We start from the raw sequence: 56512 nt of genomic DNA on the forward strand, positions 1-56512 counted from the left end.
GGAGCGCCTGCTGCTGCTAGGCGAGGGCCACTGCTTCCGGGACCAGATCCTCGAGGCCTGCCCGGCGATCAGCCACCAGCTCGCGAGCCCCTCCAACACCCTCACCGCCGAGGGCGGCTCGCTGGAGACCATCCGCCACATGGTGGCCTCCAAGCTCGGCATCACCGTGCTGCCCCACTCGGCCATCGGCACCGGCCACTACGAGAGCGGCATGCTGATCAGTCGCCCCTTCACCGCCCCGGCGCCCTCGCGGACCGTGGCCATCGCCTGGCGCGCCAGCTTCCCGCGGCCCCGGGCCATCGATGCCGTCACCGAGGCCATCGCGCACTGCCGCCAGGCAGAGCTCGAGCCGGCATGAGCGCCGACGCGACGACCCTGGACGCGCCCGTCACGGAGCTCAAGGGCGTCGGCGAGGCGCTCTCCCTCAAGCTGGCCCGATTGGGCATCGAGCGCGTCAGCGACCTGCTGTTCCACCTGCCGCTGCGCTACCAGGACCGCACCCGCATCACCCCCATCGCCACCCTGCGCGCGGGCCACGAGGCCGTGGTGGAGGGCGAGGTGGTGGCCGGCGAGGTGGTGCGCGGCCGGCGGCGCAGCCTGCTGGTGCGCCTGCGCGACGGCTCCGGGATCCTCAGCCTGCGCTTCTTCCACTTCTCCCCGGCACAGCAGCAGCAGTTCCAGCCCGGGGCGAGAGTACGCGCCTTCGGCGAGGCCCGAGCCGGCGCCACGGGGCTCGAACTCTACCACCCGGAGTACCGCCTGCTGGCCGGCGGGGAGGCCCCGGTGGAGGACCACCTGACGCCCATCTACCCGGCCACCGAGGGCCTCCACCAGACCCGCCTGCGGGCGCTGATCGACCAGGCCCTGGCCCGCCTGGATGCCGCCCCGGACGCCCTCCCCGACGGCATCCCCGCGCCCCTGCGCGAGCGCTTCGGCCTGCCCGAGCTTCACCACTGCCTGGACACCCTGCACCGCCCGCCGCCGGAGGCCGACGCGGAGCAGCTGGCGGCCGGCCGCCACCCGGCGCGGCGCCGCCTGGCCCTGGAGGAGCTGCTCGCCCATCGGCTTAGCCTGCAGGAGGTGCGCCAGCGCATCCAGGAGGACGGGGCCCCGGCGCTGCCCGGTGGCCGCAGCCTGCAGGCCCGCTTCCTGACCCAACTGCCCTTCGCGCTGACCGGCGCCCAGCGCCGGGTGCTCGACGAGATCGCCGCCGACCTGGCGCGCCAGGTGCCGATGCTGCGTCTGGTGCAGGGCGACGTGGGCTCGGGCAAGACGGTGGTCGCCGCCATGGCGGCGCTCTCGGCCATCGCCGCCGACTGCCAGGCGGCGATGATGGCCCCCACCGAGATACTGGCCGAGCAGCACTACCGCACCTTCAGCGCCTGGTTCGAGCCGCTGGGCATCGAGGTCGCCTGGCTCTCCGGCAAGCTCAAGGGCAAGGCGCGCCTGGACACCAAGGCGGCCATCCAGGATGGCCGGGCGCGCATGGTGGTGGGGACCCACGCGCTCTTCCAGGGCGACGTGCACTTCCAGCGCCTGGGGCTCGCCATCATCGATGAGCAGCACCGCTTCGGCGTTCACCAGCGCCTGGCGCTGCGCGAGAAGGGCGAGGCCGGCGGCCTGACCCCCCACCAGCTGGTGATGACCGCCACCCCGATCCCGCGCACCCTGGCGATGAGCGCCTATGCCGACCTGGATGTCTCGGTGATCGACGAGCTGCCCCCGGGCCGGACCCCGGTAAAGACGGTGGTGATGCCCGACGAGCGGCGTCCCGAGGTGATGGCGCGCATCCGCCACGCCTGCGCCGAGGGGCGCCAGGCCTACTGGGTCTGCACCCTGATCGAGGAGTCCGAGGCGCTGCAGTGCCAGGCCGCCGAGGCGACCCGCGACGAGCTCGTCGAGACCCTGCCGGAACTCACCATCGGCCTGGTCCACGGGCGCATGAAGGCCAGCGAGAAGGCCGCGGTGATGGAGGCCTTCAAGGTCGGTGAGCTGGACCTGCTGGTGGCCACCACGGTGATCGAGGTGGGAGTCGACGTGCCCAATGCCAGCCTGATGATCATCGAGAACCCGGAGCGCCTGGGCCTCTCCCAGCTCCACCAGCTGCGCGGGCGGGTGGGTCGCGGCGCCGTCGAGAGCTTCTGCGTGCTGCTCTATCACCCGCCGCTGTCGGCCCACTCCCGGGAGCGCCTGGCGGTGATGCGCGAGACCACCGACGGCTTTCGCATCGCCGAGAAGGACCTCGAGATCCGTGGCCCCGGCGAGGTGCTGGGGACCCGCCAGACGGGGCTCGCGCAGATGAAAGTCGCCGACCTGGAGCGCGACGCCGACCTGCTGGACCGCGTGGCTCCCCTGGCCGAGGCGCTGCTCGCTGCGCATCCCGAGGCCAGCCGTCCGCTGATCCGGCGCTGGCTGGGAGAGGAAGCGGGGCGCTACGGGCAGGTGTGACAGCTGCAAGCTGCAAGCTGCAAGCTGCAAGCTGCAAGCTGCAAGCTGCAAGCTGCAAGCCATCAGGGTACAACCCGACCTGCCGATGACAAGGGGGTTTCCTTGGAGCTTGCTCCTTGTGGCTTGAAGCTGGCCGAAGGCCCTATAAGTGCTTGAGCAGCCGCTGCAGCTTCTGCAGGTCGCCGGAGTCGCCGACCAGGCGTACGCTGCCGGCCATCATGCCGTCGAGGAAGGCCTGCTGGGTCGGCTTCCTGAGGACCCTGATGGCCGTGGCCTCGTCTTCGAAGCGCAGCTCCAGGTCGAGGTCCACCGGCAGGCCTCGGCCCGCGCGGATGCCGCGGGGCGACATGCGGTAGTGGCGGGCGATGGTGAGGTCCTCGGTGGCGATGCCCCAGTCGAGGCCGCGCATCTCGCCAAGCAGTTCGCGGAACCGCGCCTTGCGGCGCAGGGCTCGCTTGAGCATCAGCCCGAGCAGCCACAGCATCAGTCGCAGCTTCATATCGGCTCCGCCACCGGGAATGTCGAGTGAGCGACCCGCACGGAACGGGCCGCAATGCCTTACTTCGCCACGGCGTCCTTGAGCCCCTTGCCCGGCTTGAAGGCGACGGTCTTGCTGGCCGGAATGGTCAGCGGCTGGCCGGTCTGGGGGTTCTTGCCGGTGCGCGCGGCGCGCTCGCGCACGCTGAAGGTACCGAAGCCGATCAGGGTGACGTCCTGACCCTGGGAAACGCTACCGGTGATCTCGTCGAGGATCACGTTGAGCACCTGGCTCGCCTTGTCCTTGGAAAGATCGGCACGCTCGGCAATCGCCGCGGCGAGTTCTGGCTTGCGCATACAGCCCTCCTGGTATTGGCATCATGTTGCCGGCGATCACCACCGGCGGTGTTGTTATGGCAGATGATCTGTCAGTGCATCACGCGCATGCCGGCTCACTCGATCCCGGGGCCTCGTGCCGCAGACGGGGAGATCTCGGGAAACGACATGCGGATGATACCGGTCCTCAACGCCGCTGCCTTGCCGGCTCGCTGTCCGCGGCAGGCCCCGTCGTTGACGAGACTAGCCTAGCAACGGCGGCGCGACCCGCGCCAGTTCGACTTTCCGACGGACGCAGCGTCCTGTCAACGCAAATCCGATCAAACGTCCGTCCTCATCCTCGGCCAGGGCCGTCAGGTCCCCCCCCTCGCCCTCGAGGCGCCAGCGTGACGGGGGGCGGGCCGGCGGAAGGGCTACTACCGGCAGCAGGGGGGTCTTGACCAGCACCGGCCAGGGCCCATAGGTCACCGCGGTGGGCGTGCCGGTCAGGGTATGGGCCAGGGCCCTGGCGCTGGCCAGCAGCGGCTGCACGTACATGGCATTGACGCCATCGACGCAGGCCGCATCGCCCAGGGCATGGATGCCGGGCGCCGAGGTAACCAGGTGTCGGTCGGTGTGGATGCCCGCCTCGCTGACCTCGAGCCCGGCCGACTCGGCCAGGGCAGTACGCGGCCGCAGCCCCGTGGCCACCAGCACCAGGTCGGCCGAGAGCGAGGCGCCATCGTCCAGCTCCAGGCCGACGGAGGCGCCGTCGGCCCCCAGGGCCACCAGCTGGCGCCGGCTGTGCAGCACCATGCCGGCCTCGCGGAAGGCCTCGCCCAGGGCGCGCCCCAGAGGCTCCGGCACCAGGCGCGGCAGGGGGGCCGGCTCCGGGGCGACCAGCTCCACGGCGTGGCCGCCGGCGGCCAGGTCGTTGGCGAACTCGCAGCCCACCAGCCCAACGCCGATGATCGCCACGCGTGCCGGCCTGCCCAGCGCCTCCAGGGCCGCGTGGAAGGCGCGATAGTCGTCCAGGTCATTGACGCTGAAGACCCGGTCGGCCACGGCGTCGGGCACCCCGAAGGGGCGCACCGGCGCGGCGCCGGTGGCCAGCACCAGCTCGCTCCAGGGCAGGGTCTCGCTGCCGATGGTCAGGGTGCGCGCCACCGGGTCGATGGCCTCCACCCGGGTATGGGTGCGCACCACGGCGCCGAGCTCGTCGGCGACCTCCAGGGCCGTGCGGGCCGCCAGGCGCTGCGGCGGCAGGCGCTTGGCGAACCCGGTGGAGAGCAGCGGCTTGGAATAGTCATCGCCGCTGTCGGCGGTGATCAGCGTCATCGGTCGCGCCGGGTCCTGCGCGCGCAGCTGGCGCAACAGGCCCAGGCCCGCCATGCCGGAACCGATGATGGTCAGGGGTGCAGCCATGGCAATCCTTCCTGCAGGGGCCGTGGAGATCAGGATGATGGCGGCAGGGCTATTGCAGATGCGAAGCGCTCGAGGCTATTCCGGTGACAGGTCTACGAGGGGGTGCTGTGAACCCCTCCCTGGGCGCTACCGACACCATCCCTGGCGTAGGACCCCCTCTACGACCTGTCCCCGGCGCCTCTCCTGAACATAACTGCGATAGCGCTGGTGATGACGGCCGGCCACCATAAGAGTTCAAATTCGCCATGGTACACTAGCCGCCCCCTGAATCGACGCGGAGAGAGACGGTGAACAACGGCCCGGGAAGCGATCCCCGCTGGCGCCCCCTGGCGGTGGCGCGCCCTGCCATGAGCGCTGCCTGGTGGCAGTGGGTGGCCTCCCGCGACTCGCTCACCGCCCGGCTGGTCAGCGCCGGCGGCCAGCGGCCCTTCCGGGTCCGGCTACTGGACCAGCGCCTCGGCCGGCCGCGTCGCGACGAGGCGCTGGCCCTGGGCCTCCCCCTGGCCCGCCATGCCTGGCTGCGCGAAGTGGCACTGTGCCTGGACGAGCGCCCCTGGGTGGTGGCCCGTTCGGTGGTGCCGCTCTCCGGGCTGCACGGCCAGCGGCTCGACCGCCTGGGCGAGCGCTCGCTCGGCAGCTGGCTGTTCCGCCAGCCGGACCTGGAGCGCGGCCCCCTCGAGGTCAGTGCCGACCCGGCCCCCTTCCACGCTGACTCGGGCCCCTGGGCGCGCCGCTCGCTGTTCCGCCACCGGCGCTTCGCCCTGCTGGTCCAGGAATTCTTCCTCGCGCGCATGGCGGATGACCTCGGGCTGCCTTCGCGCTAGGCTCGCATGCAGCCAAACTGGATATCACGAGGACGAGATGGACCGATCCCTGATGCACCCCAGGGGCCTGGCCCGGGTGCCCGACTTCCTGCACCTGACACGCCTCGACCGCCCCATCGGCACCTGGCTGCTGATGTGGCCCACCCTGTGGGCCCTGTGGATCGCCGCCGAGGGCATTCCCGGCCGCAAGGTGCTGCTGATCTTCGTGGCCGGGGTCTACCTGATGCGCGCCGCCGGCTGCGTGGTCAACGACTACGCCGACCGCCACTTCGATGGCCACGTCAAGCGCACCAGGAACCGCCCCCTGGCCACCGGCCGGATCAGCGAGGGCGAGGCCCAGGGGCTGTTCCTGATGCTGGTGATGGCCGCCTTCGTGCTGGTCTGGTTCACCAACCTCTTCACAGTGATGCTCTCGGTGGTGGGGGTGATCCTGGCCTTCATCTACCCCTTCATGAAGCGCTACACCCACCTGCCCCAGGCCTTCCTGGGCGCGGCCTTCTCCTGGGCGATCCCCATGGCCTTCGGTGCCGTGCTGGGCACATTGCCGCCGGTCGCCTGGCTGCTGTTCGCCGCCAACGTGGCCTGGACGGTGGCCTACGACACCGAGTACGCCATGGTCGACCGCGACGACGACCTGAAGATCGGCATCAAGTCCACCGCCGTGCTGTTCGGCCGCGCCGACCGGCTGATGATCGGCCTGCTGCAGGGCCTCACCCTGGGGCTGCTGGCCTGGGCCGGCGGGCTGCTGGCGCTGGGGGGCTTCTTCTGGCTGGGGCTGGCCGCCATGGCGGCGACCTTCGTGCACCAGCAGTTCCTGATCCGCGAGCGGGACCGGGACCGCTGCTTCCAGGCCTTTCTCAACAACCACTGGTCGGGCCTGCTGGTCTTCGCCGGCATCGCGCTCTCCCTGTGGCCCGCGGTGAACGGCGGCTGAGCAGGCGACAGGCCGGGGCTGTCACGCTATTGTCATCATGACGTGCTGTCATCGTCATCGATCTGTCATTGACCACGAGGCTCCGGGATGACCGCCAAGACCGTACTGATCGTCGATGATGAGGCGCCGATCCGCGAGATGATCGCGGTGGCGCTGGAGATGGCCGACTATCGCGTCCTCGAGGCGGACAATGCCCAGGAGGCCCACGCCATGGTGGTCGACCACCAGCCCGACCTGGTGCTGCTCGACTGGATGATGCCCGGGACCAGCGGCATCGAGCTGGCGCGTCGCCTGAAGCGCGAGGAGGCCACCGCCGAGCTGCCGATCATCATGCTCACCGCCAAGGGCGAGGAGGACAACAAGATCCAGGGACTCGAGGCCGGCGCCGACGACTACATCACCAAGCCCTTCTCGCCGCGCGAGCTGGTGGCGCGCCTCAAGGCGGTGCTGCGCCGTGCCACGCCGCGGGGCATCGAGGACCCGGTGGAGGTCGCCGGGCTGCTGCTCGACCCGGTCAGCCACCGGGTCAGCGTCGATGGCCGCTCGCTGGAGATGGGGCCCACCGAGTACCGCCTGCTGCAGTTCTTCATGACCCACCAGGAGCGCGCCTACACCCGCGGGCAGCTGCTCGACCAGGTGTGGGGCGGCAATGTCTATGTCGAGGAGCGGACCGTGGACGTGCATATCCGCCGCCTGCGCAAGGCGCTGGGCGAGCCCCATCACCAGCTGATCCAGACCGTGCGTGGCACCGGCTACCGGTTCTCCGCCAAGGGCTGACGTGGGGCGGCTCTGGCGACGCGAGTTCTGGCGCCTGGCGACCCTGGTCGCCGTCGGGGCCCTGGTCGGCTGGCCCTTCTCCGCCATGGTGGCCGGCATCGCCGTCGGCCTGCTGACCTGCCTCGCCTTCCACCTGCGCCAGCTGCACGCCCTCTATCAGTGGCTCACCCTGCGCCCCCAGGAGGAGCCCCCCGCCGCCAGCGGCCTGTGGGGCGAGCTGTTCGACCGCCTCTACCGCTACCAGAAGAGCCAGCGCCTTACCCACCAGCGGCTGCGGGCCACGCTGCAGCGCATCCAGGAGTCCTCCGAGGCGATGCGCGACAGCGTGGTGATGCTCGACCGCCACGGCGACCTGGAGTGGTGGAACAGCGCCGCCGAACGCATGCTCGGCCTCAAGCCCCAGCTCGACCGCGGCCAGCACATCACCAACCTGCTGCGCGACCCGCGCTTCGTCGACTACTTCCATGGCCGCGACTATCGCGAGCCGCTGACGCTGCCCTCGCCCATCGACGAGCGGCTGATCCTGCAGTTCCAGATCACCCTCTACGGCGACGACGAGCGGCTGGTGATGGCCCGGGACATCACCCGGCTGCACCGCCTGGAGCAGATGCGCCGGGACTTCGTGGCCAACGTCTCCCATGAGCTGAGGACCCCGCTGACCGTGCTGGCCGGCTACCTGGAGACCTACGGCGACATGGCCGGCCAGCTGCCGCCGCGACTGGGCCGCGGCCTGTCGCAGATGAAGGCCCAGACCGACCGCATGCAGAACCTGGTCAACGACCTGCTGCTGCTGTCACGGCTGGAGATCGACCAGGGCGGGCGCGATGACGTCCCGCTGGCGATGGGCGAGCTGCTCGAGGCCGTGCACAGCGACGCCGCGGCGCTCTCAGCCGGCCGCCAGTCGATCGCGGTGGAGGTCGAGGAGTCCCGCGCCCTGGTCGGCAGCGAGCAGGAGATCCGCAGTGCGCTCTCCAACCTCGCCTTCAATGCCGTGCGCTATTCAGGCGACGGCTGCCATATCGTACTGCGCTGGCGCCCCTGTGCCGAGGGCGCCTGCCTGGAGGTGGAGGACGACGGCGAGGGCATCGACCCGGTGCATATCCCGCGCCTCACCGAGCGCTTCTATCGGGTCGACAAGGGCCGCAGCACCGCCACCGGCGGCACCGGTCTGGGACTGGCCATCGTCAAGCACGTGCTGCTGCGCCACGGCGCCCGCCTGGAGATCGCCTCCCGCCCCGGCCGCGGCGCCACCTTCCGCTGCCTGTTCCCCGCCGAACGCCTGCGCGACACGACGGAGAGGGCTCAGCGCGCCTGAGGCGGCCCGCCAGGCGCCGCGCCGGCCTCGATCCCGCGGTAGTGGCGCTCCCACATCAGCACCGCGGCGGCCACGGCCCCGGGCAGCAGGAAGAGGTTGGCCAGGGGGATCCAGGTGATCAGGGTCACCCAGCCGCCGTAGGTGAGGGTGGGCCACCAGCGCGCCTTCAGCCGGCGACGCATGTCGGCGAAGCCGACCTTGTTGTTGTCCATGGGGTAGTCGAGGTAGGTGATCGCCATGATCCAGGCCGAGAAGGCCGCCCACAGCAGCGGCGCCACCAGGTTGAGCACCGGGATCCAGCTGAGCACGAAGAGCAGGGCCATGCGCGGCAGGATGTAGCCCAGCTTGACCAGCTCGCGTCCCAGGGCATCCACCGCCGTCTTCGCCAGCCCGCGGTCGTCCAGCGGCGGCCGCCCGGTCGCCTCCACTTCCACCCGGGCGGCCAGGAAGCCGTAGAAGGGCGCGGCGATCAGGTGGGTCACCAGGGTGAAGGTAAAGAAGACGATCAGCACCAGGCTGACCACGAAGAGCGGCCAGATCAGCCAGGAGAGCCACTCCAGCCAGCCGGGGACCATGGCCATCCAGCCCTCCAGCCAGCCGCCGAAGTGGCCCAGCACGTACCAGAGCATGGCCATGTAGACCAGCAGGTTGACGACTATCGGCAGGAACACGTAGCGCCGCAGGCCGCGGGTGTAGACCAGGCGGGTCCCGCGGGTCAGCGCCGTCAGGGCATCGAGCATCTCAACGTCTCTTGCTATCGCAGTAAAAGGCATCGTTCGGGGCTGATCCGGCGACAGCTCTGCGAGGAGGCGCTGTAAACCCTTCCCTGGGCGCTACCGACGCCATCCCTGGCGTAGGACCTCCTCTTCGAGCTGTCCCCGGCGCCCCTTACCTAGGGGCGGCGGCCTGCGATATTGACGGCCAAGCGGCGTTCGCGGTCAACCCTTGCGAGTGATCGCCTGCTCGTCGAGGTCGTCCGGGTCGGTGTGGCGGATATCGAGCCCCTTGACCAGGTAGACCACGTACTCGGCCAGGTTGTTGGCATGGTCGCCGATGCGCTCCAGGGCGCGCAGGATCCACATCAGGCTGAGGATGGGGGAGATCGAGCGGGCGTCCTCCATCATGAAGGTCATCAGCGAGCGCATGGCGCTGCGGTACTCGTTGTCCACCTCCTCGTCCTCATGCACCAGCTTGAGCGCCAGCTCGGTGTCGAGGCGGGCGAAGGAGGTCAGGGCGTCACGCACCATGCGCCGCACGTGCTCGCTGATCACCCGCACCTCGACGAAGCCGCGATTGCCGTTGTTGGCGTCGATCAGCTCGATGGCGTTGCGGGCGATCTTGCTCGCCTCGTCGCCGATCCGCTCCAGGTCGGAAGCGGCACGGATCACCGCCAGGACCAGGCGCAGGTCGGAGGCGGTGGGCTGGCGCCGGGCCAGCACCTGGGTGCTCTCCTCATCGATCTTGATCTGCATGTCGTTGACCGCGCGGTCGTTGTCGACCACGCGCTGGCCCAGTTCGGAGTCGCTCTCGAGCAGGGCCGCCACGGCATCCTGGACCTGCTTCTCGACCAGCCCCCCCATCGCCATCAGGTGGGTCTTGAGCTCCTCGAGCTCCTGGTTGAACTGCCGGGAGATATGCTGGCTGTGGATATCGCTGGTAATGTCCATGGGACCTCTCCTTGGGGCCGGCCGTCAGGCCATGCGCCCGGTGATGTAGTTCTCGGTACGCCGCAGGCGCGGGTTGGTGAACAAGGTGTCGGTGGGACCATATTCCACCAGTTCGCCGTCCTGAAGGAAGGCGGTGTAGTCGGAGACCCGGGCCGCCTGCTGCATGTTGTGGGTGACCAGCACCAGGGTCAGGTGAGACTTCAGGTTGCGGATCAGCTCCTCGATCTTCAGCGTGGAGATGGGGTCGAGCGCCGAGGCCGGCTCGTCGAGCAGCAGCACCTCGGGCCCCACCGCCAGGGTGCGGGCGATCACCAGGCGCTGCTGCTGGCCCCCGGAGAGCGACCAGGCCGAGGCGCGCAACCGGTCCTTCACCTCGTCCCACAGCGCCGCCGAACGCAGCGCCCACTCGATGATGTCATCGCGCTTGCGCTTGCTCAGCCCCCCCTGCAGGCGCAGGCCGAAGGCCACGTTGTCGTGGATCGACATGGGGAAGGGGTTCGGCGCCTGGAAGACCATCCCCACCCGCCGACGCAGTTCCGCCACCGCCACCCCGGGCCCATGGATCTCCTCGCCCTCGAGGTGCACCTCGCCGGTGCGCACCACCTCGTCGTTGAGGTCGTGGAGGCGATTGAGCACCCGCAGCAGGGTCGACTTGCCGCAGCCGGAGGGGCCGATAAAGGCCGTTACGCGGTGCCGGGGGATTGTCAGGGTGAGATCCCGCAGCGCCGGCTTGTCCCCGTAGGCGAGGCTCAGCCCCCGGATGGCCAGGCTGCTGGCCTCGGGGGAAAAGTCGATGACCGCCGCCGGGTCGGGCGACGGGCGCAGGTCCTGGGCGAATGGCATCGAGGCTCCCGGGTGGCGAGACGGTACTGGGCTCATCGACGGGTGAGCGCCCCGTGACGCGTGCTGAGATGATGACGCAGAAATATTGCAGTCAGGTTAAGCACCAGGATCACCAGCACCAGCAGCAGCGCCGTGGCATAGACCAGCGGCATCGCCGCCTGGACATCCCCGCCGTGGAAGGCCGCATCGAAGATGTGGTAGCCGAGGTGCATGAACTTCCTGTCAAGATGCAGGAAGGGAAAGTCGCCGTCCACCGGCACCTGGGGCGCCAGCTTGGCCACGCCCACCAGCATCAACGGCGCCACCTCGCCGGCGGCGCGGGCCACGGCCAGGATCACCCCGGTGAGCATGGCCGGCGTGGCCATGGGCAGCACCACCCGGGTGAGCATCTCCAGCCGGGTGGCCCCCAGCGCCAGGGCGCCCTCGCGCTGCTGGTCGGGGATCCGCGCCAGCCCCTCCTCGGTGGCCACGATCACCACCGGCAGGGTCAACAGGGCCAGGGTCAGCGAGGCCCACAGCAGCCCGCCGGTGCCGAAGGTCGGCGAGGGCAGGGTCGCCTCGAAGAACCACTCGTCCAGGGTGCCGCCGATGCCGTAGACGAACACCCCCAGGCCGAAGACGCCGTAGACGATGGAGGGCACCCCGGCGAGGTTGCGCACGGCGATCCGCACCAGCCGCGTCAGCCGTCCCTGATGGGCCACCTCGTTGAGGTAGATGGCCGCCAGCACCCCGAAGGGCGTCACCAGGACCGACATCAGCATCACCATGAGCACGGTGCCGAAGATCGCCGGCCAGACACCGCCGGCGGTATTGGCCGCCCGTGGGCCCTCCGAGAGGAAGCGCCAGACGCCCTCGCCCCAGGCGGCCAGCTTGTCGGGCGGCGACATGGCGTTGGGACGCCGCGCCCGCAGTACCTCTTCCAGCGGCACCGTCAGCTGCCCGCCGTCGGCGGTCGCGAGGATCAGGCGGCCGCCTTCCATGGCCGCCTGCAGCTCGCGCAGCCGGGCATTGGCGATGGCCAGCTCGCGGTCCACGTCGCCCCCCGCCTCGAGGGCGCGGACACGCGGCAGGATGACCTCGTCACGCAGGGTATCGCGGGCCCGGCGCAGCGCTGCCAGCTCGGCCTGCCGCGCCTCGAGGGCCGTCCAGGCGGCCTCTCCCTCGAGGCGCTCTCCCGTCGCATTTTCCAGCGCCGTGAGCCGGCCTATCGCCTCTCCCCAGCGGCGGCGCTCCAGCACCACCAGGTCGCGCGGATGGCTGACCGCGGCGATGGCCGACACCGGCACCCACGCCCAGCGGGCGCCATCCAGGTCACGGTTGCCGGTCCGGTAGAGCCGTTCACGCCCCGTCCCCTCCGGCAGCGGGACCTCCCGTACCCGCTCGCCGGCGAGCTGTCGGCCGTCCTCGAGCACCACCAGGGCGACGGGGGCGGGCCAGAAGTGCCCCAGGCCGCGGACCGCCAGCAGGGCCAGCAGCGCCAGCAGCGCCAGCAGCGAGAGCGCCACGCTGCCCGCCGCCAGCCAGGCGCCGGGGCCCTCGCCCCGGGGCAGGCGCGCCCGCGAGCCGGACACCGGCCTCACGCCCCGCCTCCCAGGCGCCGGTAGCGCCGCCGCAGGCGGGTGCGCACCAGCTCGGCCAGGGTATTGACCAGGAAGGTGAAGACGAACAGCAGCAGGGCCGCCAGCAGCAGCAGCCGATAGTGCTGGCCCCCGGGGCCCGCCTCCGGCAGCTCGATGGCGATGGTGGCCGCCAGGGAGCGCAGCCCGTCCAGGGGATTCCAGGTCATCAGGGCCGCATTGCCGCTGGCCATCAGCACGATCATGGTCTCGCCCACGGCCCGCCCGGCGCCGATCATCACCGCCGAGAAGATCCCGGGGGATGCCGCCGGCAACACCACCCGCCACAGGGTCTGCCAGCGGGTCGCGCCCAGCGCCTGGGCGCCCTCCGCGAGGCTGCGCGGCACCCCCGAGAGGGCGTCCTCGGCCAGCGCGTAGACGCTGGGCATCACCGCAAACCCCATGGCCATGCCGACGATCATGGCGTTACGCACGGCGATGTCGAGCCCCAGGCGCACCTCCAGCCAGTGGCGCAGGTCACCGCCGAACGCCCAGGCCTCGAGCCAGGGCGAGAGCGCGTGGGCGGCGGCCAGCAGCAGCAGCAGCCAGGGCAGCAGCCACAGGCCCGCCCAGCCCAGCGGCATCGCCTGCTGCAGGCGCGGGGGCAGGCACGACCAGAGGCCTCCGGCGAGCAGCAGTCCGGGCACCAGCAGCACCAGCATGGCCAGCACCTCCGCCAGGTGGCGCTCGACCCAGGGGGCAAGCACCAGGCCGGCGACGAAGCCGATCACCACGCCGGGCAACGCCTCCATGAGTTCCAGCGTCGGCTTGAGGCGGCTGCGCAGGCGCGGTGCCATGAAGAGTGCCGAGTGGGCGGCCGCGCCCAGGGCCAGGGGCACGGCGATCAGCAGGGCCCAGGCCGCCGCCTCCAGGGTGCCCCACGCCAGGGGCACCAGGCTGACCCGGGCCGCCTCGTCCGTCCCTAGGGTGGCGGTGGGATCCCAGCGATAGCGGGCCGGGTCATCCGCTCCCTCCAGGGGCAGCAAGAGGGCCTGCTGGCTGAGCGTCTCTGTCGTGCCGGTTGGCCAGAACAGCGGCACCACCTCGACCACCAGGAAGACCCCGATGGCCAGCAGCGCGGCGATCACGCCGATGCCGCCCGCGGTGACCAGCACGGTGGCCAGGCGATCGCGCCCCTGACGCAGGCGGCGTCGAACGGGAGACGGGGGAAGGGAGTCGGGCATGACCGGGCCTGCGCGAAACGGGGGCTAGCGGAATCGTACGACAGTGTGATGACAGGGAGATGACAGCATCAGCGGCCCGCCTCGTCCAGCGCCAGCCCGCGTCGCTGGCGAAGCCGCCTCGTCTCGGGCAAGGCCACGAAGCCCAGTTCCTCGACGATCGCCTGCCCGGCCGGTGACAGCACCAGGTCGAGGAAGGCCCGCTCGGCGGCCGGCAGCGACTCGCCGGGGGGCAGGTTGAGATAGAGGTAGAGGTCGCGGGAGAGCGCATAGTCGCCGCGCCGCACCGCCTCGGGGTCGGGGAAGTGGCGCGCCCCCTCGGCATCGCGGCGTGCCAGGGCCTTCACCCCCGGCGTGAGATGGTTGAGCCCGGCATAGCCGATGGCCTGCGGGTCCTCCGCCACCGCCGCCACCACCGCGGCGGATCCCGGGTGCTCGTTGACCTCGGGGCGGAAGTGGCCGCCGCACAGCGCGACACGCCGGAACAGCTCCTGGGTGCCGGACGCCGCATTGCGGCCATGCAGGCGGATGCGCCCCTCGGGCTCGTCGAGCCCCAACTGTCGCCAGCGGTGGATCCCCTCGCGCGCCCCGCAGCGCCGTGAGTCGGAAAAGATGGCATCCAGCTCGCGCTCCCCCAGGCTCTCGAGGGGGTTGTGGCGATGGACCACAACCACCAGGGCGTCCCGCGCCACCGCCACTTCCCGCGGCGGGTAGCCATGGCGCCCGATGAAGGCCCGACGTTCGGCCTCATTCATGGGGCGGGACATGGGCCCCAGCCGGGTGGTGCCGGCCACCAGGGCCGGCGGCGCGCTGGCCGACCCGCTGGCCTGCAGCTGCAGCCGGATGCCGGGATGCTGGCGGGTCAGCGCCTCGCCCCAGCGCAGCATCAGCCCCGCCATGGTATCGGAGCCCACCGCACCCAGGGTCCCGGCGACCTGCTGGGCCTGGGCCTGGGGCGCACCGAGCATGACCAGCAGCAGCCAGGGGGCGAGGCAACGACGCAGCACGGCAGACATCTCAGCTTCCTCGATGAAGGGGTGAACCGGGCCGGCAACGGGGCATCCTGTCGCAATGGTGGTGAACCGAGGGCCTCGCCGTATACCATGGCAAGCTGATGAACGCCCCACAACAACAACCCGAGTCGCTCAGGCTTCCATGACAGACATCGACGATATTCCCGCCCCCCAGGGTCGGCTGACCCTCAAGCAACTGGCCAGTCGCCAGGATACCAACCTGCACGGCGACATCCCCGGCGGCTGGCTGGTCGCCCGGATGGACCAGGCCGCCGAGGTGGCCGCCGGCCGCGAGGCCCGGGGCCGCACGGCCACGGTGGCCATCGAGGCCATGGACTTCCTCTGCCCGGTGCGGGTGGGCTCGATGGTCAACATCTTCACCCGGGTCAGCGAGATCGGCCACAGCTCGATCAAGATCGACGTGGAGGTGTGGATCCGCGCCCCCCATGAACGCGACCCCGACGAGCTGCACAAGGTCACCGAGGCCCGCTTCGTGATGGTCGCCCTGGACGACAACGGCCGGATCCGGGCCGCCCGGCAGGGCGACTGATCCCACCGCCCCTCCCGTCGCCCTCCCCGTAGCGAGAATCGGCGCCCGCAGGGGCGCCCATGGCGGGAAGGCAGGCGAGGCCGGCCCTCAGGCGCCGACCTTCTCCCGGGTCTTCAGGTAGGCGAACTCGCCCACGTCGGTGAAGCGGCGCACCTTCTGCTGGAAGGCGGTGTAGGAGTCGTAGACCTTGCGCGACTCCTCGTCGGCCTCCACCTGCTTCTGGAGCACCTCCTGGGAGGAGGCGTAGAGCGCTTCCAGTACCTCCTCCGGGAAGGTGCGCAGCTCCACGCCATGCTCGCTGACCAGGGTATCGAGCGCCTCGGCGTTGCGCACCGCGAACTCGCTGATCATCGCCAGGTTGGAGGCCATGGCCGCCTCGCTGACCACCGCCTTGAGGTCGTCGGGCAGGGCGTTCCACGCCTCCAGGTTGACCGTGCCCTCGAGGATGGCGCTGGGCTCGTTCCAGGCCGAGGTGTAGTAGTACTTGGCCACCTGGTGCAGGCCGAAGGCCAGGTCGTTGTAGGGACCGACCCAGTCGGCGGCATCCAGCACGCCGGTCTGCAGGGAGGTGAAGATCTCGGAGCCCGGGGTGTTCACGGTGGTCACGCCGATGCCGTTCATGGCCTCGCCGGCCAGCCCCGGCAGGCGCAGCTTGAGCCCCTGCATGTCCGCAAGCGACCGGATCTCCTTCTTGAACCAGCCGGCCATCTGGGTGCCGGTATTGCCCACCGGGAAGGGCTTGAGGTTGTGCTTGGCGTACACCTCGTCCCAGAGTTCAAGACCGCCGCCATGGTAGAGCCAGGCGTTGGTCTCGGTGGTGTTCATGCCGAAGGGCACGGCGGTGAAGAACTGGGAGGCCAGGGTCTTGCCGCGCCAGTAATAGGAGGCGGAGTGGCCCATCTGGGCGGTGCCCTCGCCCACGGCGTCGAACACCTCCATGGCCGGTACCAGCTCGCCCGCGCCGTGCACGCGGATCTTCATGCGGCCACCGGAGAGGCGCTCGATGCGCGCGGCGAAATCGTTGGCGCCGGTGCCCAATGCCGGGAAGTTCTTGGGCCAGGAGGTCACCATGTCCCAGGTGATGGTCTCCTGGGCGCTGGCCGTGGAGATGAAGGGTGCGGCGGCACCGGCGGCGGCGCCGGCGCCGATGGTCTTGAGAAAGAGGCGACGTTGCATGCGAGCGTGACTCCAGGAGGATTATTGTTCCCGCAGTGGATGCGGGCTAAGGCGTGTCCGCTCACGAGTATGCGTCAAGGCCGAATTGCCCGGCAAGTGCCTGCACCTGACGTCAACGTCAACGAAAATCAGAGGGGCGTCAGCTTGGCGAACCCCAGCACCAGCCACTTGTCGCCCTCGCCCTCGAAGCTGACCTGGACCCGGGCACGCTCGCCCTCCCCCTCGGCATTGAGGATCACCCCCTCGCCGAACACCGGATGGCTGACCCGCTGGCCCAGCGAGAGTGACGGCAGCTCGCCGCCCCCATTGACCGAGGCCTGCCGCGAGAGCCCCACGGCCGGACGAGCGGTCACGGGGCGGGAGATCTGGCCGCGCAGCCGCACCTCCTCGAGGTACTCCTCGGGCAACTCGCGGAGGAAGCGCGAAGCGCGCTGGAAGGTCTCCTTGCCGTGCAGGCGACGCAGCTCGGCGTGGGTCAGGTAGAGCTTGCGCATGGCACGGGTCAGGCCCACGTAGCAGAGCCGCCGCTCCTCCTCCAGGCGGCCTGGCTCCTCCATGGACATCTTGTGCGGAAACAGGCCCTCCTCGACCCCGGCGATGAACACCACCGGGAACTCCAGGCCCTTGGCCGAGTGCAGGGTCATCAGCTGCACGCAGTCCTCGAACTCGTCGGCCTCGTGGTCGCCGGCGTTCAGCGCGGCCTCGGAGAGGAAGGCCTCCAGGGCCGCGGCCCCCTCGCCGGCCTCGGGGGGCTCGAAGGTCTCGCCCTGGGTGAAGGCCTTGGCGGCGGTGACAAGCTCCTCCAGGTTCTCGACCCGGGCCTGCCCCTTCTCGCCCTTCTCGCTGCGATGGTGCTCGATAAGGCCACTGCGCTCGATCACGTGATCGATGATCTCGTGGAGTGCCAGGCCGGCGGTGTCGTTGTCGAGACGCTCGATCAGGTCGGCGAAGGCACGCACCGCCGTGGCGGCCCGCCCCTTGAGCGAGGCATCCAGCAGGCTGTCGTGCAGCGCCTGCCACAGCGAGACCTCGCTCTGCCGGGCGCGATGGCGCAGCACCTCCACGGTACGGGTGCCGATGCCCCGGGCCGGGACGTTGATCACCCGCTCCAGGGAGGCGTCGTCATCGCGGTTGAGCAGCAGGCGCAGGTAGGCCAGGGCGTTCTTGATCTCCAGGCGCTCGTAGAAGCGCTGGCCACCGTAGATGCGGTAGGGCACGCCCTGGCGGATCAGGGTCTCCTCCAGCACCCGGGACTGGGCGTTGGAGCGGTAGAGGATGGCGATCTCGCGCCGATTGAAGCCCTCCTCGACCTTCTCGCGGATGGTGTCGACGATGAAGCGCGCCTCGTCCAGGTCGTTGAAGCCCGCGTAGACGGAGATCGGCTCGCCCCTGGCGCCCTCGGTCCACAGCTCCTTGCCCATGCGTTCGCTGTTGTGGCGGATCAGGGCATTGGCGGCCTCGAGGATGGCGCTGGTGGAGCGGTAGTTCTGCTCCAGTCGCACCGTCTTCGTGCCGGGGAACTCCTGCTCGAAGCGCCGGATGTTCTCGATGCGCGCCCCGCGCCAGCCGTAGATCGACTGGTCGTCATCGCCCACCACGGTCATCGGGGTCGTCATGCCGGTGAGCAGCTTGAGCCAGGCGTACTGCAGGGTATTGGTGTCCTGGAACTCGTCCACCAGCACATGGCCGAAGCGCGCCTGGTAGTGGGCCAGCAGCGCCGGGTTGTCGCGCAGCAGCTCCAGGCTGCGCAGCAGGAGCTCGCCGAAGTCCACCAGGCCGCCGTGCTCGCAGGTCAGCTGGTAGCGCTCGTAGAGCTCGACCATCTGGGCCAGGTAGGCATCGCCATGGGCATCGACCTGGTGGGGGCGCAGCCCCTCCTCCTTGCAGCCGGAGATGAACGACTGCACCTGGCGCGGCGGGAAGCGCTCGTCGTCGATGCGGTGGTCCTTGAGCAGCCGCTTGACCAGCCGCAGCTGGTCGTCGCTGTCGATGATCTGGAAGTGCTGGGGCAGCCGGGCATCCTGCCAGTGGGTGCGCAGCAGGCGGTGGGCGATGGAGTGGAAGGTGCCCACCCAGACATTGCGCAAGGAGATGCCCAGCAATGCCTCCAGGCGGGTGCGCATCTCGCGGGCCGCCTTGTTGGTGAAGGTCACGGCGAGCACGGCGTAGGGCGAGAGCCCCTCGGCCTGCATCAGCCAGGCGATGCGATGCACCAGCACCCGGGTCTTCCCGGACCCGGCCCCGGCCAGCACCAGCATGTTGCCCTGGGGCGCACTGACGGCCTCGCGCTGGGCCGGGTTCATGTGATCGAGAATCGCCGTGACGTCGTCCATGGGGAAGGCATCGCTGCTCGGAAAATGGGCCGATAGCTTAGCATAATGGGCCCTGGAGAACCGGATCAGCCACGAGCAGTGGCACCACTCGTGGCTGATCCGGCGACAGGTCTTCGGGAAGGCGCTGTGAACCCCTCCCTGGGCGCTACCGATGCCATCCCTGGCATAGGACTTCCCCTTCGACCTGTCCCCGGCGCCCCTCGCTATACCGTCACCATGAGAACACTCGATATATCAGGTGCTCGCTTACCGCTTGAGGCTTGTAACTCGGTGCTGGCCGAAGGCCTAGGGCTTGCCCTCCTGCTCCGGGAAGCGCAACGGGTTGAGGCTCTTCTTCACTTCGCGGAGCTGCTCGGCGAGTTTCGGGCCGCGGGTCTTGGCCACGCCCACCGCCAGCACGTCGATGAGCACCAGGTGGGCGATGCGCGAGCTCATCGGGGTATAGATCTCGGTGTCCTCGTGGACATCGATGTAGAGCGGTAGCGTGACCTCCTCGGCCAGCGGCGAGCCGCTGGGGCAGAGGCCGATCACCGTTGCGCCGGCCTCGCGGGCCAGGCGCACGCTGGCCACCAGCGCCCGGGTGCGGCCGGTCTGGGAGATGGCCACGACGACGTCGCCCTCCTTCAGGGTCACCGCCGACATGTTCTGCATGTGCGGGTCGGCGTAGGCCGCGGTGGAGATCTGCAGGCGGAAGAACTTGTGCTGGGCATCGAAGGCCACGGCACCGGAGGCACCGAAGCCGTAGAACTCCACCCGGTTGGCCATGGCCAGGGCATTGATGGCCTGGCTCAGCGCCTCGTTGTCGAGCCGGTCGCGCACCGAGAGCAGGGTGCCCACGGTGGAATCGAAGATGCTCTGGGAGAATTCCGCCACCGAGTCGCTGTCGTTCATCGAGAACTGGGCGAACTGGCTGCCCGAGGCCAGCATCTGCGCCAGCTGGAGCTTGAAGTCCTGGAAGCCGTTGCATCCCAGGGCGCGGCAGAAGCGCACCACGGTGGGCTCGCTGACCTTGGCCTCGGTGGCCAGGTCGACGATGCGCATATGGATCACTTCCTCGGGCTGGCGCAGCACGAAGCGCGCCACCTTCTGTTCGGAGCGGCGGAAGTGCTCCATGCGACGTCTCATCTCATCGAACAGGGCGCGGCTCAAGCGGGACTCCTTGCGGACTGGCTGCCCCGCGACGAGGGCGGAACGGCGGAACGATTGGCGGGCTCATGCCCACAGTATGCCCCAAGCCGGCGACCGATGCGCACTTCGGCGCCTGAGTACGGCCGAGCAGCCGCGGAGGCGGCGAGCGTTGGCACAGCGTTGTGCGCTCGCAGCATGCGCCGTCATCATTCTGTCAAGTGGGGTATAGTAAGACATGCAGTGTCGCGAATCTTTTAGGAGAGTCGATCATGCGCAATGTCGAACGGTTATCCTCCCTCAAGAGTGAGCTTCTCGACATCTTCATGAGCATGGAAGTCGTCGAACACGAGCAGCGTTCACGCACCGCCGCCCAGCGCAACCTGCGCGCCCGGCGCGGCATCGAACTGCATAACGAATTCAAGCGCCTGAGCCGGGACATCGCCCCGCTCCCCGACGAGGAGCTGGCGGAAGACGAGATGCACTGACGCCACATCACGCGACGAGCCCCGCCGGGGCGGGGCTCGTCGAGGGTTCGCTTCGCCAGCGCGTCCGGCGCTAGCGGCTCAGAGGCTCGAGACGAAGACCAGGACCACCCCGACCGGGGCCACGAAGCGGGACACAACGTGCCACAGCGTCGCCTGCCCGCCGGAGAGGTTCAGCTCGGCCGCCACGCTGTCGCGGTCCAGCCGCCAGGCCACGAACAGGATGGCCCCCAGGCCGGTCAGCGGCAGCAGGAACTTGCTGGTCAGGGTGTCCAGGAAGTCGAAGATGTTCAGGCCCGCAATCGACAGCTCGCTCCAGACGTTGAACGACATCAGCGCCGCGATACCCAGCGCCCAGACCGCCACGCCGCCCACCAGGGTGGCCGCCACGCGGGAGAGCGGGGTGCGCTCCTCCATCAGCTCCACCACCGGCTCCAGCAGCGAGATCGCCGAGGTCAGGGCGGCGAAGGTCAGCAGCAGGAAGAACATCAGGCCGAGGATCATGCCACCGGTCATGTTGCCGAAGGCGAGCGGCAGGGTGACGAAGATCAGCCCGGGCCCCTCGCCCGGGCTCAGGCCGTTGGCGAAGACGATGGGGAAGATGGCCAGGCCCGCCAGCAGGGCAATGGCGGTGTCCAGGATGATCACCGTCCGGGCCGTGCCGATCAGGTTGACGTCCTCGCCCAGGTAGGAGCCGTAGGCCATCATGATGCCCATGCCCAGCGACAGGGTGAAGAAGGCCTGGCCCATGGCGGCCAGCACCACCTCGCCGGTGACCGCGCCCCAGTCGGGGCTGAACATGAAGGCCAGCGCCTCGCCGAAATGGCCGGTGGTCATGCCGTAGCCCACCAGCACCAGCATCAGCAGCACCAGTGCCGGCATCAGGGTGCGCACGGCGCCCTCCAGGCCCTTGGTGACGCCTCGCGCCACGATCCAGATCACCAGCGCCATGAAGGCGGTATGCCACAGGGTCAGGGCCGCGGGGTTGCCCAGCAGGCCGGTGAAGATCTCGCCGACGCCATCGGCATCCTGGCCGGTAAAGGCACCGGTCACCGAACCGAGGGTATAGGAGAGCGACCAGCCGCCGATCACGCTGTAGAAGGAGAGGATCAGGAAGGCGGCCAGCACCCCGCTGGCCCCGACCAGCGCCCAGGCCGGCAGTCGGCCATTCCTGCGGGCCAGGTCGACCATGGAGTTGATCGGGTTTTCCTGGCCGCGGCGGCCGATCAGCCACTCCGCCACCAGGATCGGCAGGCCCACCAGGGCCACGCAGGCCAGGTAGATGAGCACGAAGGCCGCGCCCCCGCTGTCACCCACCATGTAGGAGAAGCGCCAGATATTGCCCAGCCCCACCGCCGAACCGGTGGCTGCCAGAATGAAGGCCATCTTCGATGACCACTGTGCGTGGGAGAGTTTCGACATGTTTCACCCTGAGTGTACGTGTCGCCAACGGCCGATCCGGCGCGATGACGGCTTGTGCTTGTCATTGCCACGTCCAGGGCGCCATGGTTTACACGACGCCGTCCAGAGCATGACAGGATCCAGGCAGGATCGCTGCCGTGTCGCGTCTCGCGCGTCCCGGGCCGGTGCGGCAGGGAACGGGAGATGCCCGGGTGCCCGATACTCGCAAGATCCCCGCGGGTTATGCGCAGGATCCAGTCAATATCCATGGGTATTGGCACACCGGCCCATAAAACTATCCGATCAAACGCTCGATGGCCAGTCGCGGCAGCAAGATTATTGCCTCCCCCTTTGGGCGTAGAGCGACGGCCTGAAGCACCCTAGAAGAGCGTCGCCTGGCGCTCGCCGGCGAAGGCCTCGAGGGGAGGGAGTGAACAGTGTTCACCAAGCCGCGAATGCAGGTGGCGCGCCAGTTCCGGTGCCCCGCGGTTGTCCGGCGTATGCACCATCAGATAAGGGGTTTTCCCCTGATTTATCCACAGGATGAGGCGTTCGATCCAAGGCGTGAAACAGCGCTCGTTGAGGTCGCCGTCGAGGTGGCCGATGAAGCGCACCAGCGGGCTGTCTCCCGTGGAAAGCACGTGTAATGGGACTCTCGGCTTCTCGGACTGGGCGTGCTGGAGCCTCGGATGGGTGCCGGGGGCGGTGGCGAAGAGCGGGCGCACGTCGAGCATCACACGGTTAGCGCCAAAAGTTATCAACATTCGGTTGAGGGCCTTCTCGGCCCTCCCCTTGTGGAAAAAATCCCTGTGGCGCACTTCCACCGCACAGGGAATCCCTGCCGGCCAGCGTGCCAGCAGATGTTCCAGCCGCGGCAACTCGTCGGGGCCGAAATCCCGGGGCAGTTGGACCATCATCGGGCCGAGTCGGTCATGCAGTGGCGAGAGTGCCTCGAGGAAGGCATCGAGGTCGGCCTCGATGGCGGCGAGACGCCGCTCGTGGGTCAGGCTCGCCGGCAGCTTGAAGCAGAAGCGAAAGCCCGGCGGTGCCTGGCGGTCCCAGGCCGCCACCGTCTCGGCCCGCGGGGCGCCACTGTAGAAGGTGGTGTTGCCCTCCACGGTGGAGAACACCCGGGCGTAGTCGGCCAGCGAGCCCTCGCTGCCGCCATGGGGCGGATAGAGGCCGCCGCGCCAGTCGGGATTGGCCCACATGGGCAGCCCCAGGTGGAGGCGCGGCGGAGCATCCAGCGGGCTCACTCCACGGTGACGGACTTGGCCAGGTTGCGCGGCTGGTCCACGTCGGTGCCCTTGAGCACCGCCACGTGGTAGCTGAGCAGCTGCAGCGGCAGGGTGTAGAGGATCGGCGCCAGCGCCTCGTGCACATGGGGCAGGCGCAGCACGTGCACGTGCTCCTCCTCGTTCAGCCCCACCTGCTCGTCGGCGAAGACGAAGAGCTCGCCACCCCGGGCCCGCACCTCCTGGAGGTTCGACTTGAGCTTGTCGAGGAGCTCGTCATTGGGCGCCACGGAGATGACCGGCATCTCGCTGTCGACCAGCGCCAGCGGACCATGCTTGAGCTCGCCTGCCGGGTAGGCCTCGGCGTGGATGTAGGAGATCTCCTTGAGCTTGAGCGCGCCCTCCAGGGCGATGGGAAAGTGGGCGCCGCGGCCCAGGAAGAGGGCGTGGTGCTTCTCGGCGAAGGCCATGGAGAGCCGCTCGATGGCCGGGTCCAGCTCCAGCACCCGTGACACCAGGCCGGGCAGTTCGCGCAGCCCCTGGACCAGGCTTGCCTGCTCGGCCTCGGCCAGGCCCCGTACCCGGCCCAGCGCCAGGGTCAGCAGCATCAGGGCGGTCAGCTGGGTGGTGAAGGCCTTGGTGGAGGCCACGCCGATCTCGGGCCCGGCCTGGGTCATCAGGGTCAGGTCCGACTCGCGCACCAGCGAGCTGCCTGGCACGTTGCAGATCGCCAGGCTGGCAAGATAGCCGCGCTCCCGCGCGAAGCGCAGCGCCGCCAGGGTATCGGCGGTCTCGCCGGACTGGGAGAGGGTCACGAAGAGGGTTCCCTCCGGCACCACCACCTGGCGATAGCGATACTCCGAGGCCACCTCCACCTGTACCGGCACCCCGGCATAGCGCTCGAGCCAGTAGCGGGCCACCATGCCCGCATGGTAGCTGGTGCCGCAGGCGACGATATGGATCTGTCTGACCTGCCGGAAGAGGGCCTCGGCCTCGGGGCCGAAGCTCTCCACCAGCACCGAGCGCTCGCCCAGACGTCCCTCCAGGGCCGCGGCGATCACCATCGGCTGCTCGTGGATCTCCTTGAGCATGAAGTGGCGATAGTCACCCTTGCTGGCCGCCCCGTCGCCGTGCTCGAAGGTCTGCACCTCGCGCTCCACCGCCAGGCCTGCCGCATCGAACACCTCGATGCGGCCGCAGGCGGAGAGGCGCACCGCATCGCCCTCCTGCAGGTAGATGAAGCGGTCGGTGACCTGCAGCAGGGCCAGGGGATCGGAGGCCAGAAAGGCCTCGTCGATGCCCACCCCCACCACCAGCGGGCTGCCCTTGCGGGCGCCGATGACGACGTCGGGTTCCTCGGCATGGATCACCCCCAGCGCATAGGCGCCGTCCAGCCGAGCCAGTACCCGCCGAACGGCGGTGAGCAGGTCACCGGCCTCGCGGCTCTCCCGCTCCAGCAGGTGGGCGATCACCTCGGTGTCGGTCTCGGAGGTGAAGGCGTAGCCCTCCGCCTCGAGCTCGCGCCGCAGCGCCTCATGGTTCTCGATGATGCCGTTGTGCACCACCGCCAGCCGCTCGCCGGACTGGTGGGGATGGGCATTCGCCTCGCTGGGGCGGCCGTGGGTCGCCCAGCGGGTATGGGCGATCCCGCTGTGGCCCGGCAGCGGTTCGGCGACCAGGCGCTCCTCCAGGGCCGCCACCTTGCCCAGGGCACGCCGCCGCTGCAGGCGGCCCTCCGGGGCGAGCACCGCCATGCCGGCGGAGTCGTAGCCGCGGTATTCCAGGCGCTTGAGCCCCTCCAGCAGGATGCCCTGGACGTTGCGTTCGGCAACGGCACCGACGATTCCACACATATGACCTCTCCTCAGGGTTCCTGGCGCTTGGTCGGCCGCGGCCAGTCGGCCTTGCTGACCTGGCGGCCCCGGGAGACGGCCAGGGCGTTGTCGGCGACATCCTTGCTGATGGTCGAGCCGGCACCCACGGTGGCGCCGCGGCCGACGCTGACCGGCGCCACCAGCGCCGTGTTGGAGCCGATGAAGGCCTCGTCGCCGATCTCGGTACGGTGCTTGTTGACGCCATCGTAGTTGCAGGTGATGGTCCCGGCGCCGACGTTGACGTCGTGCCCGAGCCGGGCGTCGCCCACATAGCTCAGGTGGTTGATCTTGCTGCCCTCGCCCACCTCGACGTTCTTGGTCTCGACGAAGTTGCCGACCCGGGCTCCCACCGCCAGCCGCGAGCCGGGCCGCAGCCGGGCGAAGGGGCCGATGCGATTGCGCCCGGCCACCACCGTCCCGTCGAGGACGCTATGGGATTCGATCACGCTCTCGGCGCCGACATGGCTGTCGCGGATCACGCAGTGGGGCCCGATGCGCACCCCCTCGCCCAGTTCCACCTCGCCCTCGAAGACGCAGCCCACGTCGATCTCCACGTCATGGCCGCAGGTCAGGCGGCCGCGCACGTCGAGGCGCGACGGGTCGGCCAGCGCCACCCCCTGCTCCATCAGTCGCTCGGCGATGTCGTGCTGGTGGGCGCGCTCCAGGCGGGCCATCTGGGCACGGTTGTTGACGCCCTCGACCTCCAGCGGTCGCGCCGGCTGGGCAGTGGCGATGCTCACCCCCTCGGCGGCGGCCATGGCGATGATGTCGGTCAGGTAGTACTCGCCCTGGGCGTTGTCGGCGGAGAGGCGCGGCAGCCAGCGGCGCAGCTGGGCGGCGGTCATGGCCATGATGCCGGTATTGCACTCGCGCACGGCCCGCTCGGTCTCGGAGGCATCCTTGTGCTCGACGATGGCCACCACCTCACCGGCGGCGTTGCGCAGGATGCGCCCGTAGCCCGCGGGGTCCTCCAGGGTCACGGTGAGCAGGCCCAGGTGCCGCTCGTCGACGTGGGCCAGCAGCTCGACCAGGGTCTCGCGGCGGATCAGCGGCACGTCGCCGTAGAGCACCAGCACCCGGCCCTCGCCGAGCGCCTCCAGGGTCTGGGCCACGGCATGGCCGGTGCCCTTCTGCTCGGCCTGCAGGGCGAAGTGCACGCGGCAGTCGGCCAGTGCCTCGCGGACCTGCTCGGCCCCGTGGCCGACCACCACATGGGTGCGCTCGGCCTCGAGCCCCCGGGCGGTGTCGATCACGTGACGCACCATCGGCTTGCCGGCCAGCCGGTGCAGCACCTTGGGCCGGGTCGAGCGCATGCGGGTTCCCTGCCCCGCTGCCAGTATCACCACGTCGAGCGTCATCATGACTCCTTGTGCTGGTTCATCTGATCCCATCTATTCTAGGGGGCGTCCCGCCTCCGCCGCCATGCCTAGGGGCTGCCCGCTTCGGCCGCCGCGCCGGATGCCGGTTCATCGGCCACGCTCACGCCGAGCTCGTCGACGGCCTCGCGGCCGAAATGGTCCACGAAGGCCGGGCTGGCGAGGCTCGTCCAGCCCTCGCCCTCGCGCACCAGCATCAGGACCGCGAGCGAGCGCTCCCGGGCCAGCGCCATGCCCGCCTCCTCGCCGAGCACCAGCAGGGCGGTGGCCCAGGCGTCGGCCCAGGCGTCGGAGGGATGGACAACGCTCACCGAGGCCAGGCGATGATCGATGGGCCGGCCGGTGCGCGGGTCCAGGGTGTGGGAGTAGCGCTGGCCGTCGTGTTCGAAGAAGTTGCGGTAGTCGCCGGAGGTAGCCACCGCGATGTCCTCCAGGGGCAGCACATGCCGGGCCTCCTGGGGGCCATCCCGGGGGATCTCGACGCCGATGCGCCAGGGCTCGGACTCGGCGTCGCGATGGCCGCGCACCCTGACCTCCCCGCCCAGGTTGACCAGGAAGTGCTCGATCTCCTGCCGGGTCAGGTAGGCCGCCAGGCGGTCGGTGGCATGGCCCTTGGCCACGCCGGAAAGGTCGACGAAGACATCGCGCAGGCGCCGGGCCTGGAACGCCTGCTCGTCGACCTCCAGGCTGTCGGGGCCGATCTCGGCCAGACGTTCGGCGAGGGTCGCCTCACTCGGCACTTCCCGCGGACGCGCCTCGGGGCCGAAGCTCCACAGGTTGACCAGCCCGCCGATGGTCATGTCGAAGGCCCCGTCGCTGGCCTCGGCCACCGACTGGCCGATGGCCAGCACCTCGATCAGCTCGTCGGAGAGCGGCTGCCACTCGCCCAGCGGCGCCTCGTTGAAGGCCATGAGCTCGGAATCCTCGCGCCAGGTGGACATGGCCGCATCCACCGCCTCGAGTTCGGCTTGGATGCCCTCCTCCAGCTCATTGGCCTCTCCCTGGGTCAGGGGGTCGGCGATGGTCACCTGGTAGAAGGTGCCGAAGGTCTCTCCCTCCAGGGTCACCGGCGAGTCCAGCGGCCGGTCGCGTTCGGAGCAGCTCGCCAGCAGGACGATCAGCAGGAGCAGCCACAGGGGACGCCAGACGCTCATGATGGGGAACCTCCGAATAGCCAGATCAGGGCCACACCCAGCACCAGGCGGTAGACCACGAAGGGCTGCATGCCGATGCGCTTGATGAAGACCAGGAAGAAGTGGATGCAGAGATAGGCGCTGATGCCCGAGAGCAGCGCCCCCATGATCAGTGCGCCCCAGTCCACCGGCCCGGCGGAGCCGGCGAGGCCGACGATCTCCAGGCCACCGGCCAGCACGATCACCGGGATCGACAGCAGGAAGGAGAAGCGCGCCGCGCCCTCCCGGTTCAGGCCCAGCAGCAGTCCCGCGGTCATGGTGATGCCGGAACGGGAGGTGCCGGGGATCAGCGCCAGGGCCTGGGCCAGGCCGATCCAGAGGGCATCTTGCCAGCTCAGGTGGTACTCGTTTCGCGAACCGCGGCGTCGCCAGTCGGCGTAGGCGAGCAGCAGGCCGAAGCCGATCAGGCCGCCGGCAATGACCAGCGGCGAGCGCATGACGACCTCGATGGTGTCCTGGAAGGCCAGCCCCGCGAGCCCCACCGGGATGGTGGCGAGGATCACCCACCAGGCGAGTCGCGCCTCCTCATCGGTGCCACGCCCCGCCACGCTGCGGCACCAGCTGGCGGTCATGCCGACCAGCTCATGGCGGAAGTAGAGCACCACCGCGCTCAGGCTGCCGATGTGCAGGGCGACGTCGAAGACCAGGCCCTGGTCGTTCCAGTCGGTGAAGACCGGCACCAGGATCAGGTGGGCGGAGCTGGAGATCGGCAGGAACTCGGTCAATCCCTGAACGATCGAGAGGACAACGATCTGTAGCCAGTCCATGAAACGGTCCGTGTGGGTGGAAGGTGCCGACACCTCGGCGGAAGCAGAGGATACACATCCGTGGCCCGGCTGTCCGCCGCCAGGGGGTCAGACGCCCGACAGCATGGCGGTGGCGAAGCCGAAGTAGATCACCACCCCCGAGGCATCGATCACGGTGGTCACCAGCGGCGCCGAGGCGGTGGCCGGGTCCCAGCCCAGGCGGTCGAGCACGAAGGGCAGGCACATGCCCAGCAGGCTGCCGAACAGCACGATACAGATCATGCTCACCGCCACGACCATCGCCACCGCCTCGCCGCCGCGGATCACCCCGATGGGCGCCACGGCCAGCGCCATGGTCAGCCCCAGGGAGCCGGCCACCAGCAGCTCGCGGCCCAGCAGCTTGCCCCAGTCCTTGACGCCCACGTCGCCGGTGGCCATGCCGCGCACCATCAGGGTGGCGGCCTGGGCGCCGGCGTTGCCGCCACTGCCGATCAGCAGCGGCAGGAAGAAGACCAGCGCCACCTGGGCGGCGATGGTCTCCTCGAAGTAGGCGATGCCGGCCCCGGAGAAGAGGTTGCCGAACACCAGCAGCACCAGCCAGGTGACCCGCTTGCGGTAGAGGCTCCACAACGGCACCCGGCTGACCCCGTCCTCCAGCGCGCCGATGGACATCCCCTTGTGGATATCCTCCGTGGCCTCGGACTCCACCACATCCATGGCGTCGTCATGGGTGACGATGCCCACCAGGCGCCGGTCGGCGTCGACCACCGGCAGGGCCAGCAGGTCGTAGCGGGCCACGGTCCGTGCCACCTCTTCCTGGGCCTCGTCCACGCTGGCGCTGATCACGTCCTTGATCATCAGGTCGTCGATCAGCGCACCGGGGCGCGCCACCATCAGCTGGCGCAGCGACAGGGTGCCGGCCAGGCGCCCCTCGGGGTCGACGATATAGAGCTGGTAGACCGTCTCGGCATCCGGGGCCGTCTGCCGCACCCGCATCAGGGCACGGGAGACGGTCATCCCGGTCGGAATGGCCACATAGTCCGAGGTCATGATCGCCCCGGCGGTGCCCTCCTCGTAGCTGGCCAGCCGCTTGAGCTCCTCGCGCTCGCGGTGGGCCATGCGCCGCAGCAGGGCCTCGCGCCGATCCTCGTCCAGCACCTTGAACAGGTCGGTGCGCTCGTCGGAGCCCATCTCCTCGAGCAGCAGCAGCAGCGCCTTGTCCTCCATGGCCTCGGCGACCGCCCGCTGCTCCTCGCCGGGCAGGTAGCCCAGCACATTGGCACGCCGCTCGAGAGGCAGGCCGTCGAGCAGCCCCAGGGCCACCGGCAGGCCCTCCTCGTCCTCCCCCAGGGCGTCCTCGACGATCTCGCCGATATCTGCCGAGCGCAGCTCTCGCAACAGCACGCCGAGACGATCGCCGTCCTCCTCTTCCAGGGCGGTCATCAGCGCCGCGCGATGCGGCTTGAGGGTGTCATCGAGGGACATGGCTATCCTCCTGTGAACGCCGTGTCGTCAGCCGGTGGCCGCGAGGTGAGGGGAACGGTGGCGGCCAGAGACGACAACGCCCCCCGGACACTGGGTACGGGGGGCGCGGTCGACGGCACGTGGCAGGATCAGCCCTTGCCGGCCTTCTTGCGCAGTTGCTGGATCGTGCGCAGCTGGGCCGCGGCCTCGGCCAGCTCGGCCGATGCCCGGGTGTAGTCCAGCTCGGCGGACTTGTCGTTGAGGCTCTTCAGCGCATGCTGACGTGCCTCCTCGGCCGCCGCCTCATCGAGGTCATGGGCGCGGGTGGCCGCGTCGGCCAGGATGGTCACCACATCCGGCTGGACTTCCAGGAAGCCTCCCGAGACATAGTAGTTCTCCTCCTGGCCGCCATCATGGATCACGCGCACCGGGCCCGGCTTGAGCTCGGTCAGCAGCGGGGCGTGGCCGGGGAGAATCCCCAACTCGCCCATGCGCCCGGTGGCGATGATCCGCTCGATCTGGCCGGAGAAGATCCCCTCCTCGGCGCTGACGATCTCGCACTTGAAGCTTTTCGTCATGACGACGTCTCCCAGGTAGACGGGATTACTTCATCTGGTTGGCTTTCTCGACGGCCTCGTCGATGGTGCCGACCATGTAGAAGGCCTGCTCCGGCAACTCGTCGTACTCGCCGTCGAGGATGCCCTGGAAGCCGCGGATAGTGTCCTTGAGGGACACGTACTTGCCGGGCGACCCGGTGAACACCTCGGCCACGAAGAACGGCTGCGACAGGAAGCGCTGGATCTTGCGCGCCCGGGAGACGGCCAGCTTGTCCTCGTCGGACAGCTCGTCCATGCCCAGGATCGCGATGATGTCCTTGAGCTCCTTGTAGCGCTGCAGCACATTCTGCACGCCGCGGGCGGTGTTGTAGTGCTCCTCGCCGACGACCAGCGGGTCGAGCTGGCGCGAGGTGGAGTCCAGCGGATCGATGGCCGGATAGATACCCAGCTCGGCGATCGAGCGCGCCAGTACCACGGTGGCGTCCAGGTGCGAGAAGGTGGTCGCCGGCGACGGGTCGGTCAGGTCGTCCGCGGGCACGTAGACGGCCTGCACGGAGGTGATCGAGCCGGTCTTGGTGGAGGTGATGCGCTCCTGGAGCACACCCATCTCCTCGGCCAGGGTCGGCTGGTAGCCCACCGCGGAGGGCATCCGGCCCAGCAGGGCGGAGACCTCGGTACCGGCCAGTGTGTAGCGGTAGATGTTGTCGACGAACAGCAGCACGTCACGGCCTTCATCGCGGAACTTCTCGGCGATGGTCAGGCCGGTCAGGGCCACGCGCAGGCGGTTGCCGGGCGGCTCGTTCATCTGGCCGTAGACCAGCGACACCTTGTCGATGACGTTGGACTCGGTCATCTCGTGGTAGAAGTCGTTACCCTCACGGGTCCGCTCGCCGACACCCGCGAAGACCGAGTAGCCGCTATGCTCGGTGGCGATGTTGCGGATCAGCTCCATCATGTTGACGGTCTTGCCCACGCCGGCGCCGCCGAACAGGCCGACCTTGCCGCCCTTGGCGAACGGGCAGACCAGGTCGATGACCTTGATGCCGGTCTCGAGCAGCTCGTTGGAGGCCGCCTGGTCGGCGTAGCCCGGGGCCTTGCGGTGGATCGGCATGCGCTCTTCTTCGCCGATCTCGCCCGCCTCGTCGATGGGCTCGCCGAGCACGTTCATGATGCGGCCCAGCGTCGCCTTGCCCACCGGCACGGAGATGGCCGCGCCGGTGTTGGCGACGTCCATGCCGCGCTTGAGCCCCTCGGTGGAGCCCATGGCGATGGTGCGCACCACGCCGTCACCCAGCTGCTGCTGGGTCTCGAGAATGGTCTCGACATCCGAGACCTTCAGCGCGTCGTAGACCTTGGGCACGTTGTCCCGCGGAAACTCTACGTCAATCACCGCGCCGATGATTTGTACGATACGTCCGCTCATCTTGGTTCCTCTCAAATACCTGAAAATGAAACCTGCATGCCGGGAGGGCCATGGCCTCCCCTGGCGCTATACGGCGGCGGCACCACCGACGATCTCGGAGATTTCCTGGGTAATGGCCGCCTGACGGGCCTTGTTGTACACCAGCTCCAGGTCGTCGATGAGATTGCCGGCGTTGTCGGTGGCACTCTTCATGGCGATCATCCGCGCGGCCTGCTCGCAGGCCCCGTTCTCGACCACCGCCTGATAGACCTGCGATTCGACGAATCGCACCAGCAGGCTATCCAGCAGCGCCTTGGCATCCGGCTCATACAGGTAGTCCCAGCTACCGGGACGCGTGTCTTCTTCGTCGTGCGAATCCGTTCCCATGTCGGGCGACAGGGGCAACAGCTGGCGAACCACCGGCTTCTGGGTCATGGTGTTGACAAACTCGTTGTACACCACGAACAGGCGGTCCAGCTCGCCCTCGTCATAGGCATCCAGCATCACCTTCACGCTGCCGATCAGGTCCTCGACCTCGGGCGACTCGCCCAGGCCGCTCTTCGCCGCGACGAGGTTGCCCCCGTAGCTCTTGAAGAAGGTGCCGGCCTTGGAGCCCAGGGCACAGAAGTCGAGCTCCGCCCCCTGCTCGCGCCACGCCCGGGCATCCTTGACCACGGCCTTGAACAGGTTGACGTTCAGGCCGCCACACAGGCCACGGTCGGTGGAGACCACGATATAGCCCACCCGCTTGGCGTCGCGCTCGACCATCCAGGGGTGACGGTACTCCGGGTTGGCATCGGCGACATGCGAGACCACGTTGCGGATCTGACGCGCATAGGGCTGGCTGGCCTTCATCAGGTCCTGGGCCTTGCGCATCTTCGACGCCGCGACCATTTCCATGGCGCTGGTGATCTTCTGCGTGTTCTTGATGCTCCCGATCTGGGTGCGTATCTCTTTTGCAGCTGCCATAGCGATCTACTCCGTTCGTGGCACTCAGAAAGCTCCAGGGCCCGCCCCGCAAGCGGGACGGGCCAACGGGATTACCAGCTCTGAGTGGCCTTGAACTTGTCGAGACCCTCTTTCAGCCCTTCCTGGATCTCGCTGCTGTAGTCGCCGGTCTGGTTGATCTTGTCGAGCAGCTCGGCGTATTCGGCCTTCATGAAGTCGCGCAGGGCACGCTCGAAGTCCAGCACCTTGTTGACCTCGACCTCCTCCAGGTAGCCCTCGTTGGCGGCATACAGGGAGAGAGCCATCTCGGCCACGGACATCGGCGAGTACTGGTTCTGCTTCATCAGCTCGGTGACGCGCTGACCATGCTCCAGCTGCTTGCGGGTGGCCTCGTCCAGGTCGGAGGCGAACTGGGCGAAGGCCGCCAGCTCGCGGTACTGGGCCAGGGCCAGGCGCACGCTGCCGCCGAGCTTCTTGATGATCTTGGTCTGGGCCGAACCGCCGACACGGGAGACCGAGAGGCCGGCGTTGATCGCCGGGCGGATGCCCGAGTTGAACAGGTCGGTCTCGAGGAAGATCTGACCGTCGGTGATGGAGATCACGTTGGTCGGCACGAAGGCCGAGACGTCACCGCCCTGGGTCTCGATGATCGGCAGGGCCGTCAGCGAGCCGGTCTTGCCCTTCACCTCGCCGTTGGTGAACTTCTCGACGTAGTCGGCGTTCACGCGAGCGGCACGCTCGAGCAGGCGGGAGTGGAGGTAGAAGACGTCACCCGGGAAGGCCTCGCGGCCCGGCGGACGACGCAGCAGCAGGGAGACCTGGCGATAGGCCACGGCCTGCTTGGAGAGGTCATCGTAGACGATCAGCGCGTCTTCGCCGCGGTCGCGGAAGTACTCACCCATGGTGCAGCCGGAGTAGGCCGCGAGGAACTGCATCGGGGCCGGGTCGGCGGCGCCGGCGGCGACCACGATGGTGTGCTCCATCGCGCCGTGCTCCTCGAGCTTGCGCACCACGTTGGCAATGGTCGACTGCTTCTGGCCGATGGCCACGTAGACGCAGGTGATGCCCTTGCCTTTCTGGTTGATGATGGCATCGATGGCGATGGCCGACTTGCCGATCTGGCGGTCGCCGATGATCAGCTCACGCTGGCCGCGGCCGATCGGCACCATGGCGTCGATGGACTTGAGGCCGGTCTGCACCGGCTGGTCGACCGACTGGCGGGTGATGACGCCGGGGGCGACCTTCTCCACCGCATCGGTCATCTTGGCGTTGATGTCGCCCTTGCCATCGATCGGGTTGCCCAGCGCATCGACCACGCGGCCGACCAGCTCGGGGCCCACCGGCACCTCGAGGATGCGGCCGGTGCACTGGGCGGTCATGCCCTCTTCGAGCTGCAGGTAGTCGCCCAGTACCACGGCGCCCACGGAGTCGCGCTCGAGGTTGAGCACCATGCCGAAGATGCTGCCGGGGAACTCGATCATTTCACCGAACATCGCGTCCTCGAGGCCGTGCACCTTCACGATGCCGTCGGAGACGCTGACGATGGTGCCCTGATTGCGGGCTTCGGATGCGACATCCAGCTTCTCGATACGCTGCTTGATGATGTCGCTGATCTCGGAAGGATTCAGTTGCTGCATGCCATGTCCCTCAGACTCAGGCGGTAAGGGCTTCGGAGAGGCGCGTCAGTCGACCGCGTACCGACCCGTCGATGACGGTGTCGCCGGCACGCAGGATGACGCCACCGAGAAGCCCGGAGTCCACCTGAGTGGTAATGGAGATTTCGCGATTCAGGCGCTTCTTGAGCGCACCGGCGAGCTTGTTCTGCTGCTTGTCGTCGAGCGGGTAGGCCGAGACCACGGTGACATCGACGCGCTTCTCGAGCTCGGCGCGCAGCCGCTCGAACTGTTCGGCGATGGCCGTCAGGGCCGGCAGGCGGCCCTTCTCGCCCAGGGTGTCGAGGAAGCGACGCGCCGCCTCGTCGATGTCGATTTCCGCCAGCTCCAGCAGCAGGGCTACCTTGCGCTCGGCGGCCAGGCCCGGATGGGTCAGAAGCTTCTCGACATCACGCACGGCGACGACTCGACCCAGCGTGACCAGCCAGCCGGACCAGACATCCAGTGCCTGCTGGTCACGGGCATAGTCGAACGCTGCCTTGGCATAGGGTCGTGCGACGGTAGACAGTTCCGCCATGGGTCACCTCCTCACAGTTCGGCAGCAAGCTTGTCGAGCAGCTTGCGATGTGCCTTCTCGTCGACGGAGGCTTCAAGAACCCGCTCGGCCCCGGAGACCGCCAGATGCGACACCTGGGCGCGCAGCTCGTCCTTGGCACGCTGGACTTCCTGGTCGATCTCGGCGCGCGCGGATGCCACGATGCGCTCGCCTTCGGCGCGGGCCTGCTCGCGGGCCTCCTCGATCATCTGCGAGGAGCGCTTGTTGGCCTGCTCGAGGATCTGGGAAGCCTGCTCCTTGCTTTCGCGCAGGGTGGCGTCCGCCTTCTCCTGGGCGAGCTCGAGGTCGCGGGAAGCCCGGCTGGCCGCATCGAGGCCATCGGCGATCTTGCGCTGCCGCTCGTGGAGCGCGTTGCTGATCGGCGGCCACACAAACTTTATGCAGAACCAGACAAAGATCGCGAAGGCGATCGTCTGCCCGATTAGCGTCATGTTGATATTCACAGGGATGTACCTCTGACTGGTTCGTGGCGACCGGAAACAGGCAAACCGAGCGCAGCGCGCCCGGTATGCGGCACGTTAACCGGCGACGACGAAGATCAGGTACATCGCGATACCGACACCGATCATCGGCACGGCGTCCAGCAGGCCGGCCATCAGGAAGGTCTTGGTCTGCAGCTGGTCACCCAGCTCCGGCTGGCGCGCGGTGGATTCCAGCAGCTTGCCGCCGAGGATGGCGAAGCCGATGCCGGTACCGAGGGCGCCCAGACCGATCATGAGGGAGGCAGCAATGTAGACGAGTTCCATGGTGGTGCTCCTAGTTTCTCGAGTTGAGGTTCAAGGTTGGGGGTTGATCAAGTGTTGCGCGTTTCAGTGATGTTCGTGCGCCTGGCTCAGGTAGACGACGGACAGCACGGTGAAGATGAAGGCCTGGAGGGTGATGACCAGGATGTGGAAGATCGCCCAGGGCACGTTCAGCGTCCACATCACCCAGAACGGCAGCAGGGCGATGAGGATGAAGATCACCTCGCCGGCGAACATGTTGCCGAAGAGACGCAGGCCGAGGCTGAGCGGCTTCACCAGCAGACCGATGATCTCCATGATCAGGTTGAAGGGAATCAGCGACCAGTGGTTGAACGGGGTGAGGGAGAGCTCCTTGGCGAAGCCCCCCGCGCCCTTGACCTTGAGACTGTAGTAGATGATCAGCAGGAAGACGCCGATCGCCATGCCCAGGGTGGCATTGGGATCGGTGGTGGGCACCATCTTCATGTAGTCGATGCCGAGGCGAACGAAGATCTCGGGCACGTAGTCCACCGGGATCAGCTTGAGCAGGTTCATCAGGAAGATCCAGACGAACAGCGTCAGCGCCAGCGGCGCGATCACCGGGTTGCGGCCATGGAAGGCCCCGTGGACGGTGTTCTCGACGAACTCGAAGACCATCTCGACGATGTTCTGCAGGGTGCCGGGCACCCCGGTGGTCGCCACCTTGCCGGCCTTGCGAAACAGCCAGATGAACAGCACGCCCATGGCGATGGACCAGCCCATGGTATCCAGGTGCAGGGCCCAGAAGCCCATCTCCTGGGCCTCGGCGGCGGAGTGCGCCATCGACCAGCCGTTCTCGGGGTGATAGCCGAAGGTCAGATTCTGCAGGTGGTGCTGTATGTACTCGGTCGGCGAGGGGTTGTTGCCAGCCATGGATCTGCCTCTCGTTGGGGTCGGTCATTCACGCAGCAGCCAGGGAGCCAGCCAGTGCATGAAGTGGACCGCCACGTATGCGCCAAAGAAAAAAGCCAGGTTTGAAGGGGGTACTGACGCGAACACCAGGGCGAACAGTGCCACCGTCAAACCGAGCTTGCCCGCCTCGGCCCGATAGAAGCTGGACACGAAGCGCCTTGCCTGCCGGCCGTTCCCCAGAACGCCGAGTCGCCAGACGAAATAGAGATTGGGAAGAAGACAGACGAGCCCGCCGGTCACTGCCGAGAGGGCTGCCTCCTGCCCGCCTGCCACCAGGCCGAGGAGCGCCATGGCGACGACGCCTCCTCCCTGAGCCTGCAGCAGCCGGCGATAGTTCGGTCGCCGTCTCACCGCCGGGTGGCTAGCCATGTCTCACTCGCCATGCCCTGCGCACCGGGCCCCGACCCACAGGCAAACAACGGCGGATTATAGGGAACCCCCCCTGGCGCTTCAACCAGAGCATCGGCGAATCGGACGATAAATGACCAGTGTTCGACCAAAGGGGGACGGATTGTCGACAGCACCGCCGAGATCCCACGCCCAACCGGCTCACCGGATATGCTCCAGGATACCGTCGAGCTCGTCGAGGCTGGCGTAGCGGATGGTCACCCGCCCCTTGCCCCCGCGGCCGTGCTGGATCTTGACGGGCGCCCCGAGCACCTCGGCGAGCCGTGTCTCGAGGCCGGCCACGTCCGCGGACGGCGCCTCGCGCCGCGGCCTGGCGGGCTCCCCGTTGGCCAGGCGCTTGACCAGCGCCTCGGTGTCACGAACCGTGAGGTCCTTGTTGACCACCTCATGGGCGGCCTTGCGCTGCTTGGCGCCGGAGAGCGCCAGCAAGGCACGGGCGTGGCCCATGTCCAGGTCGCCACGCTCGAGCAGGGTCTGAACCTCCGGGTCGAGCGTCAGCAGCCGCAGCAGGTTGGCCACCTGGGCACGGGAGCGGCCCACGGCATCGGCCACCTGCTGCTGGGTCAGGGCGAACTCCTCGAGCAGCCGCTTGAGGGCCATCGCCTCCTCGACGGGGTTGAGGTCCTCGCGCTGGATGTTCTCGATCAGCGCCAGGGCCAGGGCGACCTCGTCGCTGACCTCGCGGATCACCGCGGGAATCACGTCGAGCTCGGCGAGCTGGGCGGCGCGCCAGCGACGCTCGCCGGCGATGATCTCGTAGCGTGCCTCGCCGACGGGACGGACCACGATGGGCTGCATCACGCCCTGGGCGCGAATCGAATCGGCCAGCTCCTCGAGGGCCTCGGGCTGGATGTCACGGCGCGGCTGGTACTTGCCGCGGGAGAGCTGCCCCAGCGGCAGCCGCTCGAGGCGCTCCTCGGCGGGATTCTCCGGCGCTTCCGCGACCGGCATGGCCTCGCTCGTGTCGACCTCGGGCAGGTCAAGGGTTTCACGGCGGCGGGCATTGGCACCGATCAGGGCATCCAGGCCGCGTCCCAGGGCGCGTTTACGCGTCATCGACATTCCCTCATCACTACCAGCGGTATTCGACGGCCGGCCTACAGCGACAGGCGCCGGATCAGTTCCTTGGCCAGCACCCGGTGGGCCTGGCTGCCGCGCGAGAAGCGGGCGTACTTGGTCACCGGCAGACCGTGGCTCGGTGCCTCGGCGACCCGCACGTTGCGCGGGATGGTGGTCTTGAGCAGCGCGTCGCCGAAGTAGTCGCGCAGCTGCTTGCTGACATCGCGGGTGAGGCTGTTGCGGGCATCGAACATGGTGCGCAGGATCCCGAAGATCTCGATCTGGGGGTTCACGCTGTCCTTGATCTGCTCCACGGTGTCGAGCAGCGCGGAGAGCCCCTCCAGGGCGTAGAACTCGCACTGCAGCGGGATCAGCACGCCGTCGGCGGCGGTCAGGGCATTGACGGTGAGCATGTTCAGCGACGGTGGGCAATCGATCAGCACCACGTCATATTCGCCGGCCACTTCCTCCAGGGCCTTGACCAGGCAGCGCTCGCGCCCCTCGTGACGGTCGAGCAGCTCCACCTCGGCGGCGGTCAGGTCGCCGTTGCCGGGCAGCAGCGCATAGCCCGCCTGCGGGCAGTCGAGGATCACCTCGGTGGGCCGCTTCTCGCCCAGCACCACGTCGAGCACGCTGCCATCCAGATCATGCTTGTCGGCGCCGCTGCCCATGGTGGCATGGCCCTGGGGGTCCAGGTCGACCAGCAGCACGCGGCGGTCCAGGGCCGCCAGGCTGGCGGCAAGGTTCACGGCGGTGGTGGTCTTGCCCACGCCGCCCTTCTGGTTGGTCAAGGCTATGATCTTGGTCACGGGCAACTCCCTTGCTGGGGAAACAGACGCCTCTGGGTCAGGCCTGGGTCACATCCCGGTGCCGAAGGACCACGAGCAGCCGGCTGCCGTTCTCGTAGGGCACCGCGAGGTCGTGTCGTGTCGCCACGGCGACCGCATCGGGCAGTCCCGCCAGTTCATCATCCACGGCGGGCCCCTTCATGGCCAGCCATTCGCCGTCCGGTGCCACCAGGCGCTCGGTCAGCGTGATGAAATCGCCCAGGCTCGAGAAGGCCCGCGAGATCACCTGGGCATAGCCCCCGGCGACGGGCTCGAAGGCCTCGACCCGCGCCTGCACCGGGGTCACGTTGCCAAGGCCCAGCTCCATCACGGCCTGGCGCTGGAAGCGCACCTTCTTGCCGTTGCTGTCGAGCAGCGTGACCGCGAGGCTCGGGGCGAGGATCGCCAGCACCAGTCCCGGCAGGCCGGGTCCCGAGCCCACGTCGAGCAGCTCCCGGCCCCGCACGAAGGGCAGCACCGCGGCACTGTCGAGGAGATGGCGGGTCACCATCTCCTCCGGCGTGCGTACCGCGGTGAGGTTATAGGCGCGGTTCCACTTGTGCAACAGTCCCACCAGCGCCAGCAGCCGACGCCGCTGCTCGCCATCCACGGGAATGCCCAGCGCCGCCAGTCCGCCATCGAGGCGTGACGCGACGATCTGCTCGCTCGAGGTCATGCGCTGGCCGCCCGGCTGTCGTCGAGGAGCCGCCGCTTCTTGAGGTGGATCAGCAGGATCGAGACCGCCGCGGGGGTCACCCCGGAGATGCGTCCGGCCTGGGCCAGGGTCTCGGGGCGGGCCTCCTCGAGCTTCTGGCGGATCTCGTGGGAGAGCCCCTCGACGCGCTGATAGTCGAGGTCGGCCGGCAGGGGCGTGGCCTCGTGGCGCTTGAGCTTGTCGATCTCGTTCTGCTGCCGATCGATATAGCCCTGGTACTTGGCCTGGATCTGGACCTGGTCGGCCACCGCCTCGTCCTCGACCGCTTGCCCTTCGATGCCGGGCAGGTCGGCGAGGTCGCCATAGGCGAGCTCAGGGCGCCGCAGCAGGTCCATGAGGCTGTATTCGCGCGCCAGCGGCGTGCCGGTCCTGGCCTCGACCCGGGCGGCCGCCGGGGAGCCCGGCTGCACCCAACTGGCCCTGAGCCGTGCGCTCTCGCGCTCCACCGCCTCGCGCTTGGCCGCGAAGGCTGCCCAGCGGGCATCGTCCACCAGGCCCAGTTCGCGACCGGTCTCGGTGAGTCGCATGTCGGCGTTGTCCTCGCGCAGCAGCAGGCGGTACTCGGCCCGCGAGGTGAACATGCGGTAGGGCTCCCGGGTCCCCAGCGTGATCAGGTCATCGACCAGCACGCCGAGGTAGGCCTCGTCGCGACGCGGTGACCAGGCCTCCAGCCCGCGGGCCCGCCGCGCGGCGTTGAGGCCTGCCAGCAGCCCCTGGGCACCCGCTTCCTCGTAGCCGGTGGTGCCGTTGATCTGGCCGGCGAAATAGAGGTTGTGGATAAACTTCGTTTCCAGCGAGTGACGCAGGTCCCGGGGATCGAAGAAGTCGTACTCGATGGCATATCCCGGCCGGGTGATATGGGCATTCTCCAGCCCCTCGATGGAGCGCACCACCTGCACCTGCACGTCGAAGGGCAGCGAGGTGGAGATCCCGTTGGGGTAGAGCTCGTGGGTGTCGAGGCCTTCCGGTTCGATGAACACCTGGTGGCTAGCCTTGTCGGCGAAGCGATGCACCTTGTCCTCGATGGAGGGGCAGTAGCGTGGCCCGACCCCCTCGATCACCCCGGAGTACATCGGTGACCGGTCGAGGTTGGCGAGGATGATCTCGTGGGTACGCTCGTTGGTGTGCGCGATATGGCAGCTCACCTGCCGAGGGTGCATCCCGCGGTTGCCAAGGTAGGACATCACCGGCGTCGGGCTGTCGCCGGGCTGCTCCTCGAGACGCGAGAAATCGACGCTCTTGGCGTCGAGCCGGGGCGGCGTTCCCGTCTTCAGGCGGTCGACCCTGAAGGGCAGCGCTCGCAGGCGTTCCGCCAGGGCATTGGAGGGCGGGTCACCGGCACGGCCGCCACGGCTGGTGTCGAGGCCGATATGGATCACCCCGCCGAGGAAGGTCCCGGTGCACAGCACCACGGTCTCGGCCAGGAAGCGAATACCGGTCTCGGTGACCACGCCGCGCACGGTATTCCCCTCGACGATCAGGTCGCCCGCCGCCTGCTGGAAGAGCGTCAGGTTGGCCTGGGTCTCCAGCATGGTGCGGATCGCCGCCTTGTAGCGGACCCGGTCGGCCTGGGCCCGGGTGGCACGCACTGCCGGTCCCTTGCGGGCATTGAGCACGCGGAACTGGATGCCGCCCTGGTCGGTTGCCAGGCCCATGGCACCACCCAGGGCATCGATCTCCTTGACCAGATGGCTCTTGCCGATCCCGCCGATGGCGGGATTGCAGGACATCTGGCCGAGGGTCTCGATGTTGTGGGTCAGCAGCAGGGTCCGGCAGCCCATGCGGGCCGAGGCCAGGGCGGCTTCGGTTCCGGCATGGCCGCCGCCGATGACGATGACGTCAAAGCGGTCGGGATACTCCAAGGGTCACCTCTTGGCGCAATGCGCCGATGTTGCAGTCAGGAGTGGAAATCAGCGGGGCAGTATAAACCTCCTGTGGGTAATCGTCAGGGTTTTCCACACCCGATCGTCCCCGTCGAGGGACATTCCTCCTCTCCTATACAATAAAACAGAATATAAAAGAGAAGTTCTGTTGTGGTAGTAACTACTGGTGTGGACATTTTCCGTGGATAACCGTGTAAGTTCTATTTTTTTCAATGACTTGCGTTGTTGACTCCTGGCGGGACAGGAGGGTGACTGGCTGCGGATGAGATGTCGGGAGCCTGTGGACGGAAAGCTCGCTTGTCCACAGCGCGATTCGGACACCGCTTGTCCACCGCTGCCTACCCGGCTTGTCACCGTGATGGTGAACAACCTTCGACGATCCGTCCAATGCCCCGCATGACGAGGGCTGCAGGCCATTCGAGCCCGGTTTCACGGAATTTCTGTCCACAGGCAAAAAAAAGGCCCTGTCGATAACGACAGGGCCTTTCCGCGACCGTGAAAGAGGGCTGGATCAGTGCTTGAGCACCCTCGACAGGAACTGCTGGGTCGGCTTGTTGCGGGGATTGTCGAGGACCTCCTGGGGTGGTCCCTCCTCGGCGATCTCGCCCTGGTGGATGAAGATCACCCGGTCGGCGACCTCCCGGGCGAAGCCCATCTCGTGGGTCACGATCATCATGGTCATGCCCTCCTTCGCCAGTTCACGCATGGCATCCAGGACCTCACCGATCATCTCGGGGTCTAGCGCCGAGGTCGGCTCATCGAACAGCATCAGGCGCGGCTCCATCGCCAGGGCACGGGCAAGGGCCACCCGCTGCTGCTGACCGCCCGAGAGCTGCCCGGGATACTTGGCCGCCTGGTCGCTGATGCCCACCCGCTCGAGCAGCCGTTCGGCCGTCTCGATGGCATCCACGCGACTCCAGCCGCGCACCTTCATGGGTGCCAGGGTCACGTTGTCGAGCACGCTCAGGTGCGGGAAGAGGTTGAACTGCTGGAAGACCATGCCGACCTCGGTACGGATCTTCTGCAGTGCCTGGCCGGCCTTGCCATGGGGCAGCAGCTCGTTGCCATCGACCTCGATATGGCCCTGCTGGAACTCCTCGAGGCCATTGATGCAGCGGATCAGCGTCGACTTGCCCGAGCCGCTGGCACCGACGATCACCACCACCTCCCCGGGCGAGACCTCCAGGTCGATGTCCTTCAGCACATGCAGGTCGCCGAAGAACTTGTTGACCTTGTCGAGGCGCACGATGGGGGCGGCGCCGGAAGGGGACTTGTCTTGGTTCATGTCGCGCTTTCCTTATTGTCCGGCCAGGCCCTTGCGTTCGATGATGCGCAGCACCAACGACAGGGAGAGCGTGATCGCCAGATAGAGCATGGCGACCATCAGGTAGACCTCGAGGGCAGTGAAGGTGGTGGCGATGTAGACCTGGCCCTGGCGGACCAGCTCGCCGACCCCGATCACCGAGAACAGCGAGGTGTCCTTGATGCTGATGATGCCCTGGTTGCCCAGTGCCGGGATCATGCGCCGGAAGGCCTGGGGCCAGATGATGTAGCGGAAGGTCTGGCGTCGGGAGAGCCCCAGCGAGAGTCCGGCCTCCTTCTGGCCCCGGTCGATGGACTGCACGCCGCCGCGGACGATCTCGGAGATATAGGCGCCGGAGTTGACGGCGATGGCGGCGATGCCGGCCACCAGGGAGTTGATCGGGCCACCCAGCAGCTGTGGCAGGCCGTAGAAGATGAACAGCACCTGGACGAGGACCGGGGTGCCACGGAAGATCTCGATGTAGGTGATCGCGGGAACCCGCAGCCAGACGATGGGACTGATGCGCAGCAGGCCGAAGATGATGCCGATGATGAAGCCGATGGCCAGTCCCACGAAGGAGATCAGCAGGGTGTAGGGAATCCCGGGCAACAGGTGGGGAATGGAGGCAAAGGCCGCCTGCCAGTCGAATTGGAAGGTGACGTCCACAAGGTTTCTCCGTCAAGACGCAGGAATGACGACAGGGGGGGAGCGCGCCGGGTTCGCAACGCAACGGGGCCGGGCGCTCGACCCGGCCCCGCGATCAGCAGGCGAAGGGGATCATTCGCCGCTGGCGCTACCGAACCACTTGGCGTGGAGCTCGTCGTAGGTACCGTCTTCCTTCATCTCGGCCAGGGCCTCGTTGACGGGCTCGACCCACTCGCTGCCCTCGGCGAAGGCGATACCGTACTGCTGGCCCTCGTAGAGGTCCCCCACGACCTTGACGCGACCCTCGCCGCGGGTCTGGGAGAAGTAGCCGACGTTGGGGGCATCGTAGAAGACGGCATCGACGCTGCCGCCCAGCAGGGCCATGTACATGTCGCTGCTGCCCGGATAGGGGGTGATGTCGGCCTCGTCGCCGAGGTTCTTCTCGAGGAAGTCGTAGCTGGTGGAGCCGACCTTGGTGCCGATCTTCTTGCCCTTCAGGTCCTCGAGTTCCGCGACGCTGTCGTCGTTGGCGCCGACCAGGATCCGCAGGCCGCTGTCATAGTAGGGATCGGAAAAGTCGACGACCTGCTCGCGTTCCTCGGTGATGGTGATACCGGCGATGGCGATGTCGACATTGCCGGTCTGCACGGCGGGAATGATGCCGTTGAAGTCCATGGTGCGCAGGTTGTATTCGAAGCCGGCACGCTCGGCCAGCTCGCTGATGATGTCCATGTCGAAGCCGACCATCTCGCCGGTCTCCTGGTCCATCATCTCGAAGGGCACGAAACTCGGGTCGGTGACGACCTCGAGGACATGGTTGTCGGCGCTGGCCATGCCGGAGAGCCCCAGCCCGAAAGCGACGCTGGCGGCCAGGGAGGCGGTCTTCAGTTGGCGTTTCATACGATTCCCCATGGAAGAATTTGTTGTGGATTACGCCCTAAACCATGGCGAGTTCCCGGGGAAGCGTCAAGTGGAGGGGAAAGCGTGCTGTCGCCGCTGAGCCAACGCTGGCGGTCAGACCATGAAGGAGGCCCCGCAGCCGCAGGTGGTGGTGGCGTTGGGGTTCTGCACCAGGAAGCGGGCGCCGGCGAGCCCCTCCTCGTAGTCGACGGTGGAACCGACGAGGTACTGGTAGGAGAGCGGGTCGACCACCAGGGCCACCTGGCCGAATTCGACGAGGGTGTCGTCGTCGGCGACGTCCTCGGCGAAGTCGAAGCCGTACTGGAAACCCGAGCAGCCCCCACCGGTGACGTAGACCCGCAGCTTGAGCCGGGGGTTGCCCTGTTCCTCGATGAGCGCCGCGAGACGGGCACGGGCCCCGTCCGAGAGCAACAAGGGGGTGGGAACGAAGGATTCGGCACCGCTCATGGGTGACCTCCCCTGGATCGATGAATGACTTGCCAGGGGGGATTATCCACAATCCCCAGCAAAAGGGTCAACTTTTGCCGGGGAGCGGCCGCGTGCGGTGCGGATCAGGGCATGATGGCCGGGGCGTCGAGGCCGGCCAGCTCGTCGAGGCCGAACATCAGGTTGAGGTTGTGCACGGCCTGGCCCGAGGCGCCCTTGACCAGGTTGTCGATCACCGAGAGCACCACCACGGTGTCGCCGTCACCGGGACGATGGACCGCCAGGCGGCAGAGGTTGGCCCCCTTCACGCTGCGTGTCTCGGGATGGCTGCCCGCCGGCATCACGTCGACGAAGGGCTCATCGGCGAAGCGGTGCTCGAAGAGCGCCTGCAGGTCGCCGGGGTCGGCGGTCAGGCGGCCGTAGAGGGTGGCATGGATGCCGCGGATCATCGGCGTCAGGTGGGGCACGAAGGTCAGCCCCACCGGGCCGCCGGCGGCCTCGGCCAGCCCCTGGCGGATCTCCGGCAGGTGGCGGTGGCCCGAGGCGCCATAGGCCTTCATGGACTCGCTGGCCTCGGCCAGCAGCGACGGCACCTTGGCGCCGCGGCCGGCGCCGGTGACGCCGGACTTGCAGTCGGCGATCACATGGTCGGCATCGATCACGCCCGCCTCCAGCAGCGGCAGCAGGCCGAGCTGCACGGCGGTGGGGTAGCAGCCGGGCACGGCGATCAGTCGCGCCTGGCGGATCTGCTCGCGGTTGACCTCGGGCAGGCCGTAGATCGCCTCGCCGAGCAGCTCGGGGGCCCCGTGGGGCTGGCCGTACCAGCGGGCCCACTCCTCGGTGTCGCGCAGCCGGAAGTCGGCCGAGAGGTCGATGACCCGGGTACCCCTCTCGAGCAGCTCGCCGGCCAGGGCATGGGCCACGCCGTGGGGGGTGGCGAAGAAGACGGCATCGCAGCGTCCCAGCCGCTCGGCATCGGGCTCGCTGAAGGCCAGGTCGTCGTAGTGGCCGCGCAGGTTGGGGTAGAGCTCGCTGACGGCCATGCCGGCCTCGGAGCGCGAGGTGATGGCCTCCACCGCCACGTCCGGGTGACGGGCCAGCAGCCTGAGCAGTTCGACGCCGGTGTAACCGGTGCCGCCGACGATTCCGACCTTGATCACGATGGCCTCCTGGGGTTGGTGACGTGACGCTGGGACCTGTGTCCCCGGATATGATACACAAGAGAGACGCGCCCTACCCAGGCCCAGCCTGGCGGGTCCCTCCAGCAAGGCCGAACAGGATGGTCGCCGTGCCGCGTCTCCCGCTACCCGACTTCAGCCTGGAAGGCTTCCGTCGCCAGCTGGCCAACGTCGATGCCCTGCCGCAGCTCTGCGTGCTGGGCGTGGTGTCGGGCCTGGTGACCGGCGGGCTGATGGTGGTGTTCCGCCTGCTGTTGTCGCTGGGCGGCATGCTGCTGTTTCCCGACGGTGACCCCGAGGCCTTCGAGGCCCTGCCGTCTGCCCTGCGGATGCTGATGCCCCTGGTCGCGGCGGCCCTGATCGGCCTGTGGCTCATTCGCCTGCCGCCGGAGGGACGGCGTATCGGGGTGGTCCACGTCATCGACCGACTAACCTATCATCAGGGACGCTTCCCGCTGCGCAACTGGCTGGCCCAGTGGTGGGTGGGGGTGGTGTCGGTGATCGGTGGCCTTTCCGCCGGTCGCGAGGGGCCGGCCATCCATCTTGGGGCGGCGGCCTCCACCGGCCTCGGGCAGTACCTGCGGCTGCCCCACAACAGCCTCAGGGTGCTGGTGGCCTGCGGCACGGCGGCGGGCATTTCGGCCTCGTTCAACACGCCCATCGCCGGGGTCATCTTCGCCATGGAAGTGGTGATGATGGAGTACACCATCATCGGCTTCATGCCGGTGATCCTGGCCTCCTCCATGGGCGCCGTGGTGGCTCAGCTGGTCTACGGGCCCGAGCCCGCCATCGGCATCCCCGACCTGCACCTGAGATCCCTGCTGGACCTGCCATGGATCCTGGCCAGTGCCCTGCTGATCGGGCTGCTGGCGGCACTCTTCGTGCGTGTGGCCCGGGGGCACGAGCGGCTCCAGCGGCTGCCCATGGCGCCGCGCTTCGCCCTGGCGGCGCTGGCGGTGGCAGGGGTGGCCTGGTGGTACCCCGAGGTGCAGGGGATGGGCTATGACACGCTGCAGCTGGCGCTGGGCGGGGCCGCCGCGGTGGACGTGCTGCTGGCAGTGGCCATCGGCAAGCTGCTGCTCACGGCCTTCACCGTGGCCTGTGGCATCCCGATCAGCATCATCGGCCCCATCCTGGTGGTCGGCGGTGCGGCCGGTGCCCTGTGCGGCCTGGCCGGCCAGGCCCTGCTGCCGGTCGGGGCCTCGGCACCCGAGGTCTATGCCCTGCTGGGCATGGCCGCCATGATGGGGGCCGTGCTGCAGGCGCCCCTGGCGGCCCTGATGGCCCTGCTCGAGCTCACCCACACGCCCGGCATCATCATGCCGGGGATGCTGGCGGTGGTGGTGGCCAGCCTCACGTCTCGGCAGCTGAGCCGCAGCCAGGGGTTCTTCCTCACCCAGACCCGTCAGGGGCTGCACCCGCTGCAACAACCCCTCATGCAGGCGCTGTCCCGGGTCTCGGTCCCGGCGGTGATGGAGCGCAGCCTGGTGCGCACCTCGCGCATGGTGACTCGTGACCAGGCCAGTGCCCTGCTCGAGTCCAACCCTGCCTGGGTGCTGATCGAGCGCTCCACGGACGACAAGCCGACCCTGGCGCTCAAGGCGGCCGACCTGGCCCGCTGGCTGCTGGAGCATGACGAGCCCGAGTCGGAGGACGACAGCGCCCTGCTGGACCTGCTGGAGATCCCCGGCCAGCGCCTGGACATGGCTCCGATCCACCTGCAGGCGACGCTCTCCGAGGCCTTCGAACGGCTCAACGACAAGGCGCTGGATGCCCTCTACGTGGAGCACGGTCACCGGCCGAAGCAGAAGCGGATTTCCGGTATCATCACCCGCGACGCCATCGAGCGCTACTATCGCTTTTCCGATTCGACCCACGGCTGAGGAGTCGTCATGTATCTGTGGATGAAGGCCCTGCACCTGGTGGCCATGGTGACCTGGTTCGCCGCCCTGTTCTATCTGCCGCGCCTCTACGTCTACCACGCCATGGCGCGGGACAGGGGCGAGCAGCAGGCCATCGACCACTTCCTGGTGATGGAGCGCAAGCTCTACCGCGGGATCATGACCCCGTCGATGATCGCCGTGCTGCTGTTCGGGGGCGCCCTGCTGGTGCTCAATCCTGCCTGGCTCGCCCAGGGCTGGATCCATGCCAAGCTGCTGCTGGTGGCGCTGCTGGTGGGCTATCACCATGTCTGCCTGATCTACCTGAAGCAGTTCGCCGAAGCGCGCTGTCGACGCGGCCATGTGTTCTTTCGCTGGTTCAACGAGTTGCCGGTGATCGCCCTGCTGCTGATCATCTTCCTGGCCGTGCTGAAACCGTTCTGATGGCCGATTCCCCTGAACTCTCCCCCCACCTGCCGACGGTGCTGGTGCTGTCCGGTCATGACCCGACCGGTGGCGCCGGCCTGGTCGCCGACAGCGAGGCGGTGGCGGCCTGCGGCGGCTGGGCGTTGACCGTGCCCACGGCGCTGACGGTGCAGAACTGCCGGGACGTGACCGCGGTGAGGCCCGTGCCTGCCGCTGACCTGTTCGCCATGTCGGCGGCCCTGGACGACTTCGAGATCGCCGCGATCAAGATTGGCCTGATCGCGGATGCTGCCGTGCTGGATGCCGTGGTGGATATCCTGCGGCGTCGGCCGGGGGTACCGGTGGTGATGGATCCAGTCCTCAGGTCCGGCGGTGGCAGTGACTTGTCCACAGCCGAGCTCATCGACGCCATGTGCCGTCACCTGCTGCCGCATGTGGATATCCTGACGCCCAACCGCCAGGAGCTGGCCCGGCTGGCGGGTGACGAATGCGGCGATGACACCGAGCGGGCGGTGAGGTTGATGTCCCTCGGTTGCCAGGCCCTGCTGGTCACCGGTACCGACCACCCCGCGGGACGGGTGCCGGCCGACCGGGTGGAACACACCCTGCATGCGCCGGAGACCAGCCGGCAGTGGACCTGGCCACGTCTCGCCGGGCGCTTCCACGGCTCCGGCTGTACCCTGGCCAGCGCCCTGGCGGCGCGCCTGGCGGCGGGCGAGTCGCTGATCACGGCCTGCGAGCAGGCGCAGGCCTTCACCTGGCAGGCGCTGGCCAGGGGCTGGCAGCCGGGACATGACCAGCGGCTGCCGCGGCGCCTCTGGCAGTTGCCGGCGCGGCCCGCCTTTCTCGCCATCGACGCCGCGACGCCGCCGGGATGAGAGGGGCGGGCTGGCCATCGCCCTTCGGGCAGACGAGAATGGGGCGAACCCGGCAGAGGCGCGGACGAGCGTGGTTCGGCGACATTCACCGACGCTTCACCGTCTGCCACGAGGTTATCCAGAGATCTATCCACAGCCCGCCTGGGCGGGCACGCATCAACAGGGCAAGAGGTTGACATGACCACATCCGCACAGCTCTTCGAGCAGGCCTGCCTCCACATCCCCGGTGGGGTCAACTCGCCGGTTCGCGCCTTCAAGGGGATGGACCGTCCCCCGGTGTTCATGGAGCGTGCTCGGGGCGCCTATCTCTATGATGTGGAAGGCAAGCGCTATGTCGATTATGTCGGCTCCTGGGGGCCCATGATCACCGGCCACGCCGACCCCGAGGTGCTGGGGGCGGTGCGCGAGCGGCTCGACAACGGCCTCTCCTTCGGCACCCCCACGGCCATCGAGACCACCATGGCCGACCTGATCTGCGAGATGATCCCCTCCATCGAGATGGTGCGCATGGTCAATTCCGGCACCGAGGCCACCATGTCGGCGATCCGGCTGGCGCGGGGCTATACCGGCCGCGACAAGATCGTCAAGTTCGAGGGCAACTACCATGGCCACTCCGACTCCCTGCTGGTCAAGGCCGGTTCGGGCGCCCTGACCCACGGCGAACCCAGCTCCCCCGGGGTACCGGCCTCCCTGGCCGAGCACACCGTGACCCTCTCCTACAACGATCCCGATGCCGTGGAGCAGTGCTTCGAGGAGATCGGCAGCGAGGTGGCCTGCATCATCGTCGAGCCGGTGGCCGGCAACATGAACTGCATCCCGCCGCAGCCGGGCTTTCTGGAGACCCTGCGCCGCGTCTGCGACCAGCACGGCAGCGTGCTGATCTTCGATGAGGTCATGACCGGTTTCCGCGTGGCGATGGGAGGTGCCCAGGCCCACTATGGCATCGAGCCGGACCTCACCTGCCTGGGCAAGATCGTCGGTGGCGGCATGCCGGTGGGCGCCTTCGGTGGTCGTCGCGAGATCATGGAGGTGATCTCGCCGCTTGGCCCCGTCTACCAGGCCGGCACCCTCTCCGGCAATCCGCTGGCCATGGCGGCGGGCATCACGCTGCTCGGCAAGCTTCGCCAGCCGGGCTTCCACGACGCCCTGGCGCAGCGGGTCGAGACCCTCTGCCACGGCCTTCAGGAGAGGGCCGATGCCGCGGGTATCGACATGATCACCCAGCGTGCCGGCGGCATGTTCGGGATCTTCTTCACCGGCCAGAGCCGGGTCGACAACTTCGCCCAGGCCACCGCCTGCGACGCCGATGCCTTCCGTCGCTTCTTCTCGCTGATGCTCGACCAGGGGGTCTACCTGGCGCCCTCGGCCTTCGAGGCCGGCTTCATGTCCAGTGCCCATGCCCCGGAGGACATCCAGCTCACCCTGGACGGCGCCGAGAAGGCATTCGCGGCGATGCAGCCGGCCTGAGACCCTATCCTCCATAGTGGGAGACCCTGATGCGCCAGACACAAGCCGAACACGTGGCCTCCTGCGAGGAGGCGCTGAAGCTGGAGGAGCTGGTCGACCGGCTGGTGGCCTTCCATCTCCGCTCGCCGGGAGCGGTGGGCCCCGAGGAAGCCGGGCTGGTTGCCTTCCGGGAACGCCTCGAGGGGGAAACCGCGGCCATCGAGCCGCTGCTCGCCGGGGAGGAGGATCGCCAGCGCCTGGCCCGCCTCCAGCAGTGGCTCGAACAGGACCTCGGCCGGCTGGCGCCGGTCATCCTGGCGCGACGGGAGCGGCTGCTGGCGGCCAGCTGGGCCACCACGCAGCCCGACAGTCGGCTTTGCGACCAGGGGCGGGTGCTGCTGGCCAACGCCATCGGCTGGGACCTCCTGGGGCCGGGGGGGAATGGCATCGTCGACCCGGGCAGCGACCTGGCGGCGCTGCTGGTGGGGCTGGAATCCCATGGCGAGACCGGCCTGGCTCGCCAGGCCCTCGATGGCTACCTGCGCCGGTCCGGGGACTACGAGCTGACCCGCCTGCTCTCGGTCTTCCGTGTCGTCGAGGCCCTGTCCGGTGCGCGGCGCGCGCTGCAGCGCCATCAGGCGGCCGGTGAGGATGGCGAACGCCCTGCCCTGCTGGCCGAGACCATGCGGGAGTGCCGTGGCTACCTGGATCTGGCGGAGGCCTATGCCGAGTTCCGCTTCCCGCCGCTGATCATCGGCATCGGGGTCTCGGGCAGCGGCAAGAGCCGTTTTACCCGGACCCTGGTCGGCCGCCTGGGGGCCGTTCGCCTCTGTTCGGACGTGGAGCGGCGACGCCTGCACGATATCGATCCACAGGCGGTTTCGTCATCACTCCCTGTGGATATCTTTGCAGCGGAGGCCACCGAGCACACCTATCATCGACTGGCCGAATGTGCCGGCACCCTGCTGGAGGCGGGTTTCCCGACCTGTGTCGACGGCACCTTCCTCAAGCGGGGGCAGCGAGACCTCCTGCGCCAGCAGGCCGAGGCCAGGGGCCTGCCGGTCTTGCTGGTCAGCTTCGAGGCCGATGAGGCCACCCTGCGCCGGCGCATCGACAAGCGCGCCAGGCGCCATGGCGTCCCGGTCGAGGAGAGCCTGGCCATACTGGCGCGTCAGCAGGCCGACATCGAGGCCTTCAGCGACGAGGAGCGCCTGCATCTGCTTCACCTCGATACCACGGCGGACAATGCCGCCGAGACCCTGGCGGGCCTGATCCAGGATCACGTGCGCTTGACCTGAGAAGACGCTCAGTCGTTGTCGGGGGGTTGATGCATGGCATCGCGCTGGCGACGACCTACCAGCGGTGGCGGTGCACCGAGGTTCTGGCGGGCCCAGTTCACCGCCTGGAGGCGGTTGTGCACCTTGATCTTGCGGAAGATGTTGTAGAGATGGGACTTGACGGTGTGTTCGCTGACGAACAACTGGTCGGCGATCTCGATGTTCGAGGCCCCCGTGCCCAGCATGGCGATGATCTCAAGCTCCCGGTGCGTGAGGCCGCAGACCGGCCGATAGGAGTTGAGCTGCTGGCGGCGAAAGAACTGGATCATCCGCGTCATCAGCGAGCGAGACATCCACAGGTTGCCTTCCAGCAGGATCCTGAGTCCCTTGCAGATCATGTCCAGTGAATCGCTGCGATAGAAGACGCCCTGCAGGTTCATGGCCGAGAGGATCTCGACGGCATGCTCCTCGTCCCGCAGGTTGAAGGCGGCCAGTGACATGTCGCCGGCCTCGGCCGCCCTGACATGCCACTGCTGCATGGTCGCCTCGTCGATATGATCCGCATCGAGCAGCACCACGCTCGGAGAGGCATCCTTGCCCTTCCACTCCGTTCCCGGCGCGACCACCGAGACCGGGCAGTCGAGCTGATCGTGGAGATAGTTGATGAAGAGTTGTGACTGAGGGTTGTTGGCGGTGACCAGCAACACCAGGCTCTTCCCCTGTTCCATGGTGCAACCCCTTTGCGAGACGCGGTTAACTTTCATGATGAGGCAATCAGCCATTTGTGGCACAAGCGCCACACTGGCTCCTAGTCTTGGTCATAATGTAATTTTTCGTTACTAACTTTTGGTTATAAATATCAGGTTTTATTATTATCTTTGTTTTATCGGGGAGCTGTCAGTAACGTTATCAAGGACCTGGCACCGGAAGAGAGTTCTCCCTTTTTTGCCGCCGAGGTCATCCGTCAAGGAAATTCATCTTGGTGCTCAAGATGAAATGATCCAATGCATCATTATTAAGAATGGTAAAAATGGTACTAAAGAATGATAGCACCCCTTCCGCCTCGGCCCAGCCGTTTCCTCTGGCGGTTTCGCCTCGTAGAATATTTCATCCCTGACAGTATGGAGAATCGACCATGCCCCCAGCCCTGCTGGTCCTGGCCAGCGGCAATGCCGGCAAGTTGCGCGAGTTCCATCAGTTGCTCGCCCCGCTGGGCTTCGACGTGCGACCCCAGGCCGACTACGGCGTGGCCGATGTCGAGGAGACCGGCCTGACCTTCGTCGAGAACGCCCTGCTCAAGGCCCGGGAAGCCAGTCGCCTCAGCGGGCTGCCTGCCCTGGCCGACGATTCCGGCCTCGAGGTCGATGCCCTGAACGGGGCGCCCGGTATCTACTCCGCTCGCTATGCCGGCGAGCCGAAGAGCGATGCGCTCAACAACGACCGGCTGCTGGCGTCCCTGGCCGATGTGCCGGAGGGACGTCGTCAGGCCCGCTACTGGTGCGTGCTGGTGCTGCTGCGTCATGCCGAGGACCCGGTGCCCCTGATCGTGCAGCGCAGCTGGGAAGGCGAGATCCTGCCGGCTCCCCGCGGCGAGGGAGGCTTCGGCTATGATCCGCTGTTCTGGCTCCCCGACCAGGGTGCGACTGCCGCCGAGCTCACCGCCGAGCAGAAGAATCGGCTCAGCCACCGGGGGCGGGCCCTGCAGGCGCTGGTGTCGGCGATGGGCGTCGGGCAAGGACAATGATGAGTGCCTCCCTCCTGTCTTCACCCGGATTGCCACCGCTGTCGCTCTATGTCCATGTCCCCTGGTGCGTGCGCAAGTGTCCCTACTGCGACTTCAATTCCCATGGAGTGGGGCACAGCGCCGAGCTCCCCGAGGCGAGCTATCTCGAGGCGCTGATCGCGGATCTCGAGGCCGACCTGCCGCTGGCTGCAGGGCGCGAGCTGGTGAGCATCTTCATCGGGGGGGGGACCCCGAGCCTGATGTCGGGTGGCTTCTACGAACGGCTGCTGCAGGCCGTGGCGAGCCGGCTTCCGCTGGCAGCCGACATCGAGATCACCCTGGAAGCGAATCCCGGGACCCTGGAGCGGGGACGTTTCGCGCATTACCGGGCGGCGGGGATCAACCGCCTGTCGCTGGGCGTGCAGAGCTTCCAGGACGCCCAGCTGGCGGCCCTGGGGCGTATCCATGGCGGCGACGATGCCGTGGCGGCCGTCGAGCAGGCGCGTCAGGCAGGGTTCGACAACCTCAACCTCGACCTGATGCACGGTCTTCCGCAACAGACGCCGGCGCTGGCGCTGGCCGACCTCGACCGGGCGCTCTCCCTCTCCCCGGAGCATCTCTCCTGGTACCAGCTGACCCTGGAACCGAATACCGAATTCCACGCCTTTCCGCCTGAGCTGCCCGTGGAGGAGGTGCTGTGGGACATCCAGGACCTGGGACACGACCGCCTGGAGGCAGCGGGCCTGGAGCGCTACGAGATTTCCGCCTATGCCCGTGCCGGGCGGAGCTCGCGTCACAACCTCAACTACTGGCGCTTCGGCGACTATCTGGGGATCGGTGCCGGTGCCCATGGCAAGCTCAGCGTTCCGGGCGACGATGCCCTGCAGATCCAGCGCCTCTGGAAATCGCGTCTGCCCGATGCCTACCTGCGTCGACTCGACGACCCACGGGGCTTCATCGCCGGTCGAGCCGAGATCGAGGAGCGCGAGCTGCCGCTGGAGTTCGCCATGAATGCCCTTCGGCTGGTGGAGGGGGTTCCCCTGTCGACCTGGCAGGCCCATACGGGGCGCGGGTCGCGCTCGCTACTTGACAGGCTTGGCGCGGCCCGTGAAAAAGGACTTCTTGTGGAAGATGCCGACTGGCTTAGGGCATCACCCCAGGGTCTACTATTCTTGAACGAACTGCTGGCGCTGATCGATGATGATCGGGCCAGAGAAGGATGACACTGGTCAACCAAGGAGAAGAGGACACCATGAGCAGATCGATCCGACTGATAGCACCGCTGGCCGCCGCCGCGCTGCTGGTAGGCTGTACCACCACCGACCCCTATACCGGGGAGACCCAGCGTAGCCAGACCGGGACGGGTGCGGCCATCGGCGCCGCCGTGGGTGCCGCTGCCGGTGCCCTCAGTGGTGACGGCAGCACCAGCCGCCGCGATCGCGCGCTGATCGGCGCTGCCGTGGGGGCCGCTGCCGGGGGGGGCATCGGCGCCTACATGGATCGCCAGGAGGAGCAGCTGCGTCAGAGCACCCAGGGCACCGGCATCGGTGTCGATCGTCGCGGTGACGATATCGTGCTCAACATGCCGAGCGAGGTGACCTTCGCCTTCGACTCCAGCGACCTGACCCCCAATGCGCGCAATGCCCTCAATGACGTGGCCGCGGTGCTGCAGCAGTACCCCGATACGCAGGTCAACATCGCCGGCCATACCGACAGCACGGGCGATGCCAGCTACAACCAGCGGCTCTCCGAACGCCGTGCCGATTCGGTGGGTAGCTACCTTGCCCAGTCCGGCGTATCGCGCAACCGCCTGGCCATGCGCGGCTATGGCGAGAACCAGCCGGTGGCCAGCAACGACACCGAGCAGGGCCGGGCCCAGAATCGTCGGGTGGAAATCACCCTCACACCCATCGAGTCCCGCTTCCAGCAGTAACTCGGCTTCCTGAAGCCGTACCACCCGGGCCCGTCACTGCCATGCAGTGGCGGGCCCTTTCGTCTTGCCGACTCACGGATCTCCATCCATGCTTTCCTACCAGCATGCCTATCATGCGGGCAATTTCGCCGATGTTCACAAGCATCTGACGCTCTTCGCAGTCATCGATCATCTATTACGTAAGAAATCTCCTGTTACGTATATGGATACCCATGCCGGTCGCGGCCTCTATCCGCTGGCGGCCGAGGAGACCGCGAGGCTGGGGGAGTACCGTGAGGGCATTGCTCGGCTATGGCAGGCGAGGACGCGACTGGGTAATGACCCGCTGCTCGGCGACTGGCTCGCCGCCGTTGGCCGGGTCCAGGCGCGGGACGGCCGGCTTGATCACTATCCCGGCTCGCCCTGGTGGCTCTCGGACCGCCTGCGTGCCAGCGACCGGCTGATGCTCTTCGAACTGCACCCCGGCGAGCATGGCCACCTGGCTCGCCAGACACTGCCCGACAATGTGCAGCGCATCCACGGCGACGGCCTCGAGGGGCTGGTGAAGCGCCTGCCGGTGGCCACCCCGCGGTTGTGCGTGCTGGTCGACCCCAGCTATGAGCGCAAGGCGGAGTATGGCGAAGTGGCGGAGGCGCTGCTCGAGGCCATGCGCCTGGCGCGTCACGCCGTCGTGCTGGTGTGGTACCCCCTGCTGCCGGCCGGCCGCCATCGGGAACTGCTGGAGGGGCTGCGCGAGGGCGGCCTGCGCAAGATCTGGCGTAGCGAGCTGAGGCTGCGCGAGGCGAAGGAAAGCGAGCGTGGCATGATCGGCAGCGGCATGCTGGTGATCAACTCGCCCTGGGGGCTGGATACGCGGCTGGACGCGGCCATGCGCCGGGTCACGCCGCTGCTGGGGGCGAGCTGCCGCCATCAGGGTGACTGGTGGGTGGGGGAGTAGGGGCGCGCCTGCTTGCTGATACAGAAACTGCCGGAGGTCTCGCCA

At 68.1% G+C, this 56512-nt stretch carries 55 protein-coding genes; 17 read left to right on the forward strand and 38 right to left on the reverse strand.

What is annotated here, in order from left to right; translation table 11 throughout:
• Window positions 1-358, forward strand: a 358-nt coding sequence (locus SCI24_RS01605) for a LysR substrate-binding domain-containing protein (RefSeq protein WP_318723640.1), incomplete at its 5' end; no start/stop codon positions are given.
• A complete protein-coding gene (gene recG / locus SCI24_RS01610; RefSeq protein ID WP_318723641.1) occupies window positions 355-2448 on the forward strand; it encodes an ATP-dependent DNA helicase RecG in 2094 nt (697 codons plus the stop codon). The genes SCI24_RS01605 and recG, both read left to right, overlap by 4 nt.
• A 142-nt stretch (window positions 2449-2590) precedes the next feature.
• Here the strand turns inward: recG and SCI24_RS01615 are convergent, their stop codons facing one another.
• The 3 genes from SCI24_RS01615 to SCI24_RS01625 form a co-directional block, all read right to left on the reverse strand.
• A complete protein-coding gene (locus SCI24_RS01615; protein ID WP_318723642.1) occupies window positions 2591-2947 on the reverse strand; it encodes a hypothetical protein in 357 nt (118 codons plus the stop codon).
• A gap of 59 nt (window positions 2948-3006) precedes the next feature.
• Window positions 3007-3282, reverse strand: a complete 276-nt coding sequence (locus SCI24_RS01620) for an HU family DNA-binding protein (RefSeq protein ID WP_040183570.1) — start codon at window positions 3280-3282, stop codon at window positions 3007-3009.
• 222 nt (window positions 3283-3504) lie between these two features.
• Window positions 3505-4665 (reverse strand): NAD(P)/FAD-dependent oxidoreductase, encoded by a 1161-nt coding sequence (locus SCI24_RS01625; protein WP_318723643.1) that lies wholly within the window; start codon window positions 4663-4665, stop codon window positions 3505-3507.
• 347 nt (window positions 4666-5012) lie between these two features.
• Between SCI24_RS01625 and SCI24_RS01630 the strand changes: the two genes are divergently transcribed.
• The 4 genes from SCI24_RS01630 (at window position 5013) to phoR (ending at window position 8515) form a co-directional block, all read left to right on the forward strand.
• Window positions 5013-5489, forward strand: a complete 477-nt coding sequence (locus SCI24_RS01630; protein WP_318723728.1) for a chorismate--pyruvate lyase family protein — start codon at window positions 5013-5015, stop codon at window positions 5487-5489.
• 37 nt (window positions 5490-5526) lie between these two features.
• Window positions 5527-6423, forward strand: a complete 897-nt coding sequence (gene ubiA / locus SCI24_RS01635; RefSeq protein WP_318723644.1) for a 4-hydroxybenzoate octaprenyltransferase — start codon at window positions 5527-5529, stop codon at window positions 6421-6423.
• Window positions 6424-6510: 87 nt separating this feature from the next.
• The gene (gene phoB / locus SCI24_RS01640) at window positions 6511-7200 is read left to right on the forward strand and encodes a phosphate regulon transcriptional regulator PhoB (protein WP_318723645.1); all 690 of its coding nucleotides are present in this window, start codon (window positions 6511-6513) and stop codon (window positions 7198-7200) included.
• Window position 7201: 1 nt separating this feature from the next.
• Window positions 7202-8515, forward strand: coding sequence for a phosphate regulon sensor histidine kinase PhoR (gene phoR, locus SCI24_RS01645; protein ID WP_318723648.1), 1314 nt, complete (start codon window positions 7202-7204; stop codon window positions 8513-8515).
• Here phoR and cysZ read toward each other — a convergent pair.
• The 6 genes from cysZ to SCI24_RS01675 form a co-directional block, all read right to left on the reverse strand.
• Entirely contained in the window at window positions 8503-9255 is a 753-nt protein-coding gene (cysZ, locus tag SCI24_RS01650) for a sulfate transporter CysZ (protein ID WP_318723649.1), read from the reverse strand. The genes phoR and cysZ overlap by 13 nt on opposite strands.
• 198 nt (window positions 9256-9453) lie before the next feature.
• Entirely contained in the window at window positions 9454-10182 is a 729-nt protein-coding gene (phoU, locus tag SCI24_RS01655) for a phosphate signaling complex protein PhoU (RefSeq protein WP_250062413.1), read from the reverse strand.
• A 24-nt stretch (window positions 10183-10206) separates the two neighbouring features.
• Window positions 10207-11025 carry a phosphate ABC transporter ATP-binding protein PstB gene (pstB, locus tag SCI24_RS01660; RefSeq protein ID WP_318723650.1) on the reverse strand — a complete coding sequence of 273 codons (819 nt, stop codon included), beginning with the start codon at window positions 11023-11025 and terminating at the stop codon, window positions 10207-10209.
• Between the two features lie 32 nt (window positions 11026-11057).
• The gene (gene pstA / locus SCI24_RS01665) at window positions 11058-12605 is read right to left on the reverse strand and encodes a phosphate ABC transporter permease PstA (protein WP_318723651.1); all 1548 of its coding nucleotides are present in this window, start codon (window positions 12603-12605) and stop codon (window positions 11058-11060) included.
• Complete coding sequence (locus SCI24_RS01670) at window positions 12602-13825, reverse strand: ABC transporter permease subunit (protein WP_318723652.1); 1224 nt, start codon at window positions 13823-13825, stop codon at window positions 12602-12604. The genes pstA and SCI24_RS01670 overlap by 4 nt, the downstream gene beginning before the upstream one ends.
• A 68-nt stretch (window positions 13826-13893) precedes the next feature.
• Window positions 13894-14838, reverse strand: coding sequence for a phosphate ABC transporter substrate-binding protein (locus tag SCI24_RS01675; RefSeq protein ID WP_318723653.1), 945 nt, complete (start codon window positions 14836-14838; stop codon window positions 13894-13896).
• 139 nt (window positions 14839-14977) lie between these two features.
• Here SCI24_RS01675 and SCI24_RS01680 point away from each other — a divergent pair, with 139 nt between their 5' ends.
• Window positions 14978-15385, forward strand: coding sequence for an acyl-CoA thioesterase (locus SCI24_RS01680; protein WP_106229642.1), 408 nt, complete (start codon window positions 14978-14980; stop codon window positions 15383-15385).
• Between the two features lie 87 nt (window positions 15386-15472).
• Here the strand turns inward: SCI24_RS01680 and SCI24_RS01685 are convergent, their stop codons facing one another.
• From SCI24_RS01685 to hexR, 3 genes are all read right to left on the reverse strand, one after another.
• The gene (locus SCI24_RS01685) at window positions 15473-16561 is read right to left on the reverse strand and encodes a TRAP transporter substrate-binding protein (protein WP_318723654.1); all 1089 of its coding nucleotides are present in this window, start codon (window positions 16559-16561) and stop codon (window positions 15473-15475) included.
• A 128-nt stretch (window positions 16562-16689) separates the two neighbouring features.
• Window positions 16690-18894: a DNA helicase II gene (gene uvrD, locus SCI24_RS01690; RefSeq protein WP_318723655.1), complete on the reverse strand. Its 2205-nt coding sequence runs from the start codon at window positions 18892-18894 to the stop codon at window positions 16690-16692.
• A 285-nt stretch (window positions 18895-19179) separates the two neighbouring features.
• Window positions 19180-20043, reverse strand: coding sequence for a transcriptional regulator HexR (gene hexR, locus SCI24_RS01695; RefSeq protein ID WP_133637165.1), 864 nt, complete (start codon window positions 20041-20043; stop codon window positions 19180-19182).
• A 248-nt stretch (window positions 20044-20291) separates the two neighbouring features.
• On the opposite strand from hexR, the gene SCI24_RS01700 reads away from it, so the two are divergent.
• Window positions 20292-20507 carry a PA3496 family putative envelope integrity protein gene (locus SCI24_RS01700; RefSeq protein ID WP_106231186.1) on the forward strand — a complete coding sequence of 72 codons (216 nt, stop codon included), beginning with the start codon at window positions 20292-20294 and terminating at the stop codon, window positions 20505-20507.
• Window positions 20508-20585: 78 nt separating this feature from the next.
• Here the strand turns inward: SCI24_RS01700 and SCI24_RS01705 are convergent, their stop codons facing one another.
• The 25 genes from SCI24_RS01705 to argC all read right to left on the reverse strand — a co-directional run bounded on the left by SCI24_RS01705 (window position 20586) and on the right by argC (window position 45949).
• Window positions 20586-21926: a sodium-dependent transporter gene (locus tag SCI24_RS01705; RefSeq protein WP_318723656.1), complete on the reverse strand. Its 1341-nt coding sequence runs from the start codon at window positions 21924-21926 to the stop codon at window positions 20586-20588.
• Between the two features lie 359 nt (window positions 21927-22285).
• A complete protein-coding gene (locus tag SCI24_RS01710; protein ID WP_318723657.1) occupies window positions 22286-23116 on the reverse strand; it encodes a DUF72 domain-containing protein in 831 nt (276 codons plus the stop codon).
• 41 nt (window positions 23117-23157) lie between these two features.
• Window positions 23158-24993, reverse strand: a complete 1836-nt coding sequence (gene glmS, locus SCI24_RS01715; RefSeq protein ID WP_318723658.1) for a glutamine--fructose-6-phosphate transaminase (isomerizing) — start codon at window positions 24991-24993, stop codon at window positions 23158-23160.
• 11 nt (window positions 24994-25004) lie between these two features.
• Window positions 25005-26375: a bifunctional UDP-N-acetylglucosamine diphosphorylase/glucosamine-1-phosphate N-acetyltransferase GlmU gene (gene glmU, locus SCI24_RS01720; protein WP_318723659.1), complete on the reverse strand. Its 1371-nt coding sequence runs from the start codon at window positions 26373-26375 to the stop codon at window positions 25005-25007.
• A 65-nt stretch (window positions 26376-26440) separates the two neighbouring features.
• The gene (locus SCI24_RS01725; protein WP_318723660.1) at window positions 26441-27544 is read right to left on the reverse strand and encodes an FAD:protein FMN transferase; all 1104 of its coding nucleotides are present in this window, start codon (window positions 27542-27544) and stop codon (window positions 26441-26443) included.
• Window positions 27541-28350: an undecaprenyl-diphosphate phosphatase gene (locus SCI24_RS01730; RefSeq protein WP_318723661.1), complete on the reverse strand. Its 810-nt coding sequence runs from the start codon at window positions 28348-28350 to the stop codon at window positions 27541-27543. Before SCI24_RS01730 ends, SCI24_RS01725 begins: the two co-directional genes overlap by 4 nt.
• Before the next feature lie 87 nt (window positions 28351-28437).
• Complete coding sequence (gene mgtE, locus SCI24_RS01735; RefSeq protein WP_318723662.1) at window positions 28438-29814, reverse strand: magnesium transporter; 1377 nt, start codon at window positions 29812-29814, stop codon at window positions 28438-28440.
• A 128-nt stretch (window positions 29815-29942) separates the two neighbouring features.
• Window positions 29943-30371 (reverse strand): F0F1 ATP synthase subunit epsilon, encoded by a 429-nt coding sequence (locus tag SCI24_RS01740; RefSeq protein WP_318723663.1) that lies wholly within the window; start codon window positions 30369-30371, stop codon window positions 29943-29945.
• Between the two features lie 25 nt (window positions 30372-30396).
• On the reverse strand, window positions 30397-31773 hold the full coding sequence (gene atpD, locus SCI24_RS01745) for a F0F1 ATP synthase subunit beta (protein WP_106231177.1): 1377 nt from the start codon (window positions 31771-31773) through the stop codon (window positions 30397-30399).
• Window positions 31774-31839: 66 nt separating this feature from the next.
• Window positions 31840-32721, reverse strand: coding sequence for a F0F1 ATP synthase subunit gamma (atpG, locus tag SCI24_RS01750; protein ID WP_318723664.1), 882 nt, complete (start codon window positions 32719-32721; stop codon window positions 31840-31842).
• A gap of 71 nt (window positions 32722-32792) precedes the next feature.
• Window positions 32793-34337, reverse strand: a complete 1545-nt coding sequence (gene atpA / locus SCI24_RS01755; RefSeq protein ID WP_106231175.1) for a F0F1 ATP synthase subunit alpha — start codon at window positions 34335-34337, stop codon at window positions 32793-32795.
• A 16-nt stretch (window positions 34338-34353) separates the two neighbouring features.
• Complete coding sequence (locus tag SCI24_RS01760; RefSeq protein ID WP_318723665.1) at window positions 34354-34890, reverse strand: F0F1 ATP synthase subunit delta; 537 nt, start codon at window positions 34888-34890, stop codon at window positions 34354-34356.
• 11 nt (window positions 34891-34901) lie between these two features.
• Complete coding sequence (locus SCI24_RS01765; RefSeq protein WP_106231173.1) at window positions 34902-35372, reverse strand: F0F1 ATP synthase subunit B; 471 nt, start codon at window positions 35370-35372, stop codon at window positions 34902-34904.
• Window positions 35373-35447: 75 nt separating this feature from the next.
• A complete protein-coding gene (gene atpE / locus SCI24_RS01770) occupies window positions 35448-35675 on the reverse strand; it encodes a F0F1 ATP synthase subunit C (protein WP_023006402.1) in 228 nt (75 codons plus the stop codon).
• Between the two features lie 63 nt (window positions 35676-35738).
• Window positions 35739-36563: a F0F1 ATP synthase subunit A gene (gene atpB, locus SCI24_RS01775; RefSeq protein ID WP_318723668.1), complete on the reverse strand. Its 825-nt coding sequence runs from the start codon at window positions 36561-36563 to the stop codon at window positions 35739-35741.
• Window positions 36564-36587: 24 nt separating this feature from the next.
• Window positions 36588-36971 carry an ATP synthase subunit I gene (locus SCI24_RS01780; RefSeq protein WP_318723669.1) on the reverse strand — a complete coding sequence of 128 codons (384 nt, stop codon included), beginning with the start codon at window positions 36969-36971 and terminating at the stop codon, window positions 36588-36590.
• A gap of 180 nt (window positions 36972-37151) precedes the next feature.
• Window positions 37152-38066 (reverse strand): ParB/RepB/Spo0J family partition protein, encoded by a 915-nt coding sequence (locus SCI24_RS01785; protein WP_318723670.1) that lies wholly within the window; start codon window positions 38064-38066, stop codon window positions 37152-37154.
• 41 nt (window positions 38067-38107) lie between these two features.
• A complete protein-coding gene (locus SCI24_RS01790; RefSeq protein WP_106231169.1) occupies window positions 38108-38878 on the reverse strand; it encodes a ParA family protein in 771 nt (256 codons plus the stop codon).
• 37 nt (window positions 38879-38915) lie between these two features.
• Window positions 38916-39572: a 16S rRNA (guanine(527)-N(7))-methyltransferase RsmG gene (gene rsmG, locus SCI24_RS01795; protein WP_318723671.1), complete on the reverse strand. Its 657-nt coding sequence runs from the start codon at window positions 39570-39572 to the stop codon at window positions 38916-38918.
• Window positions 39569-41473 (reverse strand): tRNA uridine-5-carboxymethylaminomethyl(34) synthesis enzyme MnmG, encoded by a 1905-nt coding sequence (gene mnmG, locus SCI24_RS01800; protein WP_318723672.1) that lies wholly within the window; start codon window positions 41471-41473, stop codon window positions 39569-39571. Before mnmG ends, rsmG begins: the two co-directional genes overlap by 4 nt.
• A 532-nt stretch (window positions 41474-42005) precedes the next feature.
• Window positions 42006-42779: an amino acid ABC transporter ATP-binding protein gene (locus SCI24_RS01805; protein WP_318723673.1), complete on the reverse strand. Its 774-nt coding sequence runs from the start codon at window positions 42777-42779 to the stop codon at window positions 42006-42008.
• A gap of 12 nt (window positions 42780-42791) precedes the next feature.
• Window positions 42792-43463, reverse strand: a complete 672-nt coding sequence (locus SCI24_RS01810; RefSeq protein WP_318723674.1) for an amino acid ABC transporter permease — start codon at window positions 43461-43463, stop codon at window positions 42792-42794.
• A gap of 111 nt (window positions 43464-43574) precedes the next feature.
• A complete protein-coding gene (locus SCI24_RS01815) occupies window positions 43575-44342 on the reverse strand; it encodes a transporter substrate-binding domain-containing protein (protein ID WP_318723675.1) in 768 nt (255 codons plus the stop codon).
• Window positions 44343-44456: 114 nt separating this feature from the next.
• On the reverse strand, window positions 44457-44810 hold the full coding sequence (erpA, locus tag SCI24_RS01820) for an iron-sulfur cluster insertion protein ErpA (RefSeq protein WP_133637146.1): 354 nt from the start codon (window positions 44808-44810) through the stop codon (window positions 44457-44459).
• Window positions 44811-44914: 104 nt separating this feature from the next.
• Window positions 44915-45949 carry an N-acetyl-gamma-glutamyl-phosphate reductase gene (gene argC, locus SCI24_RS01825; protein WP_318723676.1) on the reverse strand — a complete coding sequence of 345 codons (1035 nt, stop codon included), beginning with the start codon at window positions 45947-45949 and terminating at the stop codon, window positions 44915-44917.
• A 128-nt stretch (window positions 45950-46077) separates the two neighbouring features.
• On the opposite strand from argC, the gene SCI24_RS01830 reads away from it, so the two are divergent.
• From SCI24_RS01830 to SCI24_RS01850, 5 genes are all read left to right on the forward strand, one after another.
• Complete coding sequence (locus tag SCI24_RS01830) at window positions 46078-47850, forward strand: chloride channel protein (RefSeq protein WP_412928797.1); 1773 nt, start codon at window positions 46078-46080, stop codon at window positions 47848-47850.
• A 9-nt stretch (window positions 47851-47859) separates the two neighbouring features.
• A complete protein-coding gene (hemJ, locus tag SCI24_RS01835) occupies window positions 47860-48291 on the forward strand; it encodes a protoporphyrinogen oxidase HemJ (RefSeq protein ID WP_278032346.1) in 432 nt (143 codons plus the stop codon).
• A complete protein-coding gene (locus tag SCI24_RS01840) occupies window positions 48291-49151 on the forward strand; it encodes a hydroxymethylpyrimidine/phosphomethylpyrimidine kinase (RefSeq protein ID WP_318723679.1) in 861 nt (286 codons plus the stop codon). The genes hemJ and SCI24_RS01840 overlap by 1 nt, the downstream gene beginning before the upstream one ends.
• A 177-nt stretch (window positions 49152-49328) precedes the next feature.
• Window positions 49329-50618, forward strand: a complete 1290-nt coding sequence (gene hemL, locus SCI24_RS01845) for a glutamate-1-semialdehyde 2,1-aminomutase (RefSeq protein ID WP_318723681.1) — start codon at window positions 49329-49331, stop codon at window positions 50616-50618.
• 29 nt (window positions 50619-50647) lie between these two features.
• Complete coding sequence (locus SCI24_RS01850; RefSeq protein WP_318723682.1) at window positions 50648-51895, forward strand: AAA family ATPase; 1248 nt, start codon at window positions 50648-50650, stop codon at window positions 51893-51895.
• Between the two features lie 8 nt (window positions 51896-51903).
• Here the strand turns inward: SCI24_RS01850 and SCI24_RS01855 are convergent, their stop codons facing one another.
• On the reverse strand, window positions 51904-52602 hold the full coding sequence (locus SCI24_RS01855) for a LuxR C-terminal-related transcriptional regulator (protein WP_318723683.1): 699 nt from the start codon (window positions 52600-52602) through the stop codon (window positions 51904-51906).
• A gap of 407 nt (window positions 52603-53009) precedes the next feature.
• On the opposite strand from SCI24_RS01855, the gene rdgB reads away from it, so the two are divergent.
• From rdgB to SCI24_RS01875, 4 genes are all read left to right on the forward strand, one after another.
• On the forward strand, window positions 53010-53618 hold the full coding sequence (gene rdgB / locus SCI24_RS01860; RefSeq protein WP_318723684.1) for an RdgB/HAM1 family non-canonical purine NTP pyrophosphatase: 609 nt from the start codon (window positions 53010-53012) through the stop codon (window positions 53616-53618).
• Window positions 53618-54820 (forward strand): radical SAM family heme chaperone HemW, encoded by a 1203-nt coding sequence (gene hemW / locus SCI24_RS01865; RefSeq protein ID WP_318723685.1) that lies wholly within the window; start codon window positions 53618-53620, stop codon window positions 54818-54820. Before rdgB ends, hemW begins: the two co-directional genes overlap by 1 nt.
• 29 nt (window positions 54821-54849) lie before the next feature.
• Window positions 54850-55530: an OmpA family protein gene (locus SCI24_RS01870; RefSeq protein WP_318723686.1), complete on the forward strand. Its 681-nt coding sequence runs from the start codon at window positions 54850-54852 to the stop codon at window positions 55528-55530.
• Between the two features lie 88 nt (window positions 55531-55618).
• On the forward strand, window positions 55619-56467 hold the full coding sequence (locus SCI24_RS01875; RefSeq protein WP_318723688.1) for a 23S rRNA (adenine(2030)-N(6))-methyltransferase RlmJ: 849 nt from the start codon (window positions 55619-55621) through the stop codon (window positions 56465-56467).
• The last annotated feature ends 45 nt before the right edge of the window (window positions 56468-56512 follow it).

Source organism: Halomonas sp., from assembly GCF_033549285.1.
Taxonomy (GTDB): Bacteria; Pseudomonadota; Gammaproteobacteria; order Pseudomonadales; family Halomonadaceae; genus Halomonas.

Excerpts from the sequence above, each read along its gene's own strand:
- glmU (WP_318723659.1), bottom strand. The coding sequence starts at position 26,375 with ATGATGACGCTCGACGTGGTGATACTGGCAGCGGGGCAGGGAACCCGC.
- SCI24_RS01680 (WP_106229642.1), top strand. The coding sequence starts at position 14,978 with ATGACAGACATCGACGATATTCCCGCCCCCCAGGGTCGGCTGACCCTC.
- SCI24_RS01730 (WP_318723661.1), bottom strand. The coding sequence starts at position 28,350 with ATGGACTGGCTACAGATCGTTGTCCTCTCGATCGTTCAGGGATTGACC.
- atpB (WP_318723668.1), bottom strand. The coding sequence starts at position 36,563 with ATGGCTGGCAACAACCCCTCGCCGACCGAGTACATACAGCACCACCTG.
- SCI24_RS01615 (WP_318723642.1), bottom strand. The coding sequence starts at position 2,947 with ATGAAGCTGCGACTGATGCTGTGGCTGCTCGGGCTGATGCTCAAGCGA.
- atpE (WP_023006402.1), bottom strand. The coding sequence starts at position 35,675 with ATGGAACTCGTCTACATTGCTGCCTCCCTCATGATCGGTCTGGGCGCC.
- hemL (WP_318723681.1), top strand. The coding sequence starts at position 49,329 with ATGACCACATCCGCACAGCTCTTCGAGCAGGCCTGCCTCCACATCCCC.
- SCI24_RS01675 (WP_318723653.1), bottom strand. The coding sequence starts at position 14,838 with ATGTCTGCCGTGCTGCGTCGTTGCCTCGCCCCCTGGCTGCTGCTGGTC.
- SCI24_RS01685 (WP_318723654.1), bottom strand. The coding sequence starts at position 16,561 with ATGCAACGTCGCCTCTTTCTCAAGACCATCGGCGCCGGCGCCGCCGCC.
- SCI24_RS01870 (WP_318723686.1), top strand. The coding sequence starts at position 54,850 with ATGAGCAGATCGATCCGACTGATAGCACCGCTGGCCGCCGCCGCGCTG.
- hemJ (WP_278032346.1), top strand. The coding sequence starts at position 47,860 with ATGTATCTGTGGATGAAGGCCCTGCACCTGGTGGCCATGGTGACCTGG.
- SCI24_RS01815 (WP_318723675.1), bottom strand. The coding sequence starts at position 44,342 with ATGAAACGCCAACTGAAGACCGCCTCCCTGGCCGCCAGCGTCGCTTTC.
- ubiA (WP_318723644.1), top strand. The coding sequence starts at position 5,527 with ATGGACCGATCCCTGATGCACCCCAGGGGCCTGGCCCGGGTGCCCGAC.
- SCI24_RS01710 (WP_318723657.1), bottom strand. The coding sequence starts at position 23,116 with ATGTGGGCCAATCCCGACTGGCGCGGCGGCCTCTATCCGCCCCATGGC.
- recG (WP_318723641.1), top strand. The coding sequence starts at position 355 with ATGAGCGCCGACGCGACGACCCTGGACGCGCCCGTCACGGAGCTCAAG.
- SCI24_RS01705 (WP_318723656.1), bottom strand. The coding sequence starts at position 21,926 with ATGTCGAAACTCTCCCACGCACAGTGGTCATCGAAGATGGCCTTCATT.
- phoB (WP_318723645.1), top strand. The coding sequence starts at position 6,511 with ATGACCGCCAAGACCGTACTGATCGTCGATGATGAGGCGCCGATCCGC.
- SCI24_RS01785 (WP_318723670.1), bottom strand. The coding sequence starts at position 38,066 with ATGACGCGTAAACGCGCCCTGGGACGCGGCCTGGATGCCCTGATCGGT.
- SCI24_RS01840 (WP_318723679.1), top strand. The coding sequence starts at position 48,291 with ATGGCCGATTCCCCTGAACTCTCCCCCCACCTGCCGACGGTGCTGGTG.
- atpD (WP_106231177.1), bottom strand. The coding sequence starts at position 31,773 with ATGAGCGGACGTATCGTACAAATCATCGGCGCGGTGATTGACGTAGAG.
- SCI24_RS01620 (WP_040183570.1), bottom strand. The coding sequence starts at position 3,282 with ATGCGCAAGCCAGAACTCGCCGCGGCGATTGCCGAGCGTGCCGATCTT.
- phoU (WP_250062413.1), bottom strand. The coding sequence starts at position 10,182 with ATGGACATTACCAGCGATATCCACAGCCAGCATATCTCCCGGCAGTTC.
- mgtE (WP_318723662.1), bottom strand. The coding sequence starts at position 29,814 with ATGTCCCTCGATGACACCCTCAAGCCGCATCGCGCGGCGCTGATGACC.
- SCI24_RS01740 (WP_318723663.1), bottom strand. The coding sequence starts at position 30,371 with ATGACGAAAAGCTTCAAGTGCGAGATCGTCAGCGCCGAGGAGGGGATC.
- SCI24_RS01760 (WP_318723665.1), bottom strand. The coding sequence starts at position 34,890 with ATGGCGGAACTGTCTACCGTCGCACGACCCTATGCCAAGGCAGCGTTC.
- SCI24_RS01780 (WP_318723669.1), bottom strand. The coding sequence starts at position 36,971 with ATGGCTAGCCACCCGGCGGTGAGACGGCGACCGAACTATCGCCGGCTG.
- uvrD (WP_318723655.1), bottom strand. The coding sequence starts at position 18,894 with ATGGACGACGTCACGGCGATTCTCGATCACATGAACCCGGCCCAGCGC.
- SCI24_RS01725 (WP_318723660.1), bottom strand. The coding sequence starts at position 27,544 with ATGAGCGTCTGGCGTCCCCTGTGGCTGCTCCTGCTGATCGTCCTGCTG.
- SCI24_RS01625 (WP_318723643.1), bottom strand. The coding sequence starts at position 4,665 with ATGGCTGCACCCCTGACCATCATCGGTTCCGGCATGGCGGGCCTGGGC.
- SCI24_RS01805 (WP_318723673.1), bottom strand. The coding sequence starts at position 42,779 with ATGAACCAAGACAAGTCCCCTTCCGGCGCCGCCCCCATCGTGCGCCTC.
- SCI24_RS01850 (WP_318723682.1), top strand. The coding sequence starts at position 50,648 with ATGCGCCAGACACAAGCCGAACACGTGGCCTCCTGCGAGGAGGCGCTG.
- atpA (WP_106231175.1), bottom strand. The coding sequence starts at position 34,337 with ATGCAGCAACTGAATCCTTCCGAGATCAGCGACATCATCAAGCAGCGT.
- cysZ (WP_318723649.1), bottom strand. The coding sequence starts at position 9,255 with ATGCTCGATGCCCTGACGGCGCTGACCCGCGGGACCCGCCTGGTCTAC.
- atpG (WP_318723664.1), bottom strand. The coding sequence starts at position 32,721 with ATGGCAGCTGCAAAAGAGATACGCACCCAGATCGGGAGCATCAAGAAC.
- SCI24_RS01670 (WP_318723652.1), bottom strand. The coding sequence starts at position 13,825 with ATGCCCGACTCCCTTCCCCCGTCTCCCGTTCGACGCCGCCTGCGTCAG.
- rsmG (WP_318723671.1), bottom strand. The coding sequence starts at position 39,572 with ATGACCTCGAGCGAGCAGATCGTCGCGTCACGCCTCGATGGCGGACTG.
- erpA (WP_133637146.1), bottom strand. The coding sequence starts at position 44,810 with ATGAGCGGTGCCGAATCCTTCGTTCCCACCCCCTTGTTGCTCTCGGAC.
- pstB (WP_318723650.1), bottom strand. The coding sequence starts at position 11,025 with ATGCCATTCGCCCAGGACCTGCGCCCGTCGCCCGACCCGGCGGCGGTC.
- glmS (WP_318723658.1), bottom strand. The coding sequence starts at position 24,993 with ATGTGTGGAATCGTCGGTGCCGTTGCCGAACGCAACGTCCAGGGCATC.
- SCI24_RS01630 (WP_318723728.1), top strand. The coding sequence starts at position 5,013 with ATGAGCGCTGCCTGGTGGCAGTGGGTGGCCTCCCGCGACTCGCTCACC.
- SCI24_RS01875 (WP_318723688.1), top strand. The coding sequence starts at position 55,619 with ATGCTTTCCTACCAGCATGCCTATCATGCGGGCAATTTCGCCGATGTT.
- hemW (WP_318723685.1), top strand. The coding sequence starts at position 53,618 with ATGAGTGCCTCCCTCCTGTCTTCACCCGGATTGCCACCGCTGTCGCTC.
- SCI24_RS01700 (WP_106231186.1), top strand. The coding sequence starts at position 20,292 with ATGCGCAATGTCGAACGGTTATCCTCCCTCAAGAGTGAGCTTCTCGAC.
- SCI24_RS01855 (WP_318723683.1), bottom strand. The coding sequence starts at position 52,602 with ATGGAACAGGGGAAGAGCCTGGTGTTGCTGGTCACCGCCAACAACCCT.
- rdgB (WP_318723684.1), top strand. The coding sequence starts at position 53,010 with ATGCCCCCAGCCCTGCTGGTCCTGGCCAGCGGCAATGCCGGCAAGTTG.